Origin of the sequence: Streptomyces sp. NEAU-YJ-81, assembly GCF_017592595.1 — a bacterium.
Lineage (GTDB): Bacteria > Actinomycetota > Actinomycetes > Streptomycetales > Streptomycetaceae > Streptomyces > Streptomyces hygroscopicus_B.
The window spans coordinates 56267-113937 of sequence record NZ_JAGFNO010000021.1 but is presented as its reverse complement, the minus strand read 5'-3'; the positions used below and the strand labels follow the sequence as shown (position 1 = coordinate 113937).

Annotated in this window: 47 protein-coding genes and 1 pseudogene (2 of these 48 running past the window's edge); 16 read left to right on the top strand and 32 right to left on the bottom strand. The window is 72.3% G+C overall.

All coding sequences use genetic code 11. The features are described 5' to 3' along the window. The 4 genes from J5X86_RS33725 to J5X86_RS33710 all read left to right on the top strand — a co-directional run. Window positions 1-298, top strand: partial view of an ATP-binding cassette domain-containing protein gene (locus J5X86_RS33725; RefSeq protein WP_078644379.1) — the end only. The gene continues 491 nt to the left of window position 1, outside the view; 298 of the gene's 789 nt are visible here — the last part of the coding sequence; its start codon lies beyond the left edge, outside the window; its stop codon occupies window positions 296-298. Then, on the top strand, window positions 295-1611 hold the full coding sequence (locus tag J5X86_RS33720) for a sugar ABC transporter permease (protein ID WP_208520486.1): 1317 nt from the start codon (window positions 295-297) through the stop codon (window positions 1609-1611). Before J5X86_RS33725 ends, J5X86_RS33720 begins: the two co-directional genes overlap by 4 nt. Before the next feature lie 171 nt (window positions 1612-1782). Next, window positions 1783-3747 carry a 1-deoxy-D-xylulose-5-phosphate synthase gene (gene dxs, locus J5X86_RS33715; RefSeq protein WP_208520485.1) on the top strand — a complete coding sequence of 655 codons (1965 nt, stop codon included), beginning with the start codon at window positions 1783-1785 and terminating at the stop codon, window positions 3745-3747. Between the two features lie 270 nt (window positions 3748-4017). Further along, entirely contained in the window at window positions 4018-5511 is a 1494-nt protein-coding gene (locus J5X86_RS33710; RefSeq protein ID WP_208520559.1) for an amino acid permease, read from the top strand. Between the two features lie 14 nt (window positions 5512-5525). Here the strand turns inward: J5X86_RS33710 and J5X86_RS33705 are convergent, their stop codons facing one another. Continuing rightward, complete coding sequence (locus tag J5X86_RS33705; RefSeq protein ID WP_208520484.1) at window positions 5526-5933, bottom strand: NTP pyrophosphohydrolase; 408 nt, start codon at window positions 5931-5933, stop codon at window positions 5526-5528. Window positions 5934-6002: 69 nt separating this feature from the next. Here J5X86_RS33705 and J5X86_RS33700 point away from each other — a divergent pair, with 69 nt between their 5' ends. Continuing rightward, complete coding sequence (locus J5X86_RS33700) at window positions 6003-7049, top strand: hypothetical protein (RefSeq protein ID WP_208520483.1); 1047 nt, start codon at window positions 6003-6005, stop codon at window positions 7047-7049. A 284-nt stretch (window positions 7050-7333) separates the two neighbouring features. On the opposite strand, the gene J5X86_RS33695 is transcribed toward J5X86_RS33700, so the two are convergent. The 5 genes from J5X86_RS33695 to J5X86_RS33675 form a co-directional block, all read right to left on the bottom strand. After that, window positions 7334-9463 (bottom strand): 3-hydroxyacyl-CoA dehydrogenase NAD-binding domain-containing protein, encoded by a 2130-nt coding sequence (locus J5X86_RS33695; RefSeq protein ID WP_208520482.1) that lies wholly within the window; start codon window positions 9461-9463, stop codon window positions 7334-7336. Beyond that, a complete protein-coding gene (locus J5X86_RS33690; protein ID WP_208520481.1) occupies window positions 9460-10677 on the bottom strand; it encodes an acetyl-CoA C-acyltransferase in 1218 nt (405 codons plus the stop codon). Before J5X86_RS33690 ends, J5X86_RS33695 begins: the two co-directional genes overlap by 4 nt. Window positions 10678-10845: 168 nt before the next feature. After that, a complete protein-coding gene (locus tag J5X86_RS33685; protein WP_208520480.1) occupies window positions 10846-12123 on the bottom strand; it encodes a ribonuclease D in 1278 nt (425 codons plus the stop codon). 113 nt (window positions 12124-12236) lie between these two features. Further along, the gene (locus tag J5X86_RS33680; RefSeq protein WP_014055528.1) at window positions 12237-12896 is read right to left on the bottom strand and encodes a response regulator transcription factor; all 660 of its coding nucleotides are present in this window, start codon (window positions 12894-12896) and stop codon (window positions 12237-12239) included. A gap of 332 nt (window positions 12897-13228) precedes the next feature. Further along, on the bottom strand, window positions 13229-13957 hold the full coding sequence (locus tag J5X86_RS33675) for a DUF3000 domain-containing protein (RefSeq protein ID WP_208520479.1): 729 nt from the start codon (window positions 13955-13957) through the stop codon (window positions 13229-13231). Window positions 13958-14048: 91 nt separating this feature from the next. Between J5X86_RS33675 and hemE the strand changes: the two genes are divergently transcribed. Together hemE and J5X86_RS33665 are read left to right on the top strand one after the other, a co-directional pair. Beyond that, window positions 14049-15155 carry a uroporphyrinogen decarboxylase gene (gene hemE, locus J5X86_RS33670; protein WP_208520478.1) on the top strand — a complete coding sequence of 369 codons (1107 nt, stop codon included), beginning with the start codon at window positions 14049-14051 and terminating at the stop codon, window positions 15153-15155. A 43-nt stretch (window positions 15156-15198) separates the two neighbouring features. Then, window positions 15199-16734, top strand: coding sequence for a hypothetical protein (locus J5X86_RS33665; RefSeq protein ID WP_243982103.1), 1536 nt, complete (start codon window positions 15199-15201; stop codon window positions 16732-16734). Between the two features lie 196 nt (window positions 16735-16930). Here J5X86_RS33665 and J5X86_RS33660 read toward each other — a convergent pair whose 3' ends face one another. From J5X86_RS33660 to J5X86_RS33645, 4 genes are all read right to left on the bottom strand, one after another. Next, window positions 16931-18328, bottom strand: a complete 1398-nt coding sequence (locus J5X86_RS33660; protein ID WP_208520477.1) for an FAD-dependent oxidoreductase — start codon at window positions 18326-18328, stop codon at window positions 16931-16933. A 43-nt stretch (window positions 18329-18371) separates the two neighbouring features. Continuing rightward, window positions 18372-19823, bottom strand: a complete 1452-nt coding sequence (locus J5X86_RS33655) for an MFS transporter (RefSeq protein ID WP_208520476.1) — start codon at window positions 19821-19823, stop codon at window positions 18372-18374. Window positions 19824-19930: 107 nt separating this feature from the next. Then, entirely contained in the window at window positions 19931-20743 is an 813-nt protein-coding gene (locus J5X86_RS33650; RefSeq protein ID WP_208520475.1) for an IclR family transcriptional regulator, read from the bottom strand. A 23-nt stretch (window positions 20744-20766) separates the two neighbouring features. Continuing rightward, on the bottom strand, window positions 20767-21948 hold the full coding sequence (locus J5X86_RS33645; RefSeq protein ID WP_208520474.1) for a 4-hydroxybenzoate 3-monooxygenase: 1182 nt from the start codon (window positions 21946-21948) through the stop codon (window positions 20767-20769). Between the two features lie 80 nt (window positions 21949-22028). On the opposite strand from J5X86_RS33645, the gene J5X86_RS33640 reads away from it, so the two are divergent. The 3 genes from J5X86_RS33640 to hemQ are packed head-to-tail and all read left to right on the top strand — an operon-like array spanning window position 22029 to window position 26036. Continuing rightward, complete coding sequence (locus tag J5X86_RS33640; RefSeq protein WP_208520473.1) at window positions 22029-23801, top strand: IclR family transcriptional regulator C-terminal domain-containing protein; 1773 nt, start codon at window positions 22029-22031, stop codon at window positions 23799-23801. Then, window positions 23798-25315: a protoporphyrinogen oxidase gene (gene hemG, locus J5X86_RS33635; protein ID WP_208520472.1), complete on the top strand. Its 1518-nt coding sequence runs from the start codon at window positions 23798-23800 to the stop codon at window positions 25313-25315. The genes J5X86_RS33640 and hemG overlap by 4 nt, the downstream gene beginning before the upstream one ends. A 4-nt stretch (window positions 25316-25319) precedes the next feature. Then, the gene (gene hemQ / locus J5X86_RS33630) at window positions 25320-26036 is read left to right on the top strand and encodes a hydrogen peroxide-dependent heme synthase (protein ID WP_208520471.1); all 717 of its coding nucleotides are present in this window, start codon (window positions 25320-25322) and stop codon (window positions 26034-26036) included. Window positions 26037-26137: 101 nt separating this feature from the next. On the opposite strand, the gene J5X86_RS33625 is transcribed toward hemQ, so the two are convergent. The 4 genes from J5X86_RS33625 to J5X86_RS33610 form a co-directional block, all read right to left on the bottom strand. Beyond that, window positions 26138-27991 carry an alpha/beta hydrolase gene (locus J5X86_RS33625; RefSeq protein ID WP_208520470.1) on the bottom strand — a complete coding sequence of 618 codons (1854 nt, stop codon included), beginning with the start codon at window positions 27989-27991 and terminating at the stop codon, window positions 26138-26140. A gap of 85 nt (window positions 27992-28076) precedes the next feature. After that, the gene (locus J5X86_RS33620) at window positions 28077-28883 is read right to left on the bottom strand and encodes a TIGR04222 domain-containing membrane protein (protein ID WP_208520469.1); all 807 of its coding nucleotides are present in this window, start codon (window positions 28881-28883) and stop codon (window positions 28077-28079) included. Between the two features lie 700 nt (window positions 28884-29583). Next, window positions 29584-30567 (bottom strand): TIGR04222 domain-containing membrane protein, encoded by a 984-nt coding sequence (locus tag J5X86_RS33615; protein ID WP_208520468.1) that lies wholly within the window; start codon window positions 30565-30567, stop codon window positions 29584-29586. Then, window positions 30564-31901, bottom strand: a complete 1338-nt coding sequence (locus J5X86_RS33610; protein WP_208520467.1) for a DUF692 domain-containing protein — start codon at window positions 31899-31901, stop codon at window positions 30564-30566. Before J5X86_RS33610 ends, J5X86_RS33615 begins: the two co-directional genes overlap by 4 nt. Window positions 31902-32252: 351 nt before the next feature. On the opposite strand from J5X86_RS33610, the gene J5X86_RS33605 reads away from it, so the two are divergent. Beyond that, window positions 32253-34307, top strand: coding sequence for a transglycosylase domain-containing protein (locus J5X86_RS33605; protein WP_374229317.1), 2055 nt, complete (start codon window positions 32253-32255; stop codon window positions 34305-34307). Window positions 34308-34360: 53 nt separating this feature from the next. Here the strand turns inward: J5X86_RS33605 and J5X86_RS33600 are convergent, their stop codons facing one another. Both J5X86_RS33600 and J5X86_RS33595 read right to left on the bottom strand, forming a co-directional pair. Then, window positions 34361-35617, bottom strand: a complete 1257-nt coding sequence (locus J5X86_RS33600; protein WP_308124797.1) for a hypothetical protein — start codon at window positions 35615-35617, stop codon at window positions 34361-34363. Window positions 35618-35759: 142 nt separating this feature from the next. After that, on the bottom strand, window positions 35760-37157 hold the full coding sequence (locus tag J5X86_RS33595) for a hypothetical protein (RefSeq protein WP_078644406.1): 1398 nt from the start codon (window positions 37155-37157) through the stop codon (window positions 35760-35762). 153 nt (window positions 37158-37310) lie between these two features. Here J5X86_RS33595 and J5X86_RS33590 point away from each other — a divergent pair, with 153 nt between their 5' ends. Together J5X86_RS33590 and J5X86_RS33585 are read left to right on the top strand one after the other, a co-directional pair. Then, on the top strand, window positions 37311-38603 hold the full coding sequence (locus tag J5X86_RS33590) for a molybdopterin-dependent oxidoreductase (protein WP_208520465.1): 1293 nt from the start codon (window positions 37311-37313) through the stop codon (window positions 38601-38603). 71 nt (window positions 38604-38674) lie between these two features. Continuing rightward, window positions 38675-39241 carry a hypothetical protein gene (locus J5X86_RS33585; RefSeq protein ID WP_243982099.1) on the top strand — a complete coding sequence of 189 codons (567 nt, stop codon included), beginning with the start codon at window positions 38675-38677 and terminating at the stop codon, window positions 39239-39241. Between the two features lie 226 nt (window positions 39242-39467). On the opposite strand, the pseudogene J5X86_RS33580 reads toward J5X86_RS33585, so the two are convergent. The 4 genes and pseudogenes from J5X86_RS33580 to J5X86_RS33565 all read right to left on the bottom strand — a co-directional run. Beyond that, window positions 39468-40448: pseudogene (locus tag J5X86_RS33580) on the bottom strand (glycosyltransferase 87 family protein); the annotation flags it as partial. A 495-nt stretch (window positions 40449-40943) separates the two neighbouring features. After that, on the bottom strand, window positions 40944-41732 hold the full coding sequence (locus tag J5X86_RS33575; RefSeq protein ID WP_208520464.1) for a methyltransferase domain-containing protein: 789 nt from the start codon (window positions 41730-41732) through the stop codon (window positions 40944-40946). Further along, window positions 41729-42400 carry a DUF2064 domain-containing protein gene (locus J5X86_RS33570; protein ID WP_308124805.1) on the bottom strand — a complete coding sequence of 224 codons (672 nt, stop codon included), beginning with the start codon at window positions 42398-42400 and terminating at the stop codon, window positions 41729-41731. Before J5X86_RS33570 ends, J5X86_RS33575 begins: the two co-directional genes overlap by 4 nt. Window positions 42401-42504: 104 nt before the next feature. Beyond that, window positions 42505-43227, bottom strand: a complete 723-nt coding sequence (locus J5X86_RS33565; RefSeq protein ID WP_208520463.1) for a glycosyltransferase family 2 protein — start codon at window positions 43225-43227, stop codon at window positions 42505-42507. 116 nt (window positions 43228-43343) lie between these two features. On the opposite strand from J5X86_RS33565, the gene J5X86_RS33560 reads away from it, so the two are divergent. Then, on the top strand, window positions 43344-44198 hold the full coding sequence (locus tag J5X86_RS33560) for a response regulator transcription factor (RefSeq protein WP_208520462.1): 855 nt from the start codon (window positions 43344-43346) through the stop codon (window positions 44196-44198). Continuing rightward, a complete protein-coding gene (locus J5X86_RS33555; protein ID WP_119991828.1) occupies window positions 44191-45303 on the top strand; it encodes a sensor histidine kinase KdpD in 1113 nt (370 codons plus the stop codon). The genes J5X86_RS33560 and J5X86_RS33555 overlap by 8 nt, the downstream gene beginning before the upstream one ends. Before the next feature lie 42 nt (window positions 45304-45345). Here the strand turns inward: J5X86_RS33555 and J5X86_RS33550 are convergent, their stop codons facing one another. Both J5X86_RS33550 and J5X86_RS33545 read right to left on the bottom strand, forming a co-directional pair. Further along, the gene (locus J5X86_RS33550; protein ID WP_208520554.1) at window positions 45346-46116 is read right to left on the bottom strand and encodes a TIGR03084 family metal-binding protein; all 771 of its coding nucleotides are present in this window, start codon (window positions 46114-46116) and stop codon (window positions 45346-45348) included. 110 nt (window positions 46117-46226) lie between these two features. Continuing rightward, complete coding sequence (locus tag J5X86_RS33545) at window positions 46227-46736, bottom strand: flavin reductase family protein (protein WP_208520461.1); 510 nt, start codon at window positions 46734-46736, stop codon at window positions 46227-46229. A gap of 43 nt (window positions 46737-46779) precedes the next feature. Between J5X86_RS33545 and J5X86_RS33540 the strand changes: the two genes are divergently transcribed. Continuing rightward, a complete protein-coding gene (locus tag J5X86_RS33540) occupies window positions 46780-47334 on the top strand; it encodes a MarR family winged helix-turn-helix transcriptional regulator (RefSeq protein ID WP_208520553.1) in 555 nt (184 codons plus the stop codon). A 148-nt stretch (window positions 47335-47482) separates the two neighbouring features. Here the strand turns inward: J5X86_RS33540 and tcuA are convergent, their stop codons facing one another. The 10 genes from tcuA to J5X86_RS33490 all read right to left on the bottom strand — a co-directional run. Then, on the bottom strand, window positions 47483-48979 hold the full coding sequence (gene tcuA / locus J5X86_RS33535) for an FAD-dependent tricarballylate dehydrogenase TcuA (protein WP_208520460.1): 1497 nt from the start codon (window positions 48977-48979) through the stop codon (window positions 47483-47485). Between the two features lie 103 nt (window positions 48980-49082). Next, window positions 49083-50018, bottom strand: a complete 936-nt coding sequence (locus tag J5X86_RS33530; protein ID WP_208520459.1) for a pyruvate carboxyltransferase — start codon at window positions 50016-50018, stop codon at window positions 49083-49085. A 9-nt stretch (window positions 50019-50027) separates the two neighbouring features. Further along, on the bottom strand, window positions 50028-51698 hold the full coding sequence (locus J5X86_RS33525) for an AMP-binding protein (protein WP_208520458.1): 1671 nt from the start codon (window positions 51696-51698) through the stop codon (window positions 50028-50030). Beyond that, window positions 51695-52753: an LLM class flavin-dependent oxidoreductase gene (locus J5X86_RS33520; protein WP_243982098.1), complete on the bottom strand. Its 1059-nt coding sequence runs from the start codon at window positions 52751-52753 to the stop codon at window positions 51695-51697. The genes J5X86_RS33525 and J5X86_RS33520 overlap by 4 nt, the downstream gene beginning before the upstream one ends. After that, entirely contained in the window at window positions 52731-53231 is a 501-nt protein-coding gene (locus J5X86_RS51125; protein WP_208520457.1) for a PaaI family thioesterase, read from the bottom strand. Before J5X86_RS51125 ends, J5X86_RS33520 begins: the two co-directional genes overlap by 23 nt. After that, on the bottom strand, window positions 53224-54216 hold the full coding sequence (locus J5X86_RS33510; RefSeq protein ID WP_208520456.1) for an Ldh family oxidoreductase: 993 nt from the start codon (window positions 54214-54216) through the stop codon (window positions 53224-53226). Before J5X86_RS33510 ends, J5X86_RS51125 begins: the two co-directional genes overlap by 8 nt. A 278-nt stretch (window positions 54217-54494) precedes the next feature. Continuing rightward, window positions 54495-54893: a nuclear transport factor 2 family protein gene (locus J5X86_RS33505; protein ID WP_208520551.1), complete on the bottom strand. Its 399-nt coding sequence runs from the start codon at window positions 54891-54893 to the stop codon at window positions 54495-54497. Between the two features lie 22 nt (window positions 54894-54915). Next, the gene (locus J5X86_RS33500; protein WP_208520455.1) at window positions 54916-55767 is read right to left on the bottom strand and encodes an alpha/beta fold hydrolase; all 852 of its coding nucleotides are present in this window, start codon (window positions 55765-55767) and stop codon (window positions 54916-54918) included. 135 nt (window positions 55768-55902) lie between these two features. Then, window positions 55903-56370 (bottom strand): helix-turn-helix domain-containing protein, encoded by a 468-nt coding sequence (locus J5X86_RS33495; protein ID WP_208520454.1) that lies wholly within the window; start codon window positions 56368-56370, stop codon window positions 55903-55905. Window positions 56371-56927: 557 nt separating this feature from the next. Next, on the bottom strand, window positions 56928-57671 hold the 3' portion of the coding sequence (locus J5X86_RS33490; protein ID WP_208520453.1) for an NAD-dependent epimerase/dehydratase family protein. 309 nt of this gene lie beyond the right edge of the window; only the last 744 of its 1053 coding nucleotides appear in the window; the start codon falls outside the window, past its right edge; the stop codon is at window positions 56928-56930.

The window sequence follows — 57671 nt, the reverse complement described above, 5'->3', positions numbered from 1 at the left end:
GCCCAAGCTGGTGATCCTGGACGAGCCGACCGCCGCCCTCGGCGTCGAGCAGACCGCGCAGGTCCTCGACCTGGTCGAGCGGCTGCGCGACCGTGGCCTCGCCGTCATCCTCATCAGCCACAACATGGCCGACGTCAAGGCCGTCGCGGACCGCGTCGCGGTGCTGCGGCTGGGCCGTAACAACGGCATCTTCGATGTGAAGACCACCTCTCAGGAAGAGATCATTTCCGCCATCACCGGCGCCACGGACAACGCCGTGACCCGTCGCAAGGCGCGTAGCGGGGAGGTCGCGAAGTGACCACGAACGTCGACAAGACCAACGGCGGCGCGTCGAACGGCGGCAACAAGGCGAGCGGCCCGGCCGACGTCAACCCCGTCGCCAAGGACGCGGTCACCGTCGTCGACCCCCGGCTGCTGGTCCGTCAGGAGGGGTTCAAGGGCTATCTGACGGAGTTCGGCCGGAAGATGCGCAGCGGCGATCTGGGCGCGGTCCCGGTCATCGTCGGCATCGCCATCATCTGGGCGGTCTTCCAGTGGAAGGACAGCGCCTTCCTCTCGCCCAAGAACCTCTCCGACCTCTCCATCCTGCTCGGCGGCACCGGCATGATCTCGGTCGGGATCGTCTTCGTGCTGCTGCTCGGTGAGATCGACCTGTCCGTCGGCTCGCTCAGCGGTCTGGCGGCGGCCACTTTGGCGGTGCTCAACGTCAACGAGGGGGTGCCCGAGGGGATCGCGGTGATCGCCGCGCTCGCCAGCGGCGCGGCTCTCGGCGCGCTGCACGGTTTCTTCTTCGCCAAGATAGGCGTCCCGGCCTTCGTGGTGACCCTGGCCGGTCTGCTGGCGTGGAACGGTCTGATGCTCCAGGTGCTCGGCACCACCGGCACCATCAGCATCGCGGACGACAGCTTCGTGCGGGATCTCACCGCTCATTACTTCAGCCAGCTCATCGCCGCGTACGGGGTGGCCGCGCTGGCGACGGCGGGCTTCTTCCTCGCCCAGTTCCTGGACAGCAGGCGCCGTAAGGCGGTCGGCGTGCCCTCGCGGCCGCTGAGCGAGATCCTGGTCCGCACGGGCGTGCTCGCGGTGATCACCTTCGTCGCGGCCTGGCGGCTGAACGAGTACAAGGGTCTGCCCCTCGCCTTGGTGATCTTCGTGGCGGTGCTGGTGATCCTCGACTTCGTGGTCCGCCGCACCGCCTACGGGCGCAAGGTGATCGCCCTGGGCGGCAGCGTCGAGGCCGCCCGCCGCGCGGGCATCAACGTCGTCGCCATCCGGATCTCGGTCTACTCGCTGGCCGGGCTGATGGCCGCGTGCGGCGGCATCATGATCGCCTCCCGGATCGGCTCCGCCAGCCAGCAGGCCGGCACCGGCAACCTGCTGATGGAGGCCATCGCGGCCGCGGTCATCGGCGGCACCAGCCTCTTCGGCGGCCGGGGCTCGGTCTGGTCGGCGCTGCTCGGCATGCTGGTCATCGGCTCGATCTCGTCGGGGATGAACCTGCTGGGCGTCGCGAACTCCGTCCAGTACATGATCACAGGTGGCGTGCTGCTGGCCGCCGTCGTCATCGACTCGGTGTCCCGCAGGACACAACGGTCCGCGGGTCGCGGCTGACCCGGACGTCTCACCCGGCTGCCCGGTGCCTCCACGGAGGCGCCGGGCAGCTGTCTGAAAAGAACACGCGTGACGGACATCGCATGGGGGGAGGTCTGCGCCGGAGGGCGGAACATTAGACTCGGGCGGACCGGCAAGCTCCATGGAGACGCTCGAAGCAAGGAGGCACGGGTGCTGCTGACCCGCATCACGGGACCGCGCGATCTGGACCGGCTCACTCCGGAGGAGCTGGACCAGCTGGCCGCGGAGATCCGCTCCTTCCTCGTCGACGCCGTCTCCAAGACCGGTGGCCATCTCGGCCCCAATCTCGGCGTGGTGGAGCTGACCATCGCCCTGCACCGGGTCTTCGAGTCGCCCCGGGACAAGGTGCTGCTGGACACCGGGCACCAGTCCTACGTCCACAAGCTGCTCACCGGCCGCCAGGACTTCTCCAAGCTCAAGAGCAAGGGTGGTTTGTCCGGTTATCCCTCGCGGTCCGAGTCCGAGCACGACGTCATCGAGAACAGCCACGCCTCGACCGTCCTCGGCTGGGCCGAGGGTCTCGCCAAGGCCAATGAGCTGCTCGGCAAGCAGGACCATGTGGTCGCCGTGATCGGCGACGGCGCGCTGACCGGCGGTATGGCCTGGGAGGCGCTCAACAACATCGCCGCGGCCAAGAACCGCCCGCTGGTCATCGTCGTCAACGACAACGAGCGCTCCTACGGCCCGACCATCGGCGGCCTGGCCAACCACCTCGCCACTCTCCGCACCACCGACGGCTATGAGCGCTTCCTGGCCCGCGGCAAGGACCTGCTGGAGCGCACCCCGGTCGTCGGCAGGCCGCTGTACGAGACGCTGCACGGGGCCAAGAAGGGGCTGAAGGACTTCATCACCCCGCAGGGCATGTTCGAGGACCTGGGGCTGAAGTACGTCGGCCCGATCAACGGCCATGACATCGAGGCGCTGGAGTCGGCGCTGCAGCGGGCGAAGCGTTTCGGCGGCCCGGTCATCGTGCACTGCCTCACCGAGAAGGGCCGCGGCTACCAGCCCGCCCTGCAGGACGAGGCGGACCGCTTCCACGCCGTCGGGAAGATCCACCCGGACACCGGGCTGCCGATCTCGGCCTCCGGCGCCGACTGGACCTCGGTCTTCGGCGAGGAGATGGTCAAGCTCGGCGAGGAGCGCGAGGACATCGTCGCGATCACGGCGGCCATGCTGCACCCGGTGGGGCTCACCGAGTTCGCCAAGCGCTTCCCGGAGCGGGTCTACGACGTGGGCATCGCCGAGCAGCACGCGGCCGTCTCGGCGGCCGGGCTCGCCACCGGCGGGCTCCACCCGGTCTTCGCCGTGTACGCCACCTTCCTCAACCGCGCCTTCGACCAGGTCCTGATGGATGTGGCCCTGCACAAGTGCGGGGTGACCTTCGTACTGGACCGCGCCGGTATCACCGGCACCGACGGGGCCTCGCACAACGGCATGTGGGACATGTCGCTCCTGCAGGTCGTCCCGGGCCTGCGGATCGCCGCCCCGCGCGACGCCGACCAGGTCCGCGCCCAGCTGCGCGAGGCCGTGGAGGTGGCGGACGCGCCGACCGTGGTGCGCTACTCCAAGGGCGCGGTGGGCCCGGCGGTCGCGGCCGTCGGCAGGATCGGTGGCATGGACGTGCTGCGGGAGCCCGCGGCTGCCGACCGTGAGCGGCCCGATGTGCTGCTGGTCTCGGTGGGCGCGCTGGCCCCGATGTGCCTGGAGATCGCCGACCTTCTCGACAAACAGGGCATTTCCACTACGGTGGTCGACCCCCGCTGGGTCAAGCCGGTCGACGAGGAGCTGCCCGCCCTCGCCGAGCGCCACCGCGTCGTCGTCACCGTCGAGGACAACAGCCGGATCGGCGGTGTGGGCTCCGCCGTGGCCCAGGCGCTGCGCGACTCGGGCGTCGACATGCCGGTGCGCGACTTCGGCATCCCGCCGCGCTTCCTCGACCATGCCTCCCGTAAGGAGGTCATGGCGGAGATCGGGCTGACCGCACCGGACATCGCCCGGCAGGTCACCGGGCTGGTCTCCAGGATCGGCGGCCGCTACGGGAGCGAGTCGGCGGACGCGGGCTCCCATGGCGCGGATGTGACCCGGTCGACGACGGCCGAGCCGGTGCGCGACTGAACCACCGGGCCGCCACCCCCTTCCCACCCGGGCCGGCCGGAGCCTCCTGCTCCGACCGGCCCATCGTGTGTCCCCCGGGCCCGCCCCCATCGGGTGAATCGGCCGGGGCTTCGGGTGTGCGCAGCTCCCTCCCGCCCGGTTGGCAGAACCATGGGCGCCCACGGGGCACGGGCAGGCGCGGAGGTGGCATCGGTGAGCGAGCGGGAACCCGAGGGCCGCTCCGGCGGCGGCACTGGTGGCGATGGCGGCCGTAAGGTCCGGCCGGACTATCTGCGGACGAAGTCGATCGAACAGTCCATCAAGGACACCGAGGAGCCCGAGCACGCCCTGACCCGGTCGCTGTCCGCCCTGGACCTCACGGTCTTCGGCGTCGGCGTGATCATCGGGACCGGCATCTTCGTCCTCACCGGGGCCGTCGCCAAGGAGCAGGCGGGCCCCGCGACCGCCCTCGCCTTCGTCGTCGCGGGCATCGTCTGCGCGCTGGCCGCGCTCTGCTACGCCGAGTTCGCCTCGACCGTGCCGGTGGCCGGATCCGCGTACACCTTCTCGTACGCCTCACTGGGCGAGCTGCCCGCCTGGACCATCGGCTGGGACCTGGTGCTGGAGTTCGCGCTCGGCACCGCCGTGGTCGCGGTCGGCTGGGCCGGCTACATCCGCTCGCTGCTGGCCAACGCCGGCTGGGAGCTGCCCGCCGCCCTGTCCGGGCCCGACGCCGCGCACGGCTTCTCCTTCGATGTGCTCGCCGCCGCGCTGGTGCTGGTGATCACCGCGATCCTGGTCCTCGGGATGAAGCTGTCGGCGCGGGTCACCTCGGTGGTGGTCGGGGTGAAGGTGGCCGTGGTGCTGCTGGTCATCATCGCGGGCTCCTTCTTCATCGACCCTGCCAACTACCGCCCCTTCATCCCCGAGGCCAAGGGCACGATCTCGGGCTCGGGACTCACCGCGCCGCTGATCCAGCTGATGTTCGGCTACCAGCCGACGACCTTCGGCGTCGAGGGCATCTTCACCGCCGCCGCCGTGGTCTTCTTCGCCTTCATCGGCTTCGACGTGGTGGCGACCGCGGCGGAGGAGACCAGGAACCCCCAGCGGGACATGCCCCGGGGCATCCTCGGCTCGCTCCTCATCTGCACCGTGCTCTATGTCGCCGTGTCGATCGTGGTCACCGGGATGCAGAAGTACACCCGGCTGACGGTGGACGCCCCGCTCGCCGACGCCTTCAAGGCCACCGGACACCCCTTCTACGCGGGCGTCATCAGCTTCGGCGCCGCGGTCGGGCTGACCACGGTGTGCATGATCCTGCTGCTCGGCCAGAGCCGGGTGTTCTTCGCGATGAGCCGGGACGGGCTGCTGCCCAGGGTCTTCTCCCGGGTGCATCCGCGCTTCGGCACGCCCTACCGCTCGACGGTCCTGCTCGGCACGCTCATCGCCATCGTCGCCGGGTTCACCAGCATCTCCCAGCTCGCGGCCCTGGTGAACATCGGCACGCTCTTCGCCTTCGTCGTGGTCGCGCTCGGCGTGCTGATCCTCCGCAACACCCGGCCCGATCTGCCCCGCGCCTTCCGTACGCCATGGGTGCCGGTGCTGCCGATCGTGTCGGTGGCCGCCTCGCTGTGGCTGATGCTCAATCTGCCCGCCGAGACCTGGCTGCGGTTCGCGGTGTGGATGGCCATCGGCTTCGTCGTCTACTTCCTGTACGGGCGCCGCCACAGCCGGGTGACCGAGACGGGGACGCGTACGGAACAGGGCCCGCGAGGAGCCGCCTGACCGGTCCTGCCGTCCTAGGACGAGCCGTCGGGGCGGACCGACCGGGGGCCCGTCGTCTGCGCGCCCAGCGCCGTGACCCGCGCCCGCAGCCCCTGGTCCGCCGTCACCACCAGGCAGGGGCGGCCCTCGTCACGGGCCGCCACCACCTCCACGATCTGGTCGTCGCCGCTGCCCGGCGCGCTCTCCACCCGCACGCCCTCCACCGGCTCGATGCCCCGCGCCGCGCCCTCGACCACCATCACGATGTCCACCGGAGGTCGGGTGGCCCAGCCGGGCACGCCCGGGCGGTCGGGGAGCCCGGTCCTGGCGAGGACGGCCAGCCGGTCGCGGAGCCGCTCGGCGGCGCCGCGGCGGTCACGCCACCAGCCGTCGGGGACCGAGCCGATCACGTTGGCGGCATCGACGACCACAAGTCCATCCATAGTCCAGGCAAATTACTATGGACTTCGTTCGATCAGGTGGACCAGCTCGGGGAAGGTTGGCAGCGGGCCATGGCGTTGCGGTTGCTCCGCGGCAAGGACGACAGGCTCACAGCCTATGCACTGGTGGCAGGCGGTGTGGCGCGCTGGACGGAAAACCGGCCCGCGGGGCCGGAGTGGACGGGCCCCTGGCTGATCGAGGCCCCCGGCCTGGTCAGCCTGACCGTCGCTCAGAGCGCGGAGGGGTACGCGCATCTGGTAGGGCTTCGGCACCGGCCGGGCGGCGCCGGCGAGCCGGCGCGCGTCGACATCGTCCACGCCACCCAGTTCCAGACCGGCCGCCCCCTGACGGCGTGGCACTCGCTGGGCACCCCGCATCCGAAGGACCCCCGTAAGGCCGCGCGGACCGGCGCGCCCGCCATGGCGGTGGACTCCTCCGGCGCCCTGCGCGTCTTCGTCCGCAACGCCGGGGGCGGGGTGAGCGCGCGGCGGCAGGACCCCAAGGGGACCTGGGAGCGCTGGACCGACTGGAAGGGCACGCATGTGCTGGGCGGACTGTCGGCGGCCGCGACCGCCGACGGCCGTCTCGAACTGCTCGCACCGGCCGGAAAGGGCGCCGCGCTGCGCTGGTACCAGCCCAAGCCCGGCGCCGCCCCGAAGCGGGGCGAGGACGTCCCCGCCGACGCCCGGCCGGACTCGGCGGCCGTGGTGGAGACCAGCCCCGGCACCCTCACCCACTACTGGCGCGACGCCGACAGCGGCGAGCTCCTGGCCTGGCGGCCGGACGCCCCGGCCCCCGCGCCGCTGGGCGGGTCCACGGGCACCGGCCCGGTCGCCGCGGTGCGCGCCGTGGTGGACGGTCACGACTGCACCGTCCTGGCCCACCAGGACGCCGGGCGGCTGGCCGTCGCCGCCCACCCCAGCGAGGACGAGGCGGCGGGGGTGTGGTGGACGCCCTCGGGCGAGCAGGGTGCTCACACCCCGGCGCTGGCGCTGGACGGACAGGGCCGGGTGGTGCTGGCCGCCCTGGGAGTGGACGGACGGCTCCTGGTGGCCCGTCAGAAGACCGACGAGGACGGGCTGGCCCTGAGGGCCTGGAACCGCGTGGGAAGCGGCTGAGCGGCCCCGCAGCCCGCCTGAGAGCCCGGTCGGCGCGACCCCCGGGGAAGGTGCCGCCGGTCCGTTGCCCGCCCCGGGCGTGACCCGACCACCGGGAGTGACCGGCCCCGGATGCGGGTGGCGGGTGTTGCCGCCGGGCCGTGGTCCGGCCGCGGCGGGTGTCGGGAGCGGGGCGCCCTGCGCCGGAGCGCGGGGGCGACGCCGGTAGGGCGAACCCCCAAACGCCCGGGTGCCGGACGGGCTTTCGCCCGCCCGGCACCCGGGCATGCCCTGCGCCGCCGGCGCTACGCGGGAACGCTCGCCACGCCCGGGGCCAGGAACGCCTTCCCGTTCACCCGCTCCGAGACGCCCTCGCGGTCCAGGTACGGCGTGATGCCGCCCAGGTGGAAGGGCCAGCCCGCACCGGTGATCAGACACAGGTCGATGTCCTGCGCCTCGGCGACGATGCCCTCCTGGAGCATCAGGCCGATCTCCTGCGCGACGGCGTCCAGCACCCGGGTGCGCACCTGCTCCTCGGTGAGGACGGTGTCGCCCTGCTGCAGCAGCGCGGCGACCTCCGGGTCCAGCTCCGGCTTCCCGGAATCGTGGACGTAGAAGCCGCGCTTGCCCGCCTCGACCACGCGCCGGAGGTTCTCCGAGACCGTGAAGCGGTCCGGGAACGCGCCGTGCAGCGTCTCGGAGACATGCAGACCGATCGCCGGGCCGACCAGCTCCAGCAGCACCAGCGGGGACATCGGCAGGCCCAGCGGCTCGATGGCGCGCTCGGCGGCGTCGACCGGGGTGCCCTCGTCGATGACGTTCTGGATCTCGCCCATGAAGCGGGTCAGGATCCGGTTGACCACGAACGCCGGGGCGTCCTTGACCAGGACGGCGGTCTTCTTCAGCTTCTTGGCCACGCCGAAGGCGGTGGCCAGCGCCGCGTCATCGGTCTGGTCACCGCGGACGATCTCCAGCAGCGGCAGGATCGCGACCGGGTTGAAGAAGTGGAAGCCCACGACCCGCTCGGGGTGCCTGAGCTGGGACGCCATCTCGGACACCGACAGCGAGGAGGTGTTGGTGGCGAGGATGGCGTGCTCCGGCACGACCGCCTCGACCTCGGCGAACACCTTCTGCTTGACGCCCATCTCCTCGAAGACGGCCTCGATGACGAAGTCGGCGTCGCCGAAGGCGGCGGCCTTGTCCAGCGAACCGGTCACCGCGGCCTTGAGGCGATTGGCCTTGTCCTGGTTGATCCGGCCCTTGAGCAGCAGCTTGTCGATCTCGCCGTGGACATAGCCCACGCCCTTGTCGACCCGCTCCTGGTCGATGTCGGTCAGGACGACCGGCACCTCCAGACGCCGCACGAACAGCAGCGCAAGCTGCGAGGCCATCAGACCCGCGCCCACGACGCCCACCTTGGAGACCGGGCGCGCCAGCGACTTGTCCGGGGCGCCGGCCGGGCGCTTGCCGCGCTTCTGCACCAGGTTGAAGGCGTAGATGCCGCTGCGCAGCTCACTGCCCATGATCAGGTCGGCGAGCGCCTTCTCCTCGGCCTCGTAGCCACGGGCGAGGTCACCGTTGCGCGCGGCGTCGATGATCTCCAGCGCGCGGTAGGCGGCCGGGGCCGCCCCGTGCACCTTGCCGTCGGCGATGGCCCGGCCGCGCACCACGGCCTCGTGCCAGGCGTCGCCGCGGTCGATCTCGGGCCGTACGACCTCGATCTCGCCCTTGAGGACGGAGGCGGTCCAGATCAGCGACTGCTCCAGGAAGTCCGCGCCCTCGAAGATCGCGTCCGCGATCCCGAGCTCATAGACCTGCTCGCCCTTGAGCTGCTTGTTCTGGTTGAGCGAGTTCTCGATGATGACCGAGACCGCGCGGTCGGCGCCGATCAGGTTCGGCAGCAGGGTGCAGCCGCCCCAGCCGGGGACCAGGCCCAGGAACACCTCGGGCAGCGAGAAGGCCGGCAGCGCCGCGGAGACGGTGCGGTAGGCGCAGTGCAGCCCGACCTCGACCCCGCCGCCCATCGCCGCGCCGTTGTAGTACGCGAAGGTGGGCACGGCGAGCGAGGACAGCCGCTTGAAGACGTCATGGCCGCCCTTGCCGATGGCCAGCGCGTCCTCATGGCGCTTCAGCAGCTCCACGCCCTTGAGGTCGGCGCCCACGGCGAAGATGAACGGCTTGCCGGTGATGCCGACACCGGTGATCTCGCCGTCCGCCGCCTCCTTCTCGACCTGGTCGATCGCCGTGTTGAGGTTGGCGAGCGAGGCCGGGCCGAAGGTGGTGGGCTTGGTGTGGTCCAGGCCGTTGTCCAGCGTGATGAGCGCGAAGCGGCCCGCGCCCAGGGGGAGATCGAGGTGGCGGACGTGCGCCTGCGTCACGACCTCGCCCGGGAACAGCTCTGCCGCCCCCTTGAGAAGCTCTGCGGTGTTGGTCACTTGTTCCCCTCGAAGTGCGGGTTCTCCCAGATCACGGTGCCACCCATGCCGAAGCCGATGCACATCGTGGTGATGCCGTAGCGGACCTCCGGCTGCTCCTCGAACTGCCGCGCCAGCTGCGTCATCAGGCGGACACCGGAGGAGGCCAGCGGATGGCCGAAGGCGATGGCGCCGCCGTACTGGTTGACGCGCGCATCGTCGTCCGCGATGCCGTAGTGGTCCAGGAACGACAGGACCTGGACGGCGAACGCCTCGTTGATCTCGAACAGGCCGATGTCCTCGATCGACAGACCGGCCTTGGCGAGCGCCTTCTTGGTCGCCGGGACCGGGCCGTAGCCCATCACCTCGGGCTCGACGCCCGCGAAGGCGAAGGAGACCAGGCGCATCCGCACCGGCAGGCCCAGCTCCTGGGCGAAGTCCTCGGAGGCGAGCAGCGAGGCGGTGGCGCCGTCGTTGAGCCCCGCGGAGTTACCGGCCGTGATCCGGCCGTGCGGACGGAACGGGGTCTTCAGCGCGGCCAGGCCCTCCAGCGTGGTGCCCGGGCGCATCGGCTCGTCGGCGGTCGCCAGGCCCCAGCCCAGCTCCCCGCCCTCGGGGGACGTGCGGCGCACCGAGACCGGCACCAGGTCCTGCTGGATCTTGCCGTTGGCGTACGCCTTGGCGGCCTTCTCCTGGCTACGCACCGCGAACTCGTCGGCGCGCGCCTTGGTGATGTGCGGCAGCCGGTCGTGGAGGTTCTCCGCCGTCATGCCCATGAACAGGGCCGACTCGTCGACCAGCTTCTCCGAGACGAAGCGGGGGTTGGGGTCGACCGCCTCGCCCATGGGGTGGCGGCCCATGTGCTCCACGCCGCCCGCGACGACGGCGTCATAGGCGCCGAAGGCGATGGAGCCCGCGGTGGTCGTCACGGCCGTCATCGCACCGGCACACATCCGGTCGATGGCGTAGCCGGGGACCGACTGGGGCAGCCCGGCCAGGATGCCCGCGGTGCGGCCGATGGTCAGGCCCTGGTCGCCGATCTGCGTCGTCGCGGCGATGGCCACCTCGTCGATGCGCTCCGGCGGCAGATCCGGGTTGCGGCGCAGCAGCTCCCGGATGCACTTGACGACCATGTCGTCGGCGCGGGTCTCATGGTAGATGCCCTTCGGGCCCGCCTTGCCGAATGGGGTCCGGACGCCGTCGACGAAGACGACGTCCCTAGCGGTACGAGGCACGTTGGCTCTCCTCCAGGTGCGGGATGGCACTGCTGCGGGCACGCCCGGGGCGCGCCTCACAGCCTCATGCTACTTATGAGTAACCAAGCTGCCCAGTCCTCACGACCGGAGGGTTGAAGGTCACAGCCGCGAGCCGGCGGCGCCCGCCGCCGGTCCACGCGCGTCACATCATGCCGGGGTCGCCAGCAAGGCGGCCGCGAGCACCGGGGTCACCTGGTCGATCTGCCAGGGACGGGCGCCGTGACCTGCGAGAACGGAGGCGACCGCGTCCGTCGTCGGCTCGGCGGGCGGCTCCCAGCACAGCCGCCGGACGGTGTCCGGGGCGATCAGGTTCTCCTGCGGAAGATTCAGCCCTTCGGCCAGTTGGGTGACGGCCGCACGCGCCGCGGAGAGCCGCGCCGCCGCGGCCGGGTCCTTGTCGGCCCACGCCCGGGGCGGGGGCGGACCGGTCACCGGCTGACCCGGCTGGGGGAGGTCGGCCTCCGGCAGCTCACGAGCCCGGTCCACCGCGGCCTGCCACTGCTCAAGCTGGCGCCGGTTCATCCGGTGGCCGAAACCGTTCAGCGCGGCCAGCGCCCGGACGTTCGCGGGCAGGGCCAGCGCGGCCTCGACGATGGCAGCGTCGCCCAGCACCTTGCCCGGCGAGACATCGCGGCGCTGGGCGATCCGGTCCCGGGCCGTCCACAGCTCGCGCACCACGGCCATCTGCCGGCGCCGCCGGACCTTGTGCATCCCCGACGTCCGCCGCCAGGGGTCCTTGCGCGGCGGGGCGGGCGGGGCCGCGGCGATGGCCGCGAACTCCTGATGCGCCCACTCCAGCTTGCTCTGCCGCTCCAGCTCCTCCTCCAGCGCGTCGCGGAGGTCGACCAGCAGCTCGACATCGAGCGCGGCGTAGTGCAGCCAGGGGTCGGGCAGCGGGCGGGTCGACCAGTCGACGGCGGAGTGGCCCTTCTCCAGGGCGTATCCAAGGATGTTCTCGACCATGGCGCCGAGCCCCACCCGGGCGAATCCGGCCAGCCGGCCCGCGAGTTCGGTGTCGAAGATCCGGGCGGGGATCATGCCTATGTCACGCAGACAGGGCAGATCCTGGGTCGCCGCGTGCAGGACCCATTCGGCGTCGGCGATCGCGGCGCCCAGACCGGAGAGGTCGGGGCAGCCGACGGGGTCGATCAGTGCGGTCCCCGCTCCGGCCCGGCGCAGCTGGACCAGATAGGCCCGCTGTCCGTAGCGGTAGCCGGAGGCGCGCTCGGCGTCGACGGCCACCGGGCCGTGGCCCGCGGCGAAGGTCCCGATGACCTCGGCGAGCGCGTCCGCGTCTGCGGTGACGGGCGGGATGCCCTCGCGCGGCTCCAGCAAGGGGACCGGCGCCGGGGGGAGGTCGTCCGGAGGAGCGCCCCCGGTGGTTCGCAGTGTCGTCTCTGCTGCGGTCTCTTGGGCGTCGGTCACCTGTCAAGGGTAGCTGTGTGCGGCGAGTACGCAGGGCGCCCGTCGACGGAACGTTCCGTCGACGGGCGCGGGGATGGTGGGGAGAGGCGCGACGGCCGGGTGGGCGATACGGCTCAGTGGATGATCCCGGTGCGCAGTGCGACCGCGACCATGCCGGCCCGGTCCCCGGTGCCCAGCTTGCGGGCGATCCGGGCGAGGTGACTCTTGACGGTGAGGGCGGACAGGCCCATCGAGACGCCGATGGCCTTGTTGGACTGGCCCTCCGCAACCAGCCTCAGCACCTCGACCTCGCGGCCCGACAGCTCCCGGTAGCCGCCGGGGTGGCCGGGGGCGCCCGGCGGGCGGCGGTGCATCCGGGCGGCGGCGCCGAGCGGGGCGGTGCCGGGACGGCCCGGGATGCCGAGGTTGGTGCGGGTGCCGGTGACGACATAGCCCTTGACGCCGCCGGCCAGCGCGTTCCTTACGGCGCCGATGTCATCGGCGGCGGACAGGGCCAGCCCATTGGGCCAGCCCGCGGCGCGGGTCTCGGAGAGCAGGGTGAGGCCGGAGCCGTCGGGAAGGTGGACATCGGCGACGCAGATGTCGCGCGGATTTCCGATGCGGGGACGGGCCTCGGCGATGGACGACGCCTCGATGACGTCGCGCACCCCGAGGGCCCAGAGGTGGCGGGTGACGGTGGACCGTACGCGGGGGTCGGCGACGACGACCATGGCCGTCGGCTTGTTCGGGCGGTAGGCGACCAGGCTGGACGGTTGCTCGAGGAGAACAGACACCAGGCCTCCTGGGAGTTGTGGGACGGGTCACCACGTCCTTCGGCACCGATACGGCCCGGCTTTAGGGAAAGATCACGATTTGGTGAGTAACAATTCGGGCAATTAGGACGACTGATCGATCACGGCTGTACTTTTTTGAGGCTCGGTTCGCCTCCGGGGCGCTTTAATTTCCCCCGGCTGCCGCTGGGAGGTGCCCCTGCCGGTACGCCCAAGCACCCGGATGCGTCGCGGCGCCCATCGGCTTACTCGGTTGCCGCAGGGAGGTGGCCCGGGTCGGAAGACCCGAGCCACCTTGTGTGCTGCGGCGCTCTTGGGGCTTGGCTGGTTGCCCCTCAGCGGGCCTGAGGGCCCCGTCGTTGGGGCAGCGAGACGACCCCCGCCTCCGCGGCCCCTGCCGGGGGCAGGCCCGCGATCTGGCACAGGAGGTCGCACCAGGCGGCCAGATGTCCCGCGGTGTCCGGCACGCCCAGCGGTTCGCCTGCGCCCTCTTCCGCGGGCTCCGGGCGCCGCGGGCCGGGGTGGGCCGGTTCGGGGGCCGGGTGGGCGGCCGGGGTCCACGAGGCGCGGATCTCGATCCGGGTCGACGGCTCCCGTTCGCCCATCGCGCCGAAGTAGTGCGAGCTCGCCCGGGTGACCGTGCCGCTGGGCTCCCCGTACGGCAGACCGCGGGCCTCCAGTGCGCCGGTGAGCCAGGACCAGCACACCTCCGGCAGCAGCGGATCCGCCGCGATCTCCGGCTCCAGGTCCGCGTGGACCAAGGTGACCAGGCGGAAGGTGCCGCGCCAGGAGTCGTGCCCGGCCGGGTCGTGCAGCAGGATCAACCGCCCCTCGGCCAGCTCCTCGTCGTCCGACGCGCCGGTGACCACCGCCTCCAGCGCGTATGAGTAGGGTGCGAGCCGACGCGGGGGTGGGGTCGGATCGAGCTCCACCTCGGGCCGTACCCGCACACCGCACAGCGCGGCGACGGCATGCCGGAAGGCGGGAGGGGTGTCCTCACCGCCTGCTTCCGTGCCGTCAGGGCCGTCAGCACCGTTCGAGAGGTGTCCTTGAACCGCTGCCATGCCCGGAAGACTAGGCGCAGTGAGGGCCCTAACCGGGGAGGAACACCCGGGTTGGCGGGTCACTCGTTCGGCCCGTGCGAAGATTTGGGGCATGAGCGCCAATGAGCGGCCCTCGGGCCAGCAGCAGACCGGCCGCGCCGCGGCTCGTGCCACAGCCGATTCGGCCTTTCTGCGGGCCTGCCGTCGGGAGCCGGTGCCTCATACGCCGGTGTGGTTCATGCGGCAGGCGGGGCGCTCGCTTCCGGAGTACCGCAAGCTGCGTGAGGGCACCGCGATGCTCGAGTCCTGCATGCGGCCCGACCTGGTCACCGAGATCACCCTGCAGCCGGTGCGCCGGCACCGGGTGGACGCGGCCATCTACTTCAGCGACATCGTCGTGCCGCTCAAGGCCATCGGCATCGACCTCGACATCAAGCCCGGTGTCGGGCCCGTCGTCGAGCGGCCGATCCGTACCCGGGCCGATCTGGAGCGGCTGCGTCCGCTCGACCCGGACGATGTGAAGTACGTCACCGAGGCTATCGGGGCGCTCGTCGGCGAGCTCGGCGCGACCCCGCTCATCGGCTTCGCGGGCGCCCCCTTCACGCTCGCCAGCTATCTGGTCGAGGGCGGCCCCTCGCGCAACCACGAGCACACCAAGGCGCTCATGTACGGCGACCCGGCGCTGTGGGCCGCGCTGCTCGACCGGCTCGCCGACATCACCGCCGCCTTCCTCAAGGTGCAGATCGAGGCGGGCGCCTCGGCCGTCCAGCTCTTCGACTCCTGGGTGGGCGCCCTCGCCCCCGCCGACTACCGCCGCAGCGTGCTGCCCGCCTCCACGAAGGTCTTCGACGCCGTCGCCGGATACGGGGTGCCGCGCATCCACTTCGGCGTGGGCACCGGTGAGTTGCTCGGACTGCTCGGCGAGGCGGGCGCGGATGTCGTGGGCGTCGACTGGCGGGTGCCGTTGAACGAGGCCGCCCGGCGGGTCGGCCCCGGCAAGGCGCTCCAGGGCAATCTCGACCCCGCCGTGCTCTTCGCCCCGCGTACGGCGGTCGAGGCCAAGGCGGAGGAGGTGCTGGAGGCCGCCCGGGGGCTGGAGGGGCACATCTTCAACCTCGGCCACGGCGTGCTGCCCAGCACCGACCCGGACGCGCTGACTCGCCTTGTGGAGTATGTGCACACAAGGAGCGCATCGCGCGCACCTTCTGTGAAGGTCTGAACCAAGCGGGAACCCGCGTGCCTCCCGTGGCGTCGTGAGGGGCATGACCGACATGCCCGCCACCGCGCTGTCAGATTCGCCAGAGTTGTCGGAGTGTGTCCATTTCGTCGACGAATGGGACGGCATCCTCCACGAGACCTACGGCGGCGACGCGGACCGGGCCGTCCTGGACTGTGCCAGGCGGCTGGCGGCCGATCCCGCGGGCGAGGAGGCGTACGCCTGGACGCTCGGGCTGGTCATGATGGCCGCGTACATCGGCCGGTTCTCCCGTAAGGACGTCGCGGCGGCGGCCCTGGAGGCCCTCCACGCCACCGACCGGCGGCTGCGTGACCTGCCCTGCGCCCACCGGACGCATCCTTACGAGAGCGATCTGGACGACCGGATCGACCACTTCGTGGACGATCTGCCGCTGCTCACCAACGGGTTGGCCGAGGACGAGGACCCCGACTGGGAGGACGACGCGACCAAGGAGCAGTGGCTGTGCCCGCGCGACATCGCCGGGTACGCGCGGGTCGCCGTGGACATCATCGCCCCCGGCAGCGTGGGCGGCATCCCGCCCCGGCTCCCGGCCCGCGACGCGCGCCGCGCCGAGGATCTGCGCTCGATCGTCTGGGACTACCCGAGCGCGGCCGTCGACCCCGGCCAGGAGCTGTCCGCCTACGCCAGGAACCTGGTCGCCAACCCCCTGGGCTATCACCGCGCCGGGCTCGTGGTCGTCCTGCACGCCGCCTGCTGGTATGCCGCCAGCGGCCGGATCCGCGACCAGCGGGTCCTGGACACCATGGTGGAGGCCCTGGAGGCGGTGCTGCCCGGCCTCGGCGACGCGTCCTGCGCACACGGCGAGGGCGACCACCCCGAGGTCGGCCGGGACACCGCGGAGCAGGCCACCGTGGGTATCCATCTGCTCAGCCCCGGCGGCCGGGGCGTCTACCGCCACTGGCACCGGGAGGAGCTGGAGACGGCGCCGCTGGAGGCGTGGCTGTGCCCGGCCTTCCTCGCCGCGATCGCCCGCGAGGCGCTGGACCATCTGCGGACCGGCCGGGAGCAGCTGTTCGGCCTCCGGGACACCGCCCACCTGGACGAGGCGCTGCTGCGCCCCGACGGACGGCTCGACATCGAACGGCTCACCCACGCCGTGCGCTTCCGCTGCCGGGACGGACAGGCCGCGGAGGACGCCGGGCTGTGGGCCGCCCGGCGGTTCGCGGCGGGCCCGGCCGATCCGCGCGAGCGGCTGGTGCTGCTGCTGGTCGCCTGCTGGTCGGTGACCTCGGGCGAGGAGCCCCCGCCCGAGGCCGTCCACCGGGATCTGCGGGCGATCCTCGGCGCGGTGCGGACCGCTCCGGCGGCCGAGACCTGCCCGCATGGGGACGCGCATCCCTGGGACGTGCTGACCGAGCTGGTCGGGCGCCGTCACTTCGGCTTCCACGAGGACCCTTACGGCGCTCATCTCAACCATCTCTACGCGCCCGGGGAGTACGACACGCCCGAGCGGCCCTTCGACTCCGAGGCGTGGAGCTGCCCCCGCCATGTGGCCCAGCGGGTGCGGCTCGCGCTCCGGGTCATCGACGGCGCGAACTGATCGGTGGCCGGGCGCCCAGGGGGCCGCGGCGCCCCGGCGCCTCGCTGCCGGACCTGACGCGGGCGTACGGGCAGGGCCCGCCCCCTGGGGTAGCGCGCCTGCGGCGAGCCTTCCCCTACCCGCCCCTCCCCGCAACCGGGGCTCCGCCCCGGACCCCGCTCCTCAAACGCCGGAGGGGCTGGTTTCAGCCCGCTCCTCAAGCGCCGGAGGGGCTGGTTTTCACGGTTCCCGCCGCCTTGCGTGCCGCCACCAGTACCGGGTCCCACACCGGGGAGAACGGCGGGGCGTAGCCCAGGTCCAGCGCCGTCATCTGCTCCACCGTCATCCGGGCGGTCAGTGCGACCGCCGCGATGTCGACCCGCTTGCCCGCGCCCTCGCGGCCGACGATCTGCGTGCCGAGCAGCCGTCCCGTGCGCTGCTCGGCGAGCATCTTCACCGTCATCGGCCGGCTGTCCGGGTAGTACCCGGCCCTGCTGGTCGACTCGATGGTGACCGCCTCGAACTTCAGCCCCACGGCGGCGGCTTCGGCCTCCAGCAGCCCGGTGCGGGCGATCTCCAGATCGCAGACCTTGCTGACAGCAGTGCCGACGACACCGGGGAAGGTCGCGTAGTCGCCGCCCACATTGGCGCCGATGACCTGCCCGTGCTTATTGGCGTGGGTGCCCAGCGGAATGTGCCGGGTGCGGCCGGAGACCAGGTCGAGGACCTCGACGCAGTCGCCGCCCGCCCAGATGTTGTCGTGACCGCGCACGCGCATGGCCAGATCGGTCACCAGCCCGCCGTAGGGGCCCACCGGCAGCCCCGCCGCCTGGGCGAGCCCGGTCTCGGGGGCCACCCCGAGGCCCAGGACCACGAGGTCGGCGGGGTATTCGCTGACCTTGGTGGCCACGGCCCGCACCCGGCCGTCCTCGCCGGTGACCACCTCGGTGACCTCCGCGCCGGTCACGGTGTCGATGCCGAGCCCCGTCATCGCGTCGCGCACCAGCCGCCCCATGTCGGGGTCGAGCGTGGACATCGGCTGCTCACCGCGCTCCAGGACGGTGACCTGGCAGCCGCGCTGGATGAGCGCCTCGGCCATCTCCACCCCGATGTATCCGGCGCCGATCACGACCGCGCGCTCGACCCGGGTGGACTCCAGGGTCTCCAGCAGCGCCCGCCCGTGGTCCAGGGTCTGCACCCCGTGGACGCCGGGGGCGTCGATCCCGGGCATGTCGGGGCGGCGCGGCCGGGCGCCGGTCGCGATGACCAGGTCGTCGAAGCCGTGCCAGCGCTCGTCGCCCTTACCGCGCGGGTCGACGTCCCGCGCCAGGACCCGCTGGCCGGCGAGGTCGATCTCGACGACCTCGGTGTGCGTTCGTACGTCGATCCCGCGGCCCTGGTGGGTCTCGGGCGTACGGGCGATGAGCTCGTCGGGGCCGTCCACCACCCCGCCGACCCAGTACGGGATGCCGCAGGCCGAGTACGAGGTGAACTGGCCGCGCTCGAAGGCGAGGATCTCCAGCTCGCTCCGGCTCTTGAGCCTGCGCGCCCGCGACGCGGCGGACATGCCCGCCGCGTCGCCCCCGATGACCACCATGCGTCGTGCCGCCGCCATGTATGCCCCTCCGCCACTGGATGTCCGGCTTTAGGGGACCAACCTATGCGCGCGAGGTGTTCTCCCGGATCAGCACATACAGCCCCGCGCTGGCGAGCATCAGCACGCCGTCGATGTAGACCGCGTGCGTCCAGCTTCCGTAGTGGTCGAAGAGGGTGCCGCTGAGGGCCGGGCTGACCACCGCGCCGATCTCCCCGACCAGGTTGAACAGGCCGAAGGCCGCGCCGCGTTCGGCCGCGTCGACCACATCGTTGAGCAGCGCGTGCGCCATCGGCTGGAGCGCGTTGAAGAACAGGCTGGTCACGAAGAGCAGGATGGACATCACCCAGAGGGAGGGCTTCTCACTGGTCTGCAGATACGCGGCGAACACCAGCACCAGCACGCCCTGGACCAGGGTGAACGCGATCAGCAGCGGCCGCCGCCCCCAGCCCCGGGCCTTCGCCCGGTCCGAGAGCCGGCCTCCGGCCGGGAAGCCGAGGATGCCCGCGCCCGCGTTGAAGGTGGCCACCAGCGCGGCGTTCTGGAAGGAGCTGTGGGCGGCGTCCGCGACGATCGACACCGACCAGAAGCTGAAGAACCACAGATTCCACATGACCGCGATGAAGGCGAAGCTGAGCAGCAGCACATTGCGGTTCCGGGAGACCGAGCCCAGTTTGCTGCTCCGCCGGGCGAAGATCGCCCCGATGAGCAGGAACGCCAGCACGCACTCCAGGACGGCCACGCCCCAGCTCGGCATCCCCGCCCCGTCGGCGATCAGATAGACCGCCATGACCGCGGCGCACAGCACCGCCGAGATCCCCAGCAGCCGCAGGGTGGAGCCGGTGGCCTTGAGCGGACCGCCGATGCGGCGCATATAGACCGCCGTGACCCAGCCGAACGCCAGCGTCGCACCGCCCAGCACCAGGAACGGCATCCGCCAGGCGTCCTCCTCGCCGAGCACCTCCCCGCCCCAGTCGATCAGATACGGCGCGCTGATGGTCGCGACCGTCAGCCCGATGGCCAGTCCGGTGATCGCGACGCCCATGCCCAGACCGGCCTTGGCGGGCGGGGTGCGCTGGGCGATCAGCGAGCGGTCGTTGGAGTAGAAGACGCCCTCGCCGAGGCCGGTCAGCACCCGCAGCACGACGAAGGCGATCAGCCCGGTCATCAGGCCGCTGGCGAGGGTCGCGACCCCCGCCCACAGCAGCGAGACCGCGAGCATGGTGCGATGCCCGAAGCGGTCGCCGAGATAGCCGCCGGGGAACTGGGTCAGCATGTAGCCCGCGAAGAAGAGGCTGCCGATCAGGCCGCCGAGCGCGTGCGGATGGCTGGCGGAGCCCAGCATGGCGTGGTCGTGCTCGATCAGCCAGGTGACGACCGGGCCGGTGATGGTGCGGTCGGCGTACGAGAAGAGCCAGCCGCCCAGCAGCATGGCCCACAGGGTGTGGTATGGCTGCCAGCCGCCCCGGGGCGCCTCCCGCCCCTGCGCGGTGGGCTCTGCGGTCACTTCGGGCATGTCTCCATGTCCCCCTTCGGGCCTGGGCGTTCAGGCTCGGCAGCTCGGTATGTGCCACACAGAATGTGGCCGGACATCGGCCGCGGCAAGGCGCGCTCCGGGGTCTTTCACCGACCGGAAGCCTCCGCGACGGGCTCTTGCCCCAGGGCGGCGGCGAGGGTACGGGAGATGCCGTGGGCGGCGACCCGTACGGCCGGGATCAGCCCCGGGGCCCGCCCCTCCGCGGCCGGCACCACCACCGAAAGCGAGGCCACCACCTCCCCGCGCGGTCCGCGCACCGGGGCGGCGATGGACAGCCCGTCCATGGTGATCTGCCGGTCGCTGACCGCGATCCCGGTGCGCCGCACCTCGGCGAGGGCGGCCCGCAGCCGGTGCGGGTCCTGGATCGTCAGCTCGGTGTAGCGGCGCAGCGGGCGGGCGCACACCCGCTCGTACAGCCGTGGCGGCCCGTACGCGAGCAGCACAAGACCGACGCCGGTCGCGTGCAGCGGCCAGCGGCTGCCGACCCGGGTGCGCACCTGGACCGCCGAGTGTCCCGAGATCAGCTCGACATAGACCACCTCCAGGCCGTCCCGCACGGCGAGCTGGACGTTCTCGTGGGTGGCCTCGTACAGGTCCTCCATGAACGGCAGCGCCGCCTCGCGCACCCCGACCCCGCGCGGTGAGAGCGTCGCCACCTCCCACAGCCGCAGCCCGATGTGGTACGCCCCGGTGGCGTCGCGCTCCAGGGCGCCCCAGCGGGTGAGCGAGGCGACCAGCCGGTGCGCGGTGGCCAGTGGCAGCCCGGCGCGCCGGGCGAGGGCGGTGAGGGACAGCGATCGGTGCGAGGCGTCGAACGCGTCGAGGACCGCCAGCATCCGGCCCGCGACCGAGCGGCCCGCGTCCGGACTGCCGGGGGCGCGGGAGCCCGGTGGGCTCATGGGGGTGAGCGGGCCCGGGGCCGTCATGACAGCGGGAGGCCGACGTAGTTCTCGGCGAGTTCGGCGGAGGCGGTGGGGGAGGAGACGATCCGCTCCAGCCGTGCGAGCCGCACCCGGTCCTCGAACGGGCTCTCGTCCGGGCGGCGGTGGAGCGTGTCCGTCATGAAGTACGAGAACCGCTCGGCCTGCCACACCCGGCGCAGACAGGTCTGCGAATAGCCGTCCAGCAGTTCGGGGGAGCCGGTCTCCTGGTGGTGGATCAGCGCGCGGGCCAGCGTGATCACGTCGGTGACGGCCAGATTGAGCCCCTTGGCGCCGGTGGGCGGCACGATATGTGCCGCGTCGCCCGCCAGGAACAGCCGGCCGTGCCGCATCGGCTCCTGGACGAAGCTGCGCATCGGGGTGAGCGAGGTGGCGGTGATCGGGCCGCGCTCCAGCGTCCAGTCCCCGTCGAGTGCGAAACGGGCCGACAGTTCGTCCCAGATCCGCTCATGGGACCAGTCGGCCGGATCGGTGTCGTTCGGCACCTGGAGGTAGAGCCGGGAGACCTGGGGGGAGCGCATGCTGTGCAGGGCGAAGCCGCGCTGATGGCGGGTGTAGATCAACTCCTCGCAGGACGGCGCCACATCGGCCAGCACACCGAGCCAGGAGTAGGGGTAGGTGTGCTCGAAGGTGCGGACCCGGTCGGCGGGGAGCGCGCGCCGGGCGATGCCGTGGAAGCCGTCGCAGCCCGCCACGTAGTCGCAGCTGAGGGTCTGCTCGCGGCCTTGGTGGCGGAAGCGGATGACGGGCGCGGCGGAGTCCGGCTTCTCGATGGCCAGCGCCTCGGCCTCGAACAGCAGCGGCGGACCGCCGGGCTTCTCGAGCTGAAGCGCGATCAGATCCTTGACGATCTCGGTCTGGGCGTAGACCATCACCGACTTGCCGCCGGTGGCGGAGGGGAAGTCCACGCGGTGGCCGCGGCCCTCGAAGCGCAGCTCGATGCCCTGGTGGGGCAGCCCCTCGCGGTCCAGGCGCCCGCCGGCGCCGCACTCCCGCAGCACATCCACGGTGCCCTGCTCCAGGATCCCGGCCCGCTGGCGCCGCTCGGCGTACGCCCGGTCCCGGCTCTCCAGCACCACGCAGTCGATCCCGGCGCGGTGCAGCAGACGGGCGAGCAGCAGCCCGGCGGGTCCGCCGCCGATGATGCCGACGGTCGTGCGCATCACATCGTCCCCTCGCTGTGGTGGTCCATGCGGCTCGCTACTTGTTCGCTGAGTGAAACTTCGTTCATAATTGGTTGGTGATGAGTCTCAGCCCGGTGCCACCACCTGTCAATGGCCCCGTCGGGCCTCTCGAGCGCGGTCTCGCCGTGCTGCGCGAGCTGACCCGGCAGGCCGCGCACGAGGGGCGCACGACGGTCCGCCCCGGCGATCTCGTCCGCGGCACGGGGCTCGCCCGGTCCGTGGTCGACCGCGTGGTGGGCACCCTCGAACAGCTCGGATATGTGACGCTCGACGGGCGCGATATCGGCCTGTCGGTCCGGCTGATGGAGCTGGGCAACGCGTATCTGGCCGCGAGCGGCCTGCCCGCCGCGCTCGGCCCGTTCGCCGAGCGGCTCGCGGACGGGCTCGACGAGTCGGTCTCGGTCGCCGTCCCCGACGGCGACGGGGTGCGCTTCGTCGTCCAGATGACCCGCCGCCGCACCATGTCCCTCGCCTTCCGCATCGGCGATCTGCTCCCCGCCGAGCGCTGTTCCCCCGGCGCGCTCTTCGCCGCCGAGTGGTCCGGGTCCGGCTGGGCCGCCTGGCGCGCCCGCCGCGCCGAGGACCCCCTGGACACCTCCTTCCCCGCCGTCCCGCCGCGCCACCGGCCCGCCTCCGGCGGCGACTTCGAGGCCCGCGTCAAGGAGGCCGCCCGCGACGGCTGGGCCACCGACGACCAGCTGATCGAGCCGGGCCTGGTGGCGGTCTCCGTTCCGGTACGGGACGCCTCGGGCCGGATCGCCTGCGCGGTCAACGTGGTCAGCCACACCAGCCGCCATGACGTGGACTCGCTGCGGGCGGCGGTGCTGGGGCCGCTGAGTGCGGAAGTCCCGGCGATGGAGGCGGCTTTGGCGGCGGCGGCCGGGCGGGGGCGGCCACGCCCCGCCGCCGAGCGTGCGTGGGGCACCCCGGGCGGCGCGCAGACGGCCCTGGGGGAGGACCCCGCGCGGATGGCGAAGCGGGAGCTGGGAGCGGGGTTCCTGCAGTCGCTCGCGCGCGGATTGGCCGTCCTGCGGGCACTGGGCGGGGCGGAGGGCGCGGGCCAGGGCGAGACCGTCACGGCGGGCGGCGGCGGCCGGGGCGGAGGAATGACGCTCAGCGCCGTCGCGGAGGCCACCGGGCTGGCGCGGGCCACCGCCCGGCGCTCGCTGCTGACCCTCGTCGAGCTGGGGTACGTGGAGGCCGACGGCCGGGCCTTCCGCCCGCTGCCGCGCGTGCTGGAGCTCGGCTACGCCCCCCTCGCCGAGCTCGGCTTCACCGATATCGCCCAGCCGCATATGCGCGAACTGGTCCGCACCGTCCATGAGTCGGCCTCCCTGGCCGTCCTGGACGGCGGCGACATCCGCTATATCGCGCGCGTCCCCACCGTCCGCATCATGAGCGTCAACATCACCATCGGCACCCGCTTCCCCGCCTACGCGACCTCCATGGGCCGGGTGCTGCTCGCGGGCCTGGACGCCGACGCCCGTGCCGCCCAGCTCGCCGGGGTGCGGCCCCGGCCGCTGACCCGGCACACCGTGACCGACGTGCCCGAGCTGGCGCGCGTCGTGGAGCGCGCGGCGGCGGAGGGGCACGCCCTGGTCGACCAGGAGCTGGAGGAGGGGCTGCGGTCGCTCGCCGTGCCCGTAAGGGACGCGCGCGGACGGGTGGTGGCCGCGCTCAACGTGGCGACCCACGCCGGCCGCGGCACCGCCGAGAGCGCCCGCCGTGAACTCCTCCCGGCGCTGCGCGCCACCGCGGCCCGGATCGAGGCCGATCTGGCGACGGCCTCGGCACATCACGCCCTGGGGGCGGGTGAGAGAGTGGGGGCATGAGAGCGGCGAACTCCCCGGGGACGGGACGCACCGGCCATGTCGTGGTCATCGGCGGCGGCATCGCGGGCCTCGCGGCGGCTCACCGGCTGCTGGACGGCGGGGCGCGGGTGACGCTCCTGGAGGCGTCGGGGCGGCTCGGCGGCAAGCTGCGCGCGGGGGAGATCGAGGGCGTACCGGTCGACCTCGGGGCCGAGTCGATGCTCGCCCGCCGCCCGGAAGGCGTCGAGCTGGCGCGCGCCGTGGGCCTCGGCGACCGGCTGCAGCCGCCCGCGACCGCGACCGCCTCCCTCTGGACGCGTGGCGGGCTGCGCCCGATGCCCAAGGGGCATGTGATGGGCGTCCCCGGCGATCTGGCGCCGCTGGCGTCCTCCGGGGTGATCTCGGAGGAGGGGCTGGACCGGATCGCCCGCGACCGGGAGCTGCCGCCCACGCCGGTCGGCGAGGACGTGGCGCTCGGCGAGTACCTCGCGGCGCGACTCGGCCGCGAGGTCGTGGACCGGCTGGTCGAACCGCTGCTGGGCGGGGTGTACGCGGGCGATGTGTACCGCACCTCGATGCGCGCCTCGGTCCCCACCCTCTTCGAGGTGGCCCGCTCCGGCGGCCCGCTGACCGAGGGCGTCCGGGAGCTGGCCGAGCGCGCCGCGCGACGGCAGGACGGCCCGGTGTTCATGGGCATCGACGGCGGGATCGGCCGACTGCCGCTCGCGGTCGCCGACGCGGTACGGGCCGCGGGCGGCGAGATCCGCACCGGGGCGGCCGTACGGGAGCTGCGGCGCACCGCCGACGGCTGGACCCTCGCCGTGGACGGCACGGACGGCACGGACGGCACGGAAGGCACGGACGGCACGGACGGCACGGACGGCCCGCCGGTGGTGACGGCCGACGCCGTGGTGCTGGCGGTCCCCGCGCCCGCCGCCGCCCGGCTGCTGGCCGCCGAGGCCCCAGCCGCCTCCACCGAGCTGGCCACCGTCGACTACGCCTCGATGGCGCTGGTCACCATGGCCTTCCGGCGCGACGCGCTCACCGGCGTGGACGCGTTCGCCGAGCGGAGCGGCTTCCTGGTGCCGCCGGTCGACGGCCGGACGATCAAGGCGGCGACGTTCTCCAGCCGCAAGTGGGGCTGGCTGCGGGACGCCGGACCCGATCTCTTCGTGCTGCGTACCTCGATCGGGCGGTTTGACGACGAGGTGGATCTGAAGCGGGACGACGCCGACCTGGTAAGGATGTCGCTCGCCGATCTCGGCGAGGCCGTCGGCCTGACGGCCCGGCCCGTCGCGAGCCGGGTGGACCGCTGGGACGGTGGACTGCCGCAGTACCCGGTGGGCCATCTCGACCGGGTGGCCCGCATCCGTGCCGAGGTCGCCAAGGTGCCGGGGCTGGGGGTGTGCGGCGCGCTCTACGACGGGGTGGGCATCCCGGCATGCGTCGGCAGCGCCCGTAAGGCGGCCGACGAGCTGCTGGGCGCCCTGGCGGCCACCCTGGAGCCGGGCTCCATAGCCGGAGAGCGAGAATAGGGCCATGACTGCTGCACCTGAGAAGACTCCCAACGCCGGTAAGAAGGCCAAGGACCTCAACGAGGTCATCCGCTACACCCTGTGGTCGGTGTTCCGGCTGCGCGATGTGCTGCCGGAGGACCGCACCGGCTACGCCGACGAGGTCGAGGAGCTCTTCTCCCAGCTCGCCGCCAAGGACGTCACCGTGCGCGGCACCTACGACGTGTCCGGGCTGCGCGCCGACGCGGACATCATGATCTGGTGGCACTCGGAGACCTCCGACGCCCTCCAGGAGGCGTACAACCTCTTCCGACGCACCCGGCTGGGGCGCACCCTGGAGCCGGTGTGGTCCAACATGGCGCTGCACCGCCCGGCCGAGTTCAACAAGGCCCACATCCCGGCGTTCCTCGCGGACGAGAACCCGCGTGACTACGTCAGCGTGTACCCGTTCGTCCGCTCCTATGAGTGGTACCTGCTGCCCGACGAGGACCGCCGCCGGATGCTCGCGGACCACGGCAAGATGGCGCGCGGCTACCCCGATGTGCGCGCCAACACGGTCGCGTCCTTCTCGCTCGGCGACTACGAGTGGATCCTGGCCTTCGAGGCGGACGAGCTGCACCGCATCGTCGACCTGATGCGCCATCTGCGCGGCTCCGAGGCGCGTCGGCATGTGCGCGAGGAGGTGCCGTTCTACACCGGGCGGCGCAAGGCGGTCTCCGAGCTCGTCGCCGGTCTGGCCTGACGGCCTTACGGCGGTCCCCTTAGGGCGGTTATGGCGGTCGGGACGGCCTTACGGTCGTCCCGTACGGGCCCCCGTGTCCTCTTACGGCCTCTTGCGGCCTCTTACGGCGTGCCCGGGATCGCGGCCGGCTGCTTGCCCGACTCGGGCAGCGGGGCCGGGGCCGGAAGCGGTGCGGGCTCCGGGCGCGGGGCGCAGGAGGCGGACCGGCCCGGCGTCCTCCCGGTCAGCAGATACGTGTCCACATGGCGGTTGACGCAGTCGTTCGGCCCGCCCCACACCCCGTGGGTGCCCGCCTTCCGCTCGGTCACCAGCGAGGAGCCGGGCAGCCGGTGCCACAGCTCCTTCGCCCCCGCGTACGGGGTGGCCGCGTCCCGCTCCGCTGAGAGCAGCAGCACCGGCGGCAGCGCGACCCGCCCCGTCCGGGGGCCCACCGCCTCCAAGTTCCCCACGTCGAGGGGGCGGCCGGGCTTCAGCGGCCAGAAGGCGCACGGCAGGTTCATCGCCACGTTGTCCCAGGTCTCGAAGGGCGCGCGGCGGGCGAGGGCGGTGTTGTCGCGGTTCCAGGCGGCCCAGGTGCGCGGCCAGGGCGCGTCGTTGCACTCCACGGCGGTGTAGACGGCGTTGCCGTTCTCGTCGTCGGCCGCCTGCGCCGGATCGGGCGCGGCGAGCGCGATCAGCGGCTCGGGGTCACCGTGCAGATAGGCGGCCAGCGCCCGGGCGGCCGGATCCCAGTAGGCGTCGTTGTAGCCGGTCCGCAGGAACGCGCTCTGGAGCTGGGCGGTGCCGACGACCCCGCCCGCCGGCTTGTGCCCCACCCGCCGCCGCGCCCTCTCGTACGAGGCGAGCACCCGGTGCTCGGTGGTGCCCAGGTGGTAGACGGCGTGGTGCCGGGCGACCCAGCGGCGCCAGTCCCGCCAGCGCCGCTCGAAGGAGACCGACTGGTCGAGGTTGTCGCGGTACCAGATCCGCCAGGGGGCGGGGTTGACCACGCTGTCGAAGACCATCCGGCGCACCCGCCCCGGGAAGAGCGTGGCGTAGACGGCCCCGTAGTACGTGCCGTACGAGGCGCCCACGAAGGTGAGCCGCCGCTGGCCCAGCGCCGCGCGCAGCACCTCCAGATCGCGGGCGTTGTTCAGCGTGGTGTAGTGCGCGAGCGCGCGGCCCGCGCGGCGCACACAGCCCCGCACATAGGCGCGCGCCCGCGCCACCAGCCGCCGTTTGAAGGCGGCGCTGGGGTGCGGCGGGGAGCTGGTCGGCGCCTTGGCGTAGGCCGACGGCCGCTGGCAGGACAGCGGGGCTGAACGGCCCACGCCCCGTGGGGCGTAGCCGACGAAGTCGTAGGCGGCGGCCACGCGGCGGAAGGCGCCCTCGGCCGCGTACTCGGGGAACGCCATACCGGAGGCGCCCGGTCCGCCGGGGTTGTAGACCAGCGCCCCCTGACGCCGGGCCTTGGGGCCGGTGGCCCGGATCCGGCTGACGGTGAGGGCGATGTGCTTGCCGCCGGGACGGGCGTAGTCGAGCGGGACGGAGACCTTTCCGCAGGTGATGGGGGCGGCCAGCGCCTCGGCGCGGGGGCAGCGGCGGAAGACGATGCCCCGCTCCGCCGCGCGCCGGGCGGCGAGCGCCACCCCGCGGGCCGCGGCCGCGTCACCGGGCGGGGCGGCGGCCGTGGCGGCCGAGGCGGGTGAGCCGGACCAGGAGCTCCAGGCGGGCGCGGCGGGGGCGACGGGCGCGGCGGAGGCCGAACGGGCGGTGGGGGAGGCCGGGGCCGTAAGTGGCGCGCCCGCCGCACCGGCCGGGGCCGGGGCGGACCGGTTGGACGCGGTGGCCGTCGTGGCGGCGCGGGCGGTGGACGCGGCGAGCGGGCGGCCGGTGGCGGGCGTCGCGAGCAGCGCGCTCATGGCCAGCGACAGGGACAGCGGGCCGAGGATGCCGTACAGCGCTGCTGCTCTCACTGGACATCCCTTCGTGCATCGCGCGATGAAAGGGATATTTGGCGCGGCGGATGACCATGTAAAGCACCGGGCCGCGGTGTCGGGGTCAATGACCCCAATGCCCCTTCAGCGCCGCGCGCAGTGCCCGGTCGGGGAGGGCGGCGGTGCCGTGCACCGCGAGCGCGGTGAGCACCTCGCCGTCGTCGTCATCGCCGTCCGGGCCGCCGCCGGAGCGCTGGGCGAGGGTCCGCCGCGGGGGCACGTCGATCCGGCCCAGCAGCCGCTGACCGGCGGGGGAGGCCCACCGCGAGTACGGATGCGCCTCGACCCGGGCGATCAGCAGACAGCTCACCGTCAGCAGCAGCGGCAGCATGAACCACGAGGCCACCGGACCGCGCCCCGCCGCGGGCGGCACCAGCAGCAGCGCGGCGGCCGCCGTCGCCAGAACCAGCGCGCAGGCCGCCCGCACATGCCGCACCGCGACCGCCACATTCGTACGCGCCGAGGCGGGCACCGCGAGCCCCGCCGCCACCAGCCGGTCGCCCAGCGCCCGCACCGGGGCGGCGGTGGCGAGCGCGGCCCGCACCGGCCGCACCGGGGACTGGCCCTCCGGCCCTATCGCGGTGATCACGGACCGCTCCAGCTCGTCCCGCCCGTCCGGGACCACGACGGTGACCCAGCCGGTGTGGGCGAGCAGCAGCCGGCGCTCGCGGTACATCGTGACGAGAACCAGCTCGCCCACCCGCCGCGGACCGCCGGACAGAAACGCCGCCTCGTACAGGCTCAGGCCCTTCGCATCCGCCGCCGGATCAGGATCCATCGGCTGGGCGGCGGCGACCGCCGCCAGGCACAGACGCGTGCAACCGACAACCGCCGCGCCCCACGCGACGAGCAGGAAAAGGACCCACAACATGGCCGAGTTCTACTGGACCCGACCGCTGTCGCGCCACGGTTTTCACGATATGAACGACTCGCCCGGGCGCGCGACTCGCCCTGACGTGCAGCTCGCCCGGACGCGCGGCTCGCCCGGACGTGCAGCTCGTCCTGATCGAGGGCCGCGACCGATCGCGCGGCCTGCCCGAGGGCAGCGACCGATCGCCCGCGACCCGCACGGCCACGGCGCGGGAGGCGTTGCCGGGGTCGCTGCGGATCGGTCAGGACGCTTTGGCTGATCGTCATCGGCGGCGGGGGGGTGGGCGGTTTCACGGGGCTGCGGCTCGTGCCGGTTGCCCATACCCGGCGCCCGCTGGTGGCGGACGGGATCGTCATCGTCAGCGGGGGCTGGGCGGCTTCATCGGGCGGCGGTTCGGCCTGGCTGCTCGCACCCGGGGCCCTCTGGCGGTGGTGGGCGGGATCGTCATCGGCGCTGGGGGCTGGGCGTTTGCACCTGGCTGCGGCTCGGCCCGGCAGAGCTACGGCCGACCGCCGCCCCGGCGCCCGCTGGCCGTGGCGCGTCATCGGCACTGGGGGTTGGGCGGTTTCACCGGGCTGCGGCTGCCGCCCACACCTGGCGCCCGCTGGTGGTTGACGGTGCGCGGCGGGCCCTGCCGTACCCCCCGCCCTGCCGGGCCTCCCGGACGTCCTGGTGGCAACCCGGCCCGTTGTGCGGCGGCTCAGCTGCCTCCGCCGCATCCCCCGCCTCCGCCGCAGCTCGACCCCGAGGAGCCGCCGCACGAGGAGCCCCCGCCTCCGCCGCAGGACGAGCCGCCGCACGAGGAGCCTCCGCAGCCGGAGCCGCCCCCGCCGCACCACGATCCGCCGCCGGAGCCCGAGGTACCCGAAGACCCGGAGTCGGTCGACGACCCCGATCCGCCCGGCACCTTCTGCGCGTCCAGCAGTTGCTTCCGCAGCAGCGGATCGTCCGTCAGGGCGGCCGCCCCGGTCAGCGCGACGACGACCGCGACGGGGACCGTCGCCGGATGGCCGACGGACAGGGCGTGCCGCCGTTCGCCGACCCCCGACTCCCTCCGGTACGCCGCCAGCGCCCGCTTCCCGGCGGCGGTCAGCCGGCGCTTGGCCGCACCGGCGCAGATTCCGCCGATGAGGAAGCCGGTGAAGAGCGCGGGGGCGATCGCGAAGATCAGCGGAAGTCCGCCGTCGGCGATGGAGCCGACGCTCATCATGATGCCCAGGAACATGCCCACCGCGCAGAGCGTGTTCTGCGCCCGTGCCGCGCCCCGCCAGAGCCGGAGGACGTCCGGCCGCACCATCAGCCCGCGCCCCGCCAGCCGGTCGCCGGTCGCCTGCACCGCCGCACTGCGCATCAACTCCCGGCGCAGCCACTTCAGGGCGCCGTGCGGGGAGCGGGCGCACAGCCGCAGCAGGTCCTCCTCGACCGGGCCGCGCGCGATCGGCTGCCGCACCGAGACCACTCCGGGGTCGCCGATCGCCAGCCGCCCGTCCGCGTACATGGTGCTGATCACGGTGTCCGCCATCCGGCCCGGCCCGCCCGCCAGGAAGGCGGCCTCCAGCAGGTCGTACGCCCGGGCGTCCACCGGCCCCACGGCCTCCCCGCGCCGGGCCCGGACCGTGCCGGTGATGAGCACCACCGACGACAGCGCGACGGCCACGTACACCAGGATCACCGCCGCGCTCATGCCGCTCGCCGCCCGCTCAGCGCGAGCCGGACCCGGCGGGCCAGCCGCGCCGCCGGATGGGACGCCAGGGGCGCGGGCCCGGACCGCTCCTGCCACCACAGCGTCAGACGGCGCCGGGCGGCCGGGTCGTCGGGCCGCCTGTCCGCCAGCAGATGCTCGGCGAACGCCAGCGCGTCGCGGCGGTAGCCGCCGGTCATCGGGCGGCCGTCGGCGTACCGCGCGAACGCCGGGCGGTAGCCGGTGCCCAGGATCTCCGGCAGCTCCGGGGCCACCTTGGCGACCACGGACGCCCGCTTGGCCGTCAGCGCCGCGCTCTGCACCCGCAGCCGCCGCCGGTCGAAGCCCTCGGGCGGCGGCGTGCCCCCGACCAGTGCGGACAGCAGCGAGGTCTGGGCGAGCGCCAGCCGTTCACGGACGGCGTCCGGCACGGGATCCTCGGGCGCGGCGGAGGGCCTTACGGGGGCCGAGGCCGTCACCGCGGCGGCAGCCTCTTCCGCCATCCCCACCACCGCCCCCGCCGCCGTCACCCCACGGATCGCGTCCAGCTCGTCCGCCAGTTCCCCCGCCGCCGGGAAGTCCTCGTCGCGCTCCAGCAGCACGCCGGGCGGTGCCGTACGGGCGCACAGTTCGGCGAGGACGTCGAGCACCGGCTGGGTCACCGGATGGGCGTGGCTGTCGTGCCACACCCCGTCCTTCTCGACCCCGCCCGCCACATGGACGTAGGCGATCGCCCAGGTGGGCAGTTCGTCCAGCGCCTTGGCCGGGTCCTCGCCCCGGTTGACGTGGTTGGTGTGCAGATTGGCCACGTCGATGAGCAGCCGCACCCCCGTGCGCTCGACGAGCTCGGCCAGGAACTGGCCCTCGGTCATCTCCTCGCCGGGCCAGGAGATCAGCGCCGCGATGTTCTCCACCGCGAGCGGCACCGGCAGCGCGTCCTGCGCGATGCGCACGTTCTCGCACAGCACGTCCAGCGCGTCACGGGTCCGTGGCACCGGCAGCAGATGCCCGGCCTCGATGGCCGCTGACGCGGTCAGCGGCCCCCCGGCCCTGACGAACGCGATGTGTTCGGTGACCAGCGGTGAGCCCAGCGCCTCGGCGCGCTCGGCCAGCGCCCGGAGGCGGCCGGGGTCGGGCCGCTCGGCTCCCCCGAGGCCGAGTGACACCCCGTGCGGGACCACCGTGGTCCCGCGCTCGCGCAGCCGCCGGAGCGCGTCCGGCACATGGTCGGGGCAGATGTTCTCCGCCACCACCTCGACCCAGTCGATGCCGGGCAGCCGCGCGATGTCGTCGGCGATCTCCGGTCGCCAGCCGATTCCGGTACCGAGGCGCACCATGGCTCCCCCTCCTCGTTCCGTACCGCGTCCCCCGCGGTGTTGTTCTCGCGTGCTGGGGTGATGACCCCGTAGAAGGAGGACGAATCCCCCGGCCCCCTGGTTCAGAGCTTCATTTGAGCTTCGCGGCATCACGCCGGAGGGGCGTACGCGGGGGCGTCGGGCAGCGGTGGTCCGGGCGGTGCGAAAGGTCACCGGGTGGGTGGTGTCGCTGAATATGGTCACTGTTACAAAAAATTCGGGCCCTGTGGCGACAGACGTTCAGAGGGGAAAATAGGATCGGTCTGGTCCGGGGGGATGGAAGATCACACCTTTGTGCCGCGCCCGCGCGCGGAGCGAGCGTGGGGGAAACACGTGCTGGGCAGCAGTGACAACGCCATGGGGAAGCACCGCAAGCACCGCCGAAAGCAGTCCTCGGGGAGCCGGGGGATGCGGCTGCGCCGCTGGGCGGCCGCGCGGGTCCGGCTGGACTATCCCCGGGCGGGGCGGCGTGGTGTGGGGCGATGGCTGCCGACGTGGCGTCAGATCACCCTGCTCTTCCTGTTCTGCCTCGGCTCTCTGACCGGTCTGCTGAGCTATCTGTATCTGCAGACCGACATACCCAAGAACCTGAACGACTTCGCCACCCAGCAGGACAACGTCTACTACTGGGCCGACGGCACCGAGATGGCCCGCACCGGTCCGGTCAACCGGCAGGAGGTGCCGCTGGGCAAGGTGCCGCAGGATGTCCAGTGGGCGGTGCTCGCCGCCGAGAACGCCAGTTTCTACTCCGACAGCGGAGTGTCCCCGAGCGGGCTGATGCGCGCCGTGACGCGGATGGTGACGGGCGGTGAGACCCAGGGCGGATCCACCATCACCCAGCAGTATGTGAAGAATGCCTATCTGAATCAGCGCCAGACATTTTCCCGCAAGCTCACCGAGATGTTCATGGCCATCAAGCTGGACGACCGGATGAGCAAGCGGGAGATCCTTCAGCGCTATCTGAACACCAGCTGGTTCGGGCGCGGCAGTTACGGCATTCAGCGGGCGGCGTACGCGTACTACGGCAAGGACGTCTCGGAACTCAACGCGAGCGAGGGCGCGTTGCTCGCCTCGCTGCTCAAGGGCGCCGGGACATTCGATCCGACGCTCAGCGCCAAGAACCACAAGCGGGCCGTCGACCGCTGGAAGTGGGTGCTGGACCGGATGGTCGACATCGGAAAGCTCTCCCGGTCCGAGCGGGCCCGCTATACGTCGTTCCCCGAGCCCAAGGCGCCGCCCAAGCCGGCGGGGCTCACCGGTCAGGTCGGCTATCTGGTGGAGACGGCCAAGGCGTATGTGAGCTCCCATACCGAGATATCCGCCGCCGATTTCGACCTGGGCGGCTATCAGATTCACACCACCTTCGAGAAGCCGAAGGTCCAGGCGCTCGCCAAGGCGGTGAAGAAGACCCGGGACACGCTCGATCCCGAGGAGCGCCCCGAGGACCGCCATGTGCGGATCGGCGCCGCCTCGGTGGCTCCTGGGGGCGCGATACGCGCGCTGTACGGCGGCCCCGGCTATCTGGAGCAGGGATTCAACGACGCGAACGCCTCCAACGTCCCGGCCGGCACCTCCTTCACCCCCTTCGTCTACGCCGCCGCGCTGCGCGACGGCGTTCTGCTGAAGCGCAACGGGGAGCGGACGCCCGTGACGCCCTCGACGCTCTACGACGGCGACAACAAGATCGCGGTGCATACGCCCGAGGGGCCGTACTGGGACCGCAGCGGCAAGATCGTGCGGGCCGGCAACGACGGTGACGCCTCCTATGGGCAGGTCTCCCTGCGCCAGGCGATCGTGCGGTCCATCAACACCCCGATGATCCAGCTTGGCATGGACGTCGGACTGGACCGGGTCCGGCGGGCGTCCATCGACGCGGGGCTGCTGCCCAGCAGCTTCGGCGCGCGGGTGCCCGCGTTCTCGCTCGGCACCGCGACGCCCAGCTCGATCCGTATGGCCAGCGCCTACGGGACGTTCGCCGCCGAGGGCACCCACTACGCGCCGTACTCGGTGAGCGGGCTCACCCACGGCGGGCAGCGCCTCGAACTGCGCAAGGACAGCGCCAAGCGGGCCTTCAGCCCGGCGGTCGCGGCGCAGGTGGACGAGGCGCTGCGGGGCGCCGTCCAGAGCCCGGACGGCGCGGCGCACGGGGCCGCCGCGGCCGGTGGTGAAGTGGCCGGTAAGGCGGGCACGGCGCAGGACGGCAACTCCGCCTGGTTCGTCGGCTACACCAAGAAGCTGTCGACGGCGGTCTCGCTGTCCCGGGTGGACCCCAAGTCGCAGGAGCTGATGCCGCTCAAGGGGATGGGCGGGGAAGCCACCGACACCTCGGGCGACACCTACCCCCTGGACATCTGGAAGAGCTATATGACGGACCGGGCGGCGGAATAAGCCCCGGCGGAACAAGCCCTGGCGGAAGGCCGTCAACAGGACCGCTTCCGCCGCTACTTGGTCTTGGTGTACGTGGACCAGTCCGGCGATTCCGCCGGGTCCAGCATCCGCAGCTTCGCCAGGACCTTCGGGTCCTGGGCGTCCAGCCAGTCGGCGAGCTGCTTGAACGACACGCACCGCACCCCGTCGCGGCGGCAGACGCTCCGCATCACGTCCTCGATGGCCTGCATATAGATGCCACCGTTCCAGGTCTCGAAGTGATTGCCGATGAACAGCGGCGCCCGGCTGCCGTTGTAGGCCCGCTCGAAGCCGTTCAGATACCCCTCGCGGGTCAGCCGCTCCCACTCCGCGTACTTCGCCGGATCGCCCTCGGTGCTGTCACCGGACTGGTTGAAGAGGAAGTTGAAGTCCATCGAGAGGACCTGCTTCTCGCTCTCCGGGTACGGCACTAGCTGCAGCGGGAAGTTCCAGATCCCATCGATCTTGGACGGCCAGAGCTGGAAGTCGCCCGGGGAGCTGGCGTCATAGCGCCAGCCGAGGGATTTGATGGCCGGAATCAGCGTCTTCTGGCCCTCCAGGCACGGCGCGCGCCCGCCGGCCAGCTCCACGTCGTAGTCGAACGGCAGCGGCTTGATGTCGGTGAAGCCGGTGTTGGTCTTCCAGTGCTTCACAAAGGAGACGGCCTGCTCCGTTTCGCTCTTCCACTCCTGGGTGGACCAGTCCTCCCCGCCCTTGGCGCCGCAGAAGTGGCCGTTGAAGTGGGAGCCGATCTCGTTGCCGTCCTGCCAGGCCCCGCTGAGCTGCTCCAGGGTCTCCCTGATGTGCTCGTCGGTGGGGAAGGATATGGCGGCCGAGCCCGGCTTGTGCTGGGGCGGCCGATAGAGGTCGCTCTTCGCCTTGGGCAGCAGATACATGCCGCTCAGGAAGAACGTCATCGTGGCGTCGCTCTCCTTGGCCACCTGGCGGAAGCGGGAGAAGAGATGGTCGTCGTTCTCCAGCGCGCCGTCCCAGGAGAAGACCACGAACTGCGGCGGCTTCTCACCGGGTTTCAGCTTCTCGGGCTTGAGCTGATGGGGCTGCGGTCCGGTGTAGGACGTGGAGCCGTCCCCGAGCACCTTGACCTTGCCGTCCCAATGGGCGTACTTGTCCTTCTTCTTGGGCTCCCTGGGGACCCGGTCCGACTTGGGAGACGCCGCGGCGGCGGGGAGGTCCTTGTCCTGTGTGCCGCCCCCGTCCCCCGGCGAGGTCAGGGCTATCAGCAGCGCCACCACGACGGCCACGGCCGTGAGCGCGCCTATGGGCGCAGCCACGCCATAGGCGTTCTTCGCGTTTAAAGCCTTCAACGCTTTCACGATCTTCAGCGCCTTCACGGGTCCCGCCCCCTGGCAACAGTACAGATGTACGTCCCCCTCAGTATCACAGAAGTATCACGTGCCCTTCACATCGGTCTCCTCACCAACCGGTCAAAAGCAGGTGGTTGACGAGCAGTCCGAGACACGCCTGGGCCACAAGCCAGCGGCGACGATCAACAGCGGGTAGGAGCGCGGCGGTGGGCAGCAGCCAGACCAGGAAGGGAAGCCAGATCCGCTCCGTCTCGGCCTTGCTCATCCCGGACAGATCGGCCACGACGAGCGCGAACAGCACGGCGAAGGTCAGCACCACGAGCCCGTCCGGGGCGCCCGGACCGCCCGGGCGCAACCGCCTTACGGTGTCGGGCACCGCCGACAGCATGCGCCGCGCGCCCGCGACACAGGCCGGACCGGCGACCACGGTCGCGACCGCGAGGTTGGCCCAGACCCAGTACGCGTACGGGCGGTCCGAGGCCACGCCCTGGTAGTAGCGCTCGACCAGCAGCGAGTACCCCTCCCACCACTGGAAGCCGGTCAACGTGAACGCACCGGCCACCACCGCCGCCCCGATCAGCGCGAAGGGCAGCGGCCGGGCGGTGCGGGCGAGCAGGAGCACGGCGGCGGCGGGCAGCGCGAGCAGCGTCAGCCCGTAGGAGAGATAGGCCGTCAGCCCCAGCAGCAGCCCGGAGCCGAACGCGACGGCCCCGGGCGCCCGGACCGTACGCGTCGCCGCGAGCGCCAGCAGCGCGAGCCCCCAGGCCGCGACGGCCGCGAAATAGCCGTCGGCCGAGGCGCCCACCCAGACCGCCCCGGGCGCCAGGACGAGGAACGGGGCGGCAGCGCGCGCGGCCCGCTCCTGCCCCAGGGCGCGCAGCGTGACCAGGATCGCGACCGCCGCCGAGCCGCCCACCGTGATGCAGAAGGCCCCCGCCCACCCGCCGCCGCCCAGGCCCAGCCGGTCCAGGCCCACGAAGGTGAGCACGGCGCCCGGCGGATGGCCCGCGATATGGGCGGGCCAGTGGTCGGGCTGGGTGAGCAGGATGTGGCCGGTGAAGCCGCGCAGGGCCGCGCCGATGTCGTGGAACCGGTCGACACCGCGCAGATATTCGTGGCGCGCGGTCAGCCGCTCCGCCACCCCCCGCTGCCATCCGTCGACCAGCGCCAGTGACCAGATCCAGGCCATGGACGCCGCCCAGACGGTCCCCAGCAGCCCGCGCCACGGCAGCCGCACCGCGAGCCGGGGGCCGTGGACGACGACCGCTGCGGCGACGGCCAGGGCGGCGGGCGTGCCGGGGCCCACATGGGGCAGCCAGTCGGCGTACAGCGGCGCCCAGTCGACGTACAGCGAGTGATGGGCCCGCTGGATCAGGGTGCCGACGACGGCGGCGACGGCGAAGAGCACGGCGGCGGCAGCGGCGGCGAGCACATCCCGGCGGCGGCCGGTCCGCTTCTCGTTCTCGATGGCCCGGGTGTCGATGCCGCTGTGGAGAGGGAGTTTCACGACGTCACGCTACGTCGTGAAGCCCGCGCCCGGGCCGCCGCGCCGCGCGCTGTCACCGGACCGTCAGATCCTTGCGGCCGGGGCGGCTGACGTCACCGTTTCGTCATGGGCTCAAGGCTCCGGATCGCGGCGCGGCCGCCCTACGGTCATGCCATGAGCCACCCTCCCCGTACCCACCGTGACCGCCGCGCGCTGTGGCGAAGCCCGCTGCGCGGCCCCTGGCTGACGTCTGTCCTCGGCCTGATCCTGCTCTTCGGCCTGCCCGTGCTGTTCGTGACCGGACTGCTGTCGTACGCCGCCTACAACCCCGATCTGTCCCCGGTCAACGACCAGACCCCGGACAAGGGGCTGCTCGGCTTCTATCTCTTCACCTGGCCGACCAACCCCTCCTGGCTCTACCGCGTCAACCAGGGCGTGCACGTCACCCTCGGGATCGTGCTCGTCCCCGTGCTGCTGGCCAAGCTGTGGTCGGTCATCCCCAAGCTGTTCACCTGGCCGCCGGTGCGGTCGGTGGGGCACGGGCTGGAGCGGCTCTCGCTGCTGGCGCTGGTCGGCGGCGGGCTGTTCGAGTTCGCGACCGGGGTGCTCAACGTCCAGCTCGACTACATCTTCCCCGGGTCCTTCTACCCGCTGCACTTCTACGGCGCGTGGATCTTCATGGCCGCCCTCGTGGTCCATGTGGCGCTGCGGTTCCCGGCCATGGTGCGGGCGCTGCGCAGTCGCGATCTGCGGGCCGAGCTGCGCACCCGCGCCCCGGACACCAAGCCGGAGCCGCCGGACGAGACCGGCCTGGTCAGCCCGCAACCGGCCGCGCCCACCATGTCACGGCGGGGCGCGCTCGCCATGGTCGGCACCGGCTCGTTCGCGCTGCTGGTGGTGACGGCCGGTCAGAGCATCGGCGGCCCGCTGCGCGAGACCGCCGTGCTCGCGCCGCGCGGCCGCAACCCGGGGTCGGGGCCCAACGGCTTCCAGATCAACAAGACCGCCATGGCCGTCGGCCTCCGCGCCCGCGACATCGGGCCCGACTGGCGGCTGGTGGTGCGGGGCGCGACGGGCCGCGAGACCGTCCTCACCCGGGAGCAACTGCTGCGGCTGCCGCGACACGGCGCGGCGCTGCCCATCGCCTGTGTGGAGGGGTGGTCCACGTCCGACCAGCGGTGGGACGGGGTGCGGCTGGCCGACCTCGCAGCGCTGGTGGGGCATGCCGACCGGCCGCCGAGGGTCCTGGTGGAGTCGGTGCAGCGGCACGGCTCCTTCCGCCGCGTCGTGCTGAGCGACGTCCAGGTCCGCGACTCCCGCTCGCTGCTGGCCCTGAGGGTCAACGGCGCGGATCTGTCGCCCGACCACGGCTATCCGGCGCGGGTGATCGTGCCCGGGGCCCCGGGTGTGCACAACACCAAGTGGGTCGGCCGGCTGACCTTCGGGAACTTCGAGGAGACCGCGTGAAGGGGCTTGGGGGAGGCCGCATGAGGAAGGGGCTTGGGGGAGACCGTATGAAGGGGCTCCGAGGAGACCGTATGAAGGCCGCACTGCGCCGCTTCGGGCCGCGGGCCGTCCTGCACCGCCTCGGACTGCGGCGGCTGGAGAAGGAGTCGCCGCTGCAGCTCGTGCTGCTGCTGTGCTCCTTCGCGCTGACCGCCTACGCCGGGGTCAGGCTGCTGAGCGGCGACTGGTTCGGGATCGTGCTGTGGATCGTCGGCGGCGCGCTGCTCCACGACCTGGTGCTGCTCCCGCTGTACGCGATCGCCGACCGGGCCGTGGGGGCCGTGCTCCCGGCCACGGCCCGGTGGATCAACCATGTGCGGGTGCCCGTCTTCCTCTCCGGGCTGCTTCTGCTGGTGTGGTTCCCGCTGATCCTCGGCCGGCAGGAGCGCCGCTACGAGAACGCGACCGGGCTGAGCGCCGACGTCTTCTGGCCGCGCTGGCTGCTGATCACCGCGGGACTCTTCGGCGCCTCGGCCGTATGGCTGGCGATCCGGGTGGCGATCCGGATGTGGCGCCGCCGCCCGGGGCCTCGGCGTGGGACCCCGGCGGCGGGGGAGCGGAAGCCGCCCGCAGGGCCCGCACGGCCCAGCCGGCCATGACCGCCGCACCGGCGACCGCGTACCCCAGCGTCCCGACCCACGCGCCGTCGTCGACCGCACGGGCCGTCACATACTGGGCAACTCCCGCGAGCGGCAGGCCGAGCCACTCCCAGCGCCCGTCGAGGGCCACCAGCGCCACCACCAGCAGTGCGTACCAGGGATAGCCGGGCGTCATCAGCAGGAACGCGGTCCCGGTCACCACCAGCGCGCCGCGCCAGGGCCGCCCGGGATCGCCGCGCAGCAGCACCCGGGCGACGACCACGAGCAGGACGGCGGCGACCACCGGCAGGGCCCAGCTCTCCGGGGCGGGGTGGAGCAGACGCAGCAGCGCGTAGCGGTTCTTGTCGTCCACGGCGGTGGAGCCCGTCTCGTACCCCTCCTCGGCCACATAGCCGGTGAGATAGCCGAGCACGGAGGAACGCGAGAGCAGGACGTACGGGAGATAGCCGAGCGTGACCACGGCCGCGGCGGGCAGCACGATCGCCGCGGCAGGGCGCACCGCCACGGCAGCCGCGCGGCGGATCCGGGCGGTCGGCGGGGCGGGGCTCCCGGCGTTTTCAGGGGTCTTGGGGGTCTTGGGGTTCATGGCGAGGACGCCGGAGAGCGCACCCGGCAGGGCTACGGCGGGCAGCAGCTTGGCCGCGACCGCCGCGCCGAGCAGCACGCCGCCCAGGGCGCGGCGGCGGGGGACGGCGACCAGGCCCGCGACGGTCAACAGCACGCCCAGCGCGTCGACATGGGCGTTGTTCACCGCCTCCACCGGCACGGCCGGGCACCAGGCCCACAGCGCCGCGCGGGCGGTCGCGAGGCGGGGATCGGGGCGGCGGCGTGCCGCGGCGAGCAGCACGGCGGTGGTGGCGACGGACAGCAGCGCGCCGCCGGTCTGCAGGGGGAGGAGGGTGGAACCTGACGGCGCCGAGCGGTGTACAAGCAGGAAATAGCCCTCTGCGACGGGAGGATAGATCGTATGGACCGCGGGGCGATTGAGGCGGGTGCACTGCGGCTCGGCGGGGCCGGAGGTGCCGCGCGGGTGGTCGGGGGTGCCGAGGGGGTGGTCGGGCGCTGGATTGGCGCTCGGGTGGGCGCCGGGTGCGGGGCGGACGGGGGCGCGGTCGGGGCCATGGCAGGCGGGGCCCTTCGGGAAGAGCCAGCGGTCGCGGAGCGAAGCGAGCGCGGGGTCCTCGGGCGCGTGGTCATAGGGGGACATGCCCGCGGCCTGCACACGTCCGTCCCAGGCGTAGCGGTAGGCGTCGGTGCTGGTGCGCGGCGGCGCGAGCAGGCCCGTGGCGGCGACCGCGGCGCTCCCCACGAGCACGAAGACGGCGGCGTGGCGGGCGCCCAGGCGGTGGACCGTCCATGCCGCCGCGGCGAACAGCACCCAGGCGAGGGCGTACCAGCGGGAGAGCGTGCCGGGCGCGGTGTGGAAGTCGTCCCTGCGGAAGGTCAGGGCGAGGACGGCGACCAGCGAGCCGAGCAGCGTGGCCGGCGCGAGCGGGGTGATCCACGGGTGGGCGGGCCGCGCCCGCGCGGCCCGGGTGGGACGCTCTGTCGGGCGCGGCTCGTCCGTGCTGTCAGGCAGTGGTGCGAGGCGGTCGCGGGCCGGTGGGCGAGGGCCCGGGCCGGAGTGCTGATCAGGTACCCGGCCGGTCCATCGGGCGAGTCGGCCGGGCCGCAGCAGGCCGCGTAGCGCTGCGGGCACGGCTCAGCGCTCCGTGGCGGACCGGGGCAGGGGCGGTGTGCGGCGCAGCGACACAAAGCTCCGGTCCCGCGCGGTCCACTGCTCGACCGGGTTCCAGCCCACCGCGCGCGCGTGGTGCAGCAGCGCCGGGACGCCGACCCGGGCCCAGGGGAAGGCCGTTCCCACGTCGCCCCGGCCGTCGTCCACGCGCACCCGCACCCGCTCGTCCACATCGGCCGTCGCGGCCTCCACGAGCAGCAGCCCGTCGGGGGCTATGAGTTGGGCGACGCGCGCGAGGAGTGCCTGCGGATCGCCGCCGATGCCGATGTTGCCGTCGATCAGCAGCGCCGTGCCCCAGCGTCCCTCGCCGGGCAGCGGTTCGAAGACCGAGCGGCACAGCGCGGGCCCGCCCGCACGGACCGTTCGGGCGACCGCGGCCTGGCTGACGTCGATGCCCAGACAGGGGCGCCCGCGCAGGGCCAGCGCGGCCACCAGCCGACCGGGTCCGCAGCCGATGTCGAGGGCCGGGCCCTGGCAGCGCCGGAGCACGGTCCGGTCGGCCGCGTCGGCGTCCGCACACCAGCGTTCGACGTCCAAGGGCAGCATCCAGCCGTCGGCTCGGCGCAGGAACAGCGGTCCTCGGCCCGCGTGCAGCGCCCGGACATAGGGGTCGGCGTGCCAGGCGGCCGTCGCACGGCGAGCGGGAGTCCGCTCGCGTACCGGTGCGTCTCGTACCGATCCGTCGTGTGCGGATCGGTCTTTCACCAATCCGTCGCGTACGGATCCGTCTCGCACCGTCTCCGCCGCGCTCATCGGGCGGTGGTCCGGGACAGCCGGGCGAGGGTCCGGGCGAACTGGCCGCCCGGGACATCGGCCGCCACGCGTGCTGCGTCCTCCGCCGTATCCACGTCGCGCAGCATCGGCAGGTCGCGCACCCGCAGCCCCGCGTCCGTCAGCCGGCGCCGCTGCGCGGCACCGGTGGTGGCGGTGGACATCGGCACGCCCCGCAGCAGCCCGGGGTCCGGTTGCGCGAGGCCCAGGGCCCAGAAGCCACCGTCGGCGGCCGGGCCGAACCAGGCGTCGCAGTCGTGCCAGCCGTTCGGGCCCAGCGCGGGGGCGAGCAGAGCGGGGGTGACCTGCGGAGTGTCCATGCCGATCAGCAGGGCGGCGCCCCGGCAGGCGGCGAAGGCCGCGGCGAGCCGTTCGTCCAGACCGCCGTCGCACTGCGGCACCACCTCGAATCCCGGCGGCAGCCACGGCCCGGGGCGCCCGTCGAGCACCAGCACCCTGCGGCGGGCGGGCATGGCGAGCGCGGCGTGCAGCGTGTCGGCGAGGCACGCCTCGGCGAGCGAGGCGGCCTCGGCGGGGGTGTACGGGGGAGTGAGCCTGGTCTTCACCTGCCCGGGCACCGGTTCCTTGGCGATGATGAGCAGCGTCGTCCCGTCCTCGTGGGCGGACCGGGAGCCGGTGTCCGCACGGATATCCGCACCGGGGACCGGCCCGTCGGCGGCATCGGGTGCGGAGCCGGGGCGGGCGGGAGCCGAGGGGGCCTCTCCCGCGTTCGCACCCTCGCGTGGCGCGGCGCTCACCGTGCGGTCCTCGTGGAGGCGGCCAGGTCGTGGGCCACCGGCGGTTGGCGCAGCACGGCGCGCATATCGCGCACCGCGTGCCAGGTCCCCCGCCAGGTGCCGGTGACCTTCGACTTCCCGGTGCGCGGCCGGTACGGCACCTCCCGCTCCTCGACCCGCCATCCCGCGTCCGCGGCCCGCACGACCATCTGCAGCGGGTAGCCGCTGCGGCGGTCGGTGAGGCCGAGGGCGAGCAGCGGTTCGCGCCGCGCGGCCCGCAGTGGGCCGAGGTCGCCCAGCGTGAGGCCGGTGCGCCGCCGCAGCATGCGGGTCAGCGCGATGTTGCCGAGCCGGGCGTGCATCGGCCAGACCCCCCGCTCCTGGGGACGTCGCCGGCCCAGCACGAGGTCGGCGCCGCCTTCCGCGACGGTCCGCACGAAGGCGGTCAGCAGGCCGGGGTCGAGCGAGGCGTCACAGTCGCAGAAGCAGACGATGTCGGCCTCGGCGGCGAGGAGCCCGGCGTGGCAGGCGGCGCCGAAGCCACGGCGCGGTTCGTGCACGACGGTGGCGCCGTGGGCGCGGGCGATCGTGGCCGAGCCGTCCGTGGAGCCGTTGTCGACGACGATGGCGCGCCAGCCGGCCGGGATGCGGGCCAGCACCCAGGGCAGGGCGGCGGCTTCGTCCAGACAGGGCAGGACGACGTCCGCACAGGGGATGGTCGAGTTTGTCACCCGCACCACACTACGAAGAAGAAAGCGACATTTCGGGCTTCAGGTTCTTACGAAACACGGACGTCGCCCGGTCCGCGGGCTCCCTGCCGCCCCTTGGCGCCGGACCTGGTGTCACGCTGTGGGGCATGCAGCAGACCCCGTCTCCCGCCCGCGTGCTCGTCGTGGACGACGATCCGACCGTGGCCGAGGTCGTCGCCGGGTACCTCGGCCGGGCCGGATTCGCCGTGGACCAGGCCGCCGACGGCCCCGGGGCGCTCGCCCGCGCCGCCGCCCGCTGGCCCGACCTGGTCGTCCTCGATCTGATGCTGCCCGGTATGGACGGGCTGGAGGTGTGCCGCGCGCTCCGGGACAAGGGCCCGGTGCCGGTCATCATGCTCACCGCGCGCGGCGACGAGGAGGACCGGATCCTCGGTCTGGAGATCGGCGCGGACGACTACGTCACCAAGCCGTTCAGCCCACGGGAGCTGGTGCTGCGCGTCGAGTCGGTGCTGCGCCGCGGCCGGACCGGTCCGCAGGTCCCCGGCTCGTCCGCTCCCGCCCCGGGCGGTGTGGCGCACCGCGCCGGGATCACCCTCGATCCCCTGGCCCGGCGCGCCACCCGGGACGGCCGGGAACTCGCACTGACGGTGCGCGAGTTCGACCTGCTGTCCTTTCTGCTGCGCCACCCGGGGGTGGCCCTCACCCGCGAGGAGCTGATGCGCGAGGTGTGGGGCTGGGACTTCGGGGATCTGTCCACCGTCACCGTCCATGTGCGGCGGCTGCGCGGAAAGGTCGAGGACGATCCCGCCGCGCCCCGGCTCATCCAGACCGTCTGGGGCATCGGCTACCGCTTCGATGCCCCGCCCGAGGCCGACGACGAGGGGCCAGGGGACGACGGCCCACGGGACGAGGCGCGACGGTACGAGGCGCGACGGGACGAGGCACGACGGTACGAGGGGCGACGGGACGGCGACGGGCGGGGGGCGGGTTCCGATGCGTGATGTGGTCCTCATGGCGGCGTTCGCCTTCCTCGGCGCGGCGGCGGCCGGTCTGCTGGGCGCGCTGGCGCTGCGGCTGGTGCGCGGCCGTTCGGTCGCGGTGTCCCTCGCCGTTGTCGCCGCCGTCGCGGTCACGGCGATGCTCACCGGGACGCTGGCCGTCGCCTGGGCGATGTTCCTGTCCCCGCACGACCTGACGGTGGTCACCACCGTCTGCGCCATGGCCGCCGTGGTGTCCCTGGCCACCGCGCTGCTGCTGGGCCGCTGGGTGGTGGCGCGCAGCAACGCGCTGGCCCTCGCCGCCCGCTCCTTCGGGGACGGCGGGAGCTTCGCCGCCCCCGACGGCCAGGCCACCGCCGAACTCGCCGCGCTCGGCCGTGAACTGGCCGCCACCAGCGCCAAGCTGGCCGCCTCCCGCGAGCGTGAGCGCGCCCTGGAGTCCTCCCGCCGGGAGCTGGTCGCCTGGATATCCCACGATCTGCGCACCCCGCTGGCGGGGCTGCGCGCGATGTCCGAGGCGCTGGAGGACGGGGTGGCCCCGGACCCGGACCGCTACCTCCGCCGGATCCGCACCGAGGTGGAGCGGCTGAACACGATGGTCGGCGACCTCTTCGAGCTCTCCCGCATCCACGCCGGGGCGCTCTCCCTCAGCCCCACCCGGATATCCGTCTACGACCTGATCGGCGACGCCCTCGCCGGGGTCGATCCGCTCGCCCGCGAGCTGGGCGTCCAGTTGATCGGCGACCGTGTGGACCCCGTCCCGGTGGAGGTCGACGGCAAGGAGATGACCCGTGTGCTCGGAAACCTGCTCGTCAACGCCGTCCGCCGCACCCCGGCGGACGGCACGGTCGCGGTGACCGCGGAGCGGGAGGCGGATACGGTCGTGCTGTCGGTCACCGACGGCTGCGGCGGGATCCCGGAGGAGGACCTTCCGCGCGTCTTCGACACCGGCTGGCGCGGCAGCAACGCCCGCACACCCCCGGCGGGCGCCGGTCTGGGCCTCGCCATCGTCCGCGGCATCGTCGAGGCGCACGACGGCCAGGCGGCGGTCCGCAACGTCGACGGCGGCTGCCGCTTCGAGGTCCGCCTCCCCGCCGCCGTCACCTAGTGTGATGTGCCGGAAATGACGCTTGCGCGACAACCACCCACGCTACTGCGGTACTTCGCCTGGCGGCCGCCCCGGGCCGGGCGGGCCCGCGAAGCATTGGGCGATGGCGAGCCACTGCTCGGCAACCTCACCTCGGCAGGTCAGAGACGTGTCGAGGTGATGCCTGCGTTGGGTGACCACCAGGGCGAAGTCGAGCGCGTCGCCCGTGATGGAGGCATGGGCGTCCTCCGGGCCGCGGGCCCACAGGCGGCCGCTGGGCAGGCGTAGTTCGACGCGCGGTGGTGACGACGGCACGGGCAGGCCGCGGTTGGTGAAGCTGAATCCGAAGGTGGCGGATCCGAGGTGGCAAACGTGCCGGATCCGGTCCGTGGGCCGGCGGTCGATCTTCAGGGCTTCGGCGATGTCCTGGCCGTGTGCCCAGTATTCCATCAGGCGAGCCGTGGCCAGCGTCGCCGGGCTCATCGGCGGTCCGAACCAGGGAACCTTCTGGTCCCGGCGCGTGGACTGAAACGCCTTCAGCAGTGCCGCGAAGGCGTCGTCCCATTCCTGTCGTAGCCGCTCCGCCGAGAAGTCCCGGCGGGTCGTGATGTGGCTTTCGAGGAGCGCGGTCAGGCCCTCGTCCGTGGCGGGACGGGCACGCCGGAATTCACCGGGAGTGGCCATCGCTTCCTCCGCCACAAGGTCGCAGCCGATCAGATGCGACACGCCGGCTCTGATGTCCCAGCCGGCCGCCGGAGTCGGCCGCCGCAGGTCCGTCCCCGATGTGATGAGTGCCCGCAGCGCTTCGAACTCCGCCGTGAGATCGTCGAGCAGTTCGCGGGGAACTCCGTCGTTCTTGTTGATGGCCCTCCTCCTGTCAACGCTTCCGAGGAATCCGCGGTCTTGAGGCCGTCCCGTGGGGTTTTACGGGGTGCCGTGACTGATCAGGCGGAGACGAGTTGGTTGTAGCCGCTCCGGAAGAACAGCAGGGGTGACGCCGTGCTGTCGGCATCGAGGTCGTTGACACGCCCGATGACGATGTAGTGGTCACCGGCATCGTGCACGGCTTCGACCGTGCAGCCGATCCAGGCGACCACGCCGTCGATGACCGGGTCTCCGTTCGGACCGGACCGCCAGGCCACCTCGGCGAATTTATCGCCTCCCGACACCGACAGCGCACTGCAGATCCGCTCCTGGCCGGTGGCGAGGACGTTCACGCAGAAGGTGCCGCGCTCGGCGATGACCGGGAACGTCGATGACGTCTTGCCGGGCAGGAACGCCACGAGCGGAGGGTCGAGTGAGACCGAGGTGAACGACGCGACGGTCATGCCCACCGGTCCGCCCTGCGCATCGCGCGAAGTGATGGCGGTGATGCCGCTGGGGAAGTGCCCGAGGACGGACCGAAAACGCGCACTGTCGGGGGCCGGGTGCCGAGGATCCGTTGATGTAAGCATGCTTATAGAGTAGAAGCATGCTTACTCGATTGCAAGCTTGCTGATGATCTGGTCCCGCAGGCCGTATGCTGCGCGGGTGACAAGCGATCTCCCCTACATCAACCCGTTCGACGACGGTCGTTCGCCGACCGGGGCCACCGCCGGCATGGACGAAGCGTCGTCGATGATCGATGCCGTCTTCCGGTTCGAGCGGGCGGTCACCAGGATCGGGAACACGCGACTGCGTCCGTGGAAGATGACGCTGTCCAGCTACACCGCGCTGCGCATCCTGGCCAATCAGCCCCATCTCAGCCTCGCTCAGCTGTCACGCCGCTGCTACGTGCGGCCGCAGACCATGACGCGGCTCGTCACGCAACTGGAGAATCGCGGTTTCGTGGCCCGCGACGCGCATCCGGAGAGCGAACGGGCGCTCTCGCTCCGGGTCACCGAGGAGGGTCTGGCCGCCTTGGCCGAGATGAGCAACGAGGTCCTCAAGATCAGTGACACGTTGAACGCCACGCTCGGGCGGGATGACGTCGTCGCCGCTGATGACCGCCTGCGGCAGGCCGCGGTGGTGGTGGAGAACGAACTCCGGGACATGGGCCGCCCCGAGGAATGACCGCGCGGATGACCGCCACCGTCGATGCCACCACGCGATGTCGCCCGGCTGCCGCCTCGATTCATGGGCAGGGCAGCCGGGCGATCGTGGGCCGGATCGACGAACCCGACCGCGGTCCGTCAGTGTTGTCCGGCCGACTTCGTGCTGTTCAGGCCGGGTGCGGAGCCGACTCGGCTTCGGCCGCGGCGGTGTGTCCGGCCGCGCGGCCGAACACCGCGGCACGCATGAGGGCGGCGCCACCAGGATAGTCGCCGTAGAACAGACCGCCGATGGCCTCGCCGGCCGCGTACAGACCGGGCACCGGGGCCCCGTCTGCCCCGAGCGCCCGTCCGTCCGGGTCGATCCGGATGCCGCCGAAGGTGAAGGTGAGCCCCGCCACGGCGTGGTAGGCGACGTACGGTGGCCGGTCGAGCGGTGCGGCCCAGCGGGACTTGGGCGGGGTGAGGCCGGCCGTGCCGCGATCCTCACTGATGCCGTCACCGGGCGGGCAGGCGTTGTTGAACGTCTGAAGCGTGTGTGCCAGCCGGTCGGCGGGCACCCCGATCCGCTCGGCGAGCTCAGGCACCGTGTCCGCGACGATGGGCACTGCCGCGCCGGCGAATTCATCGGCCACCCGGGCCGCGGTGCGCTGGTCGAAGATCTCGAACGCCTCGCACCCGGGCTGCGGCATGATCGCCTTGCCCATCTTCGAGTAGTTCTTGACCCATGGGCCGGGGCCCTCGTCGACGAACCGCTCGCCGTCGCGGTTGACGAGTACGCCGAGCCAGAAGCCGTGCAGCGGGAACGGCGGCGAGGCCGCACTGCTTCCCGGTGAGGGCATGGCCGGGTCGACCGCGGCCGAATGGCAGCTCGACCAGGTGCCGGCCTTGTCCGCCCCGGCGCGAAGTGCGGCCTGGATCCCGTCGCCCGTGGCCAGACGGGTGCCGCGCAGGCGCACCGTTTCCCACTCCGGTCCCAGATGCTCGCGGCGAAGTTCGCGGTTGGCCTGGAAGCCGCCGGTGGCGACCACTACGGCGTCGGCGGGTACGGTCTGGCCGCCGTCGCCGACCGTGACGCCCGTGACCCGGCCGTCGCTGTGCAGCACCTCTGCCAGCGGTGTGAACCAGCGGATCTCGACGCCGATCCGCTCGGCGTGCGCGAGCAGGGGCCGGATCACCTCGAACCCGCGTGACATTCCCTCGCCGACGCACGTGAGGATCTGGCCGGGTGGGATGTGCAGGACGCCGCCGCGGATCTCGGCCCCCAGAGTGCGGTTGAACGTGAAGCGGACGCCTTTCGCGGCCAGCCAGCGGACGGTGTCCAACGATCGTTCGGCGAGCGCGTCGATCAGATGTGGCTCGGCTCGGCCGCCGCTCATCGCCGACAGCTCGGCCGCGTAGGCCTGGCGGGTGTACGGCGGCGCCTCGATCCGGTCGGCTTTCATGCCCGGCTCGAAGTCCTGCGTGATCGACGTCAGATCGTCCGGCCCGTCGTAGCAGAACAGGAACAACCCGCCGGAAAAGGCGGCGTTCCCGCCGACGTCCTTGCGGCTGCCCTTTTCCAGCAGTACGACGCGGGCGCCGGCCTCGCGGGCGGAAATCGCCGCGGAGAGCCCGGTCAGACCGGCGCCGGCGACGACGATCGTGGGCGTATGGGTTTTCGTCACTGGTCCTCCTTGACCCGACGGGGCCTTCTCGGCCCATGGAGTTGAACCGGTATGCGCCGGCCGGGGTGGCTGTGGTGCGCAGGGCACGAGTTCACGGCCGCCGTCACCAGGTGAAGGCGAGCGGTGTGCCAGGCCGGCCAGTGCTCGGTACGGGACCGGTGTGCCGGACGAACCCCTTGCCGGGCACGCCGATCTCGCTGGTGAGCCAGTTCGCCGTCGCGATGAGGCGGGGCAGGTCGATACCGGTGTCCACACCGCAGCGTTCGAGCAGTTGCACGGCGTCCTCGGTGCACAGACCCCCGCCCTGGGTACCGGATATCGCCGGGTGGCCGCCGCTGCCGGCGAGGGAGGTGTCGATGCCGCGGATCCCGAGTTCGAGGATGGGGAGCAGGGCGGCGAGGCCCATGCCGCGGTCGTCGTGGATCTGCACGGTCAGATTTCCGGGCGGTACGTGCGTGAGCGCTGCGGTGAGGAGTTCGCGGATCTGGGGCGGTGCCGCGTAGCCGGAGGAATCCGCGAGGATCCAGTGGTCCACCCCGATGTCGAGGAGCCGCCGGGCCAGCGGCTGGAGATCTTCGCCGGTGCGCGCGGGGCCGGTTGGCCCGCCCCAGGCGAAGATGAGGTAGGACCCGAGCATGATGTTCCGGTCCGCGGCGTACGCGGCCATGCGTTCCAGTTCGCGCAACGAGTCCGCTGTGGACCGCCCGATGTTGGCACGGGCGAACTCTTCGTCGGCGGAGAGCAGGAAGTACGCCGTGTCGGCGCCCGCGTCGACCGCGCGGGCGAGCCCGCGCGTATTGCCGACACAGCAGCCGAGGCTGAGCCCGGGCACCCGCGGCACGCGGGCGAACACCTCCGCGGCGTCGGCGAGGCCCGGTACGAGGTCGGGCCGGACGAAGGAGGACAGCTCGAACGCGCGGACGCCGGCGTCGATCAGGCGTTGTACGAGTTCGATCTTGACGTCGGTCGGGACCGCATGGTCCTGGAAGGTCAACCGGGGCGCGATCTCGCGGATGCGCACTCCGTCGGGGAGGGACATGGCGGTTCCTCAGGCGTGGCGGGTGGGTGTGAGCCCGGCGGCGAGCGCGTCCCAGGCTTCGGTGCGGCCCTGGTCCCGCAGCTCGTGTTTGCGGACCTTGCCGTTCGGGGTGACGGGAAGCCGGTCCACGATGCGGTAGTAGCGGGGGACCATGAAGTGCGGCATCGACCGGTCGCAGTGGGCGAACAGTGCGGTGAAATCCAGCTCGTGGCCGGGTTCGAGCTGCACGATGGCGAGGACCTCGTCCTCGCCCAGCTCCGACGGCGTGCCGACGGCGGCAGCGGCCACGACGCCGGGATGGGCGAGCAGGACCGATTCGACCTCGTGGGAGGAGATGTTCTCGCCGCGGCGGCGCAATGCGTCCTTCTTGCGGTCGATGAAGTAGAAGTAGCCGTCTTCGTCGGTGTAGCCCAGGTCGCCGGTGTGCCACCAGAGACCCTTCATGGTCGCGAGCGTCGCTTCGGGATCGCCGTGGTAGCCGGAGAACATGATGTTCGGAAGGCGGGGCCGGTACACGATCTCCCCGGCCTGACCGGGCGCGGCGCGATGCCCGGACTCGTCGTGGATCTCGAGCACGGACGATGCGGTGGGCAGGCCCAGCGAGCCGACCTTCCGGGCGCCGAGCGGGTTGTAGAGAACGTTCTTGATCTCGGTGAGCCCGTACCCCTCGACGACGTGTACGCCGAACCGCTCCTCGAACGGACGGAGCACTTGGGGCGGGGCGGGTGCGGCGAACACCTTCCTTGCCCGGTGCTCACGATCGCGGTCGGACGGAGGCTGCGCCAGGAGCATCGGCAGGACGGAGCCGAGGGCGTTGAACTGGGTGACCCGGTGGGTGCGCAGCTCGTCCCAGAACCTGCTGGCGCTGAACCGGCGCCCGAGGACCACGGTCGCCCCCGCGTAGAAGGCGTGCAGGGATATGTTGATCTGCGCGGCGCCGTGGAACAGCGGCAGACAGGTGTAGAGCCGCTCATCGGCGGTCGTGGCCATCTGCGCCGCGCATTCGCGCGCGGCGACCAGCGGCATCAGATGCGGGTACACAACCCCCTTGCTCCGCCCGGTGGTTCCGGACGTGAGCATGATCGCGGCCGGGTCCTGCGGCGCGACGCGGGGGAGCTCCACCGCCGGGTCGCCGGCCGCGAGCAGATCCTTCCAGGTCTGTACCGTCACCCCGGGTGGGGTCCGGCAGGGGGCACCTCCCAGCGGTAGCTGGGGGAGCGGGGCGTCGTCGAGCAGTACGACCGTCTCGAGGGTCGGAGGTACCTCGGGCAGGTCGGCGACGAGCTCCAGCAGGACCGCGTCGGTGACCAGCACCCGCACGCCGGTGCTGCGGAGCGCGTGGTCGAGGAAGGAGCCCTTGTAGGCGATGTTGATCGGGACCTCGACGGCGCCGGCGCGGGCCGCTCCCAGCCAGGCGAGCAGATATTCGGGCCGGTTGGGGAGGAAGATCCCCACCGAGTTGCCCGGGGCGACACCTGCCGCCATGAGACCGCGCGCCACGTCGGTGACTGCCGCGTCGAGCGTGCCGTAGGTCAGTTCGGTGTCGTCGAAGACGAGCGCGGGCTTGTCGGGATGTTCCGCGGCGCGAGCGGTGATGAGGCCGCCGACTGTGCCGTCGGCGAGATCGGAGAAGTCCTCCGGGCCCGGGGCGCCATTGCCCCGGGCGATGGTCGACGTCATGCCAACTCCTTCTTCGCCCGGGCCAGGAAGCCCTCCAGCGACGGGTCCCAGGCCGCTTCCGCGCCGGTCGTCACGAGGAACGTGTCGACTCCGAGCTCGCGGTACCTGCCCAGGGTGTCCAGGACGCGCTCCTCGGTGCCGACGAGCGCCTGGGAGTTGGCGAAGCCGCCCAGGAGCTTGGTCAGCCCGGTCCAGAAGCAGTCGTCGTGCAACTCGTGGTCGGTGAGCGCGAGAGCCCGTTGCCGCCCGATGGAGGTGTCGGTCGACGACGAGCGCAGGAAGGTCGTGGATCCGGCGGCCTCGGCGATCTGCCGCTCCACGGCACGGGCCCGGGCCCAGGCGTCGTCGTCGGTGTCACCGATGAACAGGCGCAGACTCAGCGAGAACCGCATGGCACGGCCGTAGCCTTCGGCGGCCGCGGTGACCCGGTCGATGCGTTCCTTCGTACCCGCGAACGGTTCCCCCCACAGCATGTACAGGTCGGCGTGGCGGGCGCCGAAGTCCACGGCGTCGGCGCTCTCCCCGCCCATGAAGATCGGCACCTGCCCCTGCACCGGCTTGGTCTGCAGCTTCACCGCCTCGGCCGTGTAGTAATCGCCGCGGTGGTCGAAGGGAGCGGTTTCGGTCCAGGCGCGTCGGACGATGTCGAGGTACTCGACCGCCCGCCGGTAGCGATCGGCCTTGGGCAGGTCGTCCGACTCGCGTCGCAGATCCTTCTCGGAGCCGCCCACGACCACATTGATGGCGAGCCTCCCGCGGGCCAGCACGTCGAGGGTGGCGAAGTAGCGCGCGGCGGCCACCGGCGCCATCACGCCGGGACGGTGCGCGACGATCGGCGAGAACCTCTCCGATGCCGCCAGCGCGAACGGTGCGGTGGCGTGGTTGTGCGGCCAGGTGGAGGAGTACCCGACGAGGACCCGGTCGATGGCCTGCGAGCGGTCCAGTTCCCGGACCCTGGAGATCATTCGGTCGGGGTCGGTTTCGCCGGCCTGGAGGGGCTGCAGCCCCGTGAAGAATTCGACCATGGCGTTCTCAGCTTTCTGCGTGGGATCCATTGGGGGACAGTGATTGACGGGCGAGCCAGGCCTCGTGCCGGGCGAAATGGTCCGGGTGGCGGGTCCGCAGCTCGGCCCGGCCGGTGGCCAGCGCGGTGCCGGCGAGCGTCATCACGGCGGAGACCTCCCACTGCCTGCCGGCGTGCCGGTCGATCCGGGCCAGCACCTGGACGGGCCGTTCGACCGGGACCGGGCGGAGGTAGGAGACCGCCAGCGACTTGGTGACCAGCCGCGGTTCGACCCGCAGCGCGACAACGCTGAGCACGTCGTCGAACACCGCGGCCGTCCAGCCGCCGTGGGCGACGCCGGGGCCGCCGTGCCAGGACCGTGGGCAGACGACCTCGAACCGCACCACGCCGTCCCGCGCGTCGGCGACCTCGACGCCCAGGCGGCAGGCGTCGTGCGGAGCGCAGCCGCCGCACAGCAGCCGGCCCGACGGGGAGGGCTCGATCGCGGAGGCGTCGGGGTCCTCAGACACCTGCGGCCTCCTTGCGCAGGGCCTCGACCACCGCTTCGGGCACGTCGATGGTGCCCCGCCGGAGCGTGTCGTTCCGACGGGTCACCGAGCGGTCGAACGGCACCCGGACCGGGCGGGTGGCCTCGACGGGACGGGTGGCGCGGACCGATTCGGCGAAGGCCGCGACCCGCTGTCGGTAGTCGTCCGGATCGGTGAGCACGCCGGGATCGAACAGCACGAGGAAGAAGCCGCAGTCCGAAACACCCGGCGGGTCGGCGGCCGCCCCGGTCATCATGCCGAGCAGTTGGACGACCAGAGCGAGCCCGGAGCCCTTGTGTCCGCCCCACACGCCGAACGCGCCCTCGAGCGCGGCGGCCGCGTCGAGCGTCGGCACCCCGGCGGCGTCGTAGGCCTGGCGGGGGGCCAGCTTCTCCCCGAGCCGCGCCTTCAGCGTCACCTCCCCGTACATCACGGCTGAGGTGCCGATGTCCCAGATGACGGGAGTCGGCGTGGCCGGGAAACCGAAGGCGATCGGGTTGGTGCCGAACCGGGATTCGGTGCCACCGTGCGGTGCCACCACCGCCGGCCCGCTGCCCGCGATCATCCCGGCGAGCCCGGCTTCCGCGGCCTTCTCCAGGTAGTACGAGAACATGCCGGTGTACCAGGTGTTGCGGGCGCCGACGACCGCGATGCCCTGCGCGCGGGCCTTGTCCACGGCCAGCTTGAGCGCATGCATGCCGACGAGGTAGCCCACCTGGTCGCCGCCGTCCACGGTGGCGGACACCGGCGTCTCGGCGACGACCCGGATCGGCTGCGGTGGCGTCTCGGTTGTGCGTATGCGCTCCGCTACGGACAGCGCCCGCGCGAGCCCGCCGAAGGACAGCCCACGCAGTTCGCAGTCGAGCAAATGGTCGGCGATCGTGTCGGCGGCCCCGGCGGAATGCCCGCACGCGGTCATCGCGGCCGTGACGAGCGCGCGGGCGTCGGGCAGGGGCAGTGTCGTCATGAGCCGACCTCCGCGGTGAGGAAACCTGGAATCCACCACTTCGTAAGCATGCTGAGACGGTATAAGCGTGCGTAGATGAATGCAAGCATGCTGATGGTGCTGGTTCGGGCGGCTCGGCCCGATCGAGTTCGAGGAGAAGGCCGAGGAGGCCTGCGAGGGGAGGTACGACGCCGACCGGGCAGCGGACGGACGAGCGAACCCGGTGGCGCTCGTCCTGTCCGTACCCTCCGTCCTTCATTCCGGGGCCTGGGACACTCGCGGCAGGCCCCGGGGCGAGGTCACATCACGGAGTCGGTCTGCAGCGGGCCCGCGGTGACGCGGAGTGTCCGGACCCGGACCGGCTCCTTGCGGTCGAGGTAGAAGATGTGCATGAACGGGGCGCGTACCACCTGGTCCGGTGCCGTCTTCTTGGCCATGGCCGCCTCGCCGCGCAGCAGGAGGACGCCGTCACCCGTGGTCCAGCACTCCAGGACCTCATGGGTGATGTTCAGCGGCTCGTCGATCTTGACGAAGAACGCCTTGATGGCCTCCACGCCATGGATGTGTGCGGTGCCGAAGAACATGTCGGTGTCCTCGGTCAGCGGTGCGAAGCCCTCGTCGAACTCCAGGGTGTCGATGGCGTCCATGAACTTCAGGACCCAGTCGGGCGCGGCCGTCGCGTGTGCGGTGCCTGTCATGTCTGTCATGGTGGTGGCCTCCTTATCGGGCTGCGGCGGGCAGGTCGGCGAGGAAGGCGTCGATCTCGGCGTTGACGCCTTGGGGATTTTCACGGGCGGCGAGGTGGGCGGTGTGCTGCAGCACCCGGAAGGTGCTGCCCTCGATGGCGTCGGCCATCTTCCGCACCACGTGAACGGGGAACTGGCTGTCCTCCTCACCGGCGATGATCAGGACGGGCACGTCCTTGATGGTGTTCAGCCGGCGGTGCTCGTCCTTGCGGCCGATGAGGATGGAGCGCAGCGCCCACGCGACCGACTTCGGGTCGTCCCGCAGGACGAACTTGGTGAACTCGACGAACTCCGGGTTGGTGGCCTCGGCGGTGGGGCCGGCGAACGCGCCACGCGCGGCCTTGGCGGCCAGCGGTGGCATCTTCGCGTGCAGCGAGAGGAACGTGGACAGTGCGGTGGCCCAGATGCTCTCGAACATCGTGGGCAGCGAGGCTGTGCAGTTGATGCCGATCGCTGCCGCGGTCCGCTGCGGGTGGTAGGCCGGGAAGACCCCGGCGAGCATGCCGCCCCAGCTGTTGCCCACCAGGACGCACTTGTCGATGTCGAGCGCGTCGAGGATCTCGACGAGCACGTCCGAGCAGTCCTCGAGGTCGATGATCTTGCGCAGCGCGTCGGACTTGCCGTGTCCGGGGCTGTCGATGAGTACGACGCGGTGGGTCGGGGCGAAGTGCTCGTACTGGTGCTGCCACATGGTGCCGTCCATCATCAGGCTGGGCCAGAACACCATGGCAGGGCCGTCGGAACGGCCGCCGACGCGCACATTGACCAGGCCCAGTGAGGTGGGGATCAGCTTCTCGGTGGCCCCTTCGAGCCATTGCGTGGTCATGATCAGTCCTTTCCGTGAACGGGGAGACGTTCAAGCGATCTACTAGTAGCGTATCGCTACTAGTGTCAGAACGCTACTAGCGTCTGGCCGTGCACGGCCGAGGCGGTCGGCGGGGCCCCGGATCGGAGCCGTCTGCTACCCCTGATCGGTGCCGCCTTCCTCGGTGGATACCGGCCGCAGGGTCGACGCCTCGACCGGCTGATGGCAGCTGCTGCACGCGAGGTACGGATTGGTCGGGTTCCCGCATGTCGTGTGCATCAGCAGGTGATGTGTGGTGTCGTCGTCCGTCGTCTGGGTCTCGGCCCAGCGCGTAATGGTCGCGATGGCGGGGACCACGAGTTCGCGGGCGCTGTCGGTGAGTTCGTATTCGTACCAGGGCTTGTCCGAGCGGTAGGCGCGCTTGGTGAGCAGGCCCAGTTCGGTCAGGCTGTTGAGCCGCGCCGTGAGGATGTTCGCCGAGATGCCCAGGGTTCGCTTGAGCTCGCCGAACCGGCCGATGCCGAAAAACACCTCCCGCAGGATCTGGTAGTTCCAGCGCTCGGAGATCGCGGCCAGGAACTCCTGTCCGTGCTGGAAGCTGACGTGACTCTTGTGATCGGACACGACTTCTCCTCCCTGGTCATCCCGGTGGTAGTTGTGGATCGAAAGTAGTTCTGTAATGTTACTAGAGTCTGTCTTCAGGGATCATCAGGTGGGGGATCAGGGTGATCGTGATGCGTCGGCATGAACTCACCGACCGGGGGTTGGGAGTTATTCGCTCCGCTGATGCCGCGGACACCGGGCTGAGGGTCTGCTGGGCGGCGTTGACGACGGTCAGGCGCTTGCGGCCCAGTCGCCGTAGGGCGTGGGGGTCGGTGCGGGTCTTCTCCACCACGGCCCGGCGGACAGCTCGTCGCAGTGCGTTGGCCGGCCCTGTGCCCGACAGTTCCCGCAGTCCTTCGGGGGGCGGCAGCGGCAGCCCGCATCACCGCCGACGTGACGAGTTCCGCGTCGGTCGGTCTGGGGGTGATGCCTACCGATGGGCGCCACGGCGCCAGGCCGGGCGTTGTCACAACCCGATTGTGGACACCCTCGCCCGCGTCGCCGCGGTCATCCCCTGGAATCGATCATCTAGGCGACGCGGCCTCCTCAGACCCCGTCAGCCTCGGACCCCGTCAGCCTCAGACCCCCGCGCGCTGTGGGGCGCGGGCGAATGCGGTCATGCCCTCCGTGAAGGAGATCGCCGCGCGCCAGCCCAGTGCCTCGCGGATCCGCCGCGACGACGCGGTGATATGCCGTACGTCGCCCAGCCGGTACCCGCCCGTCACCACGGGCGCCGGGCCGCCGAACGCCGTGGCCAGGGCCGCGGCCATCTCGCCCACCGTATGGGGGTCGTCGCTGCCGGTGTTGTACGCGGTCAACGTGGACGGCGCCACCACCTCCGGCGCCGCTTCCAGGGCGGCGACATTGGCCGCGGCCACGTCCCGGACATGGACGAAGTCCCGGCGCTGGCCGCCGTCCTCGAAGACCGTGGGCGCCTCGCCGCGCGCCAGGGCGGAGCGGAAGAAGGAGGCGACCCCCGCGTAGGGGGTGTCGCGCGGCATCCCCGGCCCGTACACATTGTGGTAGCGCAGCGACACCGCGCGGCCGCCCACCGATCGGGCCCAGGCCGCCGCCAGATGCTCCTGGGCCAGCTTCGTCGTCGCGTACACATTGCGTGGATCGACCGGCGCGTCCTCCTCCACCTTGCCGGGCCGCAGCGATGTGCCGCACTCGGGGCAGCGGGGGTCGAAGCGGCCCGCCGCGAGATCCGCCTCGGCGCGCGGACCGGGACGGACCCGGCCGTGGCGGGGGCAGTCGTAGCGGCCCTCCCCGTAGACGACCATCGACCCGGCCAGCACCAGTTCGCGCACCCCGCGCTCCGC

Excerpts from the sequence above, each read along its gene's own strand:
- J5X86_RS33555 (WP_119991828.1), top strand. The coding sequence starts at position 44,191 with ATGCGTGATGTGGTCCTCATGGCGGCGTTCGCCTTCCTCGGCGCGGCG.
- J5X86_RS33530 (WP_208520459.1), bottom strand. The coding sequence starts at position 50,018 with ATGTCCCTCCCCGACGGAGTGCGCATCCGCGAGATCGCGCCCCGGTTG.
- J5X86_RS33540 (WP_208520553.1), top strand. The coding sequence starts at position 46,780 with ATGATCTGGTCCCGCAGGCCGTATGCTGCGCGGGTGACAAGCGATCTC.
- J5X86_RS33610 (WP_208520467.1), bottom strand. The coding sequence starts at position 31,901 with ATGGTGCGCCTCGGTACCGGAATCGGCTGGCGACCGGAGATCGCCGAC.
- J5X86_RS33620 (WP_208520469.1), bottom strand. The coding sequence starts at position 28,883 with ATGTTGTGGGTCCTTTTCCTGCTCGTCGCGTGGGGCGCGGCGGTTGTC.
- J5X86_RS33675 (WP_208520479.1), bottom strand. The coding sequence starts at position 13,957 with ATGGCAGCGGTTCAAGGACACCTCTCGAACGGTGCTGACGGCCCTGAC.
- J5X86_RS33520 (WP_243982098.1), bottom strand. The coding sequence starts at position 52,753 with ATGGATCCCACGCAGAAAGCTGAGAACGCCATGGTCGAATTCTTCACG.
- J5X86_RS33585 (WP_243982099.1), top strand. The coding sequence starts at position 38,675 with ATGAAGGCCGCACTGCGCCGCTTCGGGCCGCGGGCCGTCCTGCACCGC.
- J5X86_RS33510 (WP_208520456.1), bottom strand. The coding sequence starts at position 54,216 with ATGACGACACTGCCCCTGCCCGACGCCCGCGCGCTCGTCACGGCCGCG.
- J5X86_RS33655 (WP_208520476.1), bottom strand. The coding sequence starts at position 19,823 with ATGCCCGAAGTGACCGCAGAGCCCACCGCGCAGGGGCGGGAGGCGCCC.
- J5X86_RS33645 (WP_208520474.1), bottom strand. The coding sequence starts at position 21,948 with ATGCGCACGACCGTCGGCATCATCGGCGGCGGACCCGCCGGGCTGCTG.
- J5X86_RS33660 (WP_208520477.1), bottom strand. The coding sequence starts at position 18,328 with ATGGCGGCGGCACGACGCATGGTGGTCATCGGGGGCGACGCGGCGGGC.
- J5X86_RS33650 (WP_208520475.1), bottom strand. The coding sequence starts at position 20,743 with ATGAGCCCACCGGGCTCCCGCGCCCCCGGCAGTCCGGACGCGGGCCGC.
- J5X86_RS33615 (WP_208520468.1), bottom strand. The coding sequence starts at position 30,567 with ATGAGCGCGGCGGTGATCCTGGTGTACGTGGCCGTCGCGCTGTCGTCG.
- J5X86_RS33505 (WP_208520551.1), bottom strand. The coding sequence starts at position 54,893 with ATGACAGGCACCGCACACGCGACGGCCGCGCCCGACTGGGTCCTGAAG.
- J5X86_RS33560 (WP_208520462.1), top strand. The coding sequence starts at position 43,344 with ATGCAGCAGACCCCGTCTCCCGCCCGCGTGCTCGTCGTGGACGACGAT.
- J5X86_RS33705 (WP_208520484.1), bottom strand. The coding sequence starts at position 5,933 with ATGGATGGACTTGTGGTCGTCGATGCCGCCAACGTGATCGGCTCGGTC.
- J5X86_RS33575 (WP_208520464.1), bottom strand. The coding sequence starts at position 41,732 with ATGAGCGCGGCGGAGACGGTGCGAGACGGATCCGTACGCGACGGATTG.
- hemE (WP_208520478.1), top strand. The coding sequence starts at position 14,049 with ATGAGCGCCAATGAGCGGCCCTCGGGCCAGCAGCAGACCGGCCGCGCC.
- J5X86_RS33640 (WP_208520473.1), top strand. The coding sequence starts at position 22,029 with ATGAGTCTCAGCCCGGTGCCACCACCTGTCAATGGCCCCGTCGGGCCT.
- J5X86_RS33700 (WP_208520483.1), top strand. The coding sequence starts at position 6,003 with ATGGCGTTGCGGTTGCTCCGCGGCAAGGACGACAGGCTCACAGCCTAT.
- J5X86_RS33525 (WP_208520458.1), bottom strand. The coding sequence starts at position 51,698 with ATGACGTCGACCATCGCCCGGGGCAATGGCGCCCCGGGCCCGGAGGAC.
- J5X86_RS33545 (WP_208520461.1), bottom strand. The coding sequence starts at position 46,736 with ATGCTTACATCAACGGATCCTCGGCACCCGGCCCCCGACAGTGCGCGT.
- J5X86_RS33500 (WP_208520455.1), bottom strand. The coding sequence starts at position 55,767 with ATGACCACGCAATGGCTCGAAGGGGCCACCGAGAAGCTGATCCCCACC.
- J5X86_RS33590 (WP_208520465.1), top strand. The coding sequence starts at position 37,311 with ATGAGCCACCCTCCCCGTACCCACCGTGACCGCCGCGCGCTGTGGCGA.
- hemG (WP_208520472.1), top strand. The coding sequence starts at position 23,798 with ATGAGAGCGGCGAACTCCCCGGGGACGGGACGCACCGGCCATGTCGTG.
- hemQ (WP_208520471.1), top strand. The coding sequence starts at position 25,320 with ATGACTGCTGCACCTGAGAAGACTCCCAACGCCGGTAAGAAGGCCAAG.
- J5X86_RS33665 (WP_243982103.1), top strand. The coding sequence starts at position 15,199 with ATGACCGACATGCCCGCCACCGCGCTGTCAGATTCGCCAGAGTTGTCG.